The organism is Flavobacterium sp. PL002, assembly GCF_054165825.1.
Window position 1 is genome coordinate 1,245,001 of the sequence record NZ_CM135110.1, and the last position, 57,671, is coordinate 1,302,671.

At 34.9% G+C, this 57,671-nt stretch carries 45 protein-coding genes, 1 tRNA gene, 1 rRNA gene and 1 pseudogene (2 of these 48 only partly in view); 21 read left to right on the top strand and 27 right to left on the bottom strand.

The annotated features are described in order from the left end of the window. Both ACVEGE_RS05520 and ACVEGE_RS05525 read right to left on the bottom strand, forming a co-directional pair. A 16S ribosomal RNA gene (locus ACVEGE_RS05520) occupies positions 1 to 1,437 on the bottom strand (it extends 77 nt beyond the left edge of the window). Between the two features lie 891 nt (positions 1,438 to 2,328). Then, positions 2,329 to 3,081: pseudogene (locus ACVEGE_RS05525) on the bottom strand (ISAon1 family transposase); the annotation flags it as partial. Positions 3,082 to 3,163: 82 nt separating this feature from the next. On the opposite strand from ACVEGE_RS05525, the gene ACVEGE_RS05530 reads away from it, so the two are divergent. Next, complete coding sequence (locus tag ACVEGE_RS05530) at positions 3,164 to 3,526, top strand: ISAon1 family transposase N-terminal region protein (protein ID WP_458008627.1); 363 nt, start codon at positions 3,164 to 3,166, stop codon at positions 3,524 to 3,526. Between the two features lie 13 nt (positions 3,527 to 3,539). Continuing rightward, positions 3,540 to 4,493 carry an ISAon1 family transposase gene (locus tag ACVEGE_RS05535; RefSeq protein ID WP_370567000.1) on the top strand — a complete coding sequence of 318 codons (954 nt, stop codon included), beginning with the start codon at positions 3,540 to 3,542 and terminating at the stop codon, positions 4,491 to 4,493. A gap of 248 nt (positions 4,494 to 4,741) precedes the next feature. On the opposite strand, the gene ACVEGE_RS05540 is transcribed toward ACVEGE_RS05535, so the two are convergent. The 9 genes from ACVEGE_RS05540 to ACVEGE_RS05580 all read right to left on the bottom strand — a co-directional run bounded on the left by ACVEGE_RS05540 (position 4,742) and on the right by ACVEGE_RS05580 (position 18,595). After that, positions 4,742 to 5,098: an ISAon1 family transposase N-terminal region protein gene (locus tag ACVEGE_RS05540; RefSeq protein ID WP_192499748.1), complete on the bottom strand. Its 357-nt coding sequence runs from the start codon at positions 5,096 to 5,098 to the stop codon at positions 4,742 to 4,744. A gap of 263 nt (positions 5,099 to 5,361) precedes the next feature. Next, positions 5,362 to 5,435, bottom strand: a tRNA-Asp gene (locus ACVEGE_RS05545). 86 nt (positions 5,436 to 5,521) lie between these two features. After that, a complete protein-coding gene (locus tag ACVEGE_RS05550; RefSeq protein WP_192499747.1) occupies positions 5,522 to 6,448 on the bottom strand; it encodes a DUF58 domain-containing protein in 927 nt (308 codons plus the stop codon). Positions 6,449 to 6,592: 144 nt separating this feature from the next. After that, positions 6,593 to 6,910, bottom strand: coding sequence for a thioredoxin (gene trxA / locus ACVEGE_RS05555; RefSeq protein ID WP_026708908.1), 318 nt, complete (start codon positions 6,908 to 6,910; stop codon positions 6,593 to 6,595). Positions 6,911 to 7,222: 312 nt separating this feature from the next. Beyond that, positions 7,223 to 8,128: an outer membrane beta-barrel protein gene (locus ACVEGE_RS05560; protein ID WP_192499746.1), complete on the bottom strand. Its 906-nt coding sequence runs from the start codon at positions 8,126 to 8,128 to the stop codon at positions 7,223 to 7,225. A 296-nt stretch (positions 8,129 to 8,424) separates the two neighbouring features. Next, entirely contained in the window at positions 8,425 to 12,951 is a 4,527-nt protein-coding gene (dnaE, locus tag ACVEGE_RS05565; RefSeq protein ID WP_192499745.1) for a DNA polymerase III subunit alpha, read from the bottom strand. Positions 12,952 to 13,103: 152 nt separating this feature from the next. Then, complete coding sequence (locus ACVEGE_RS05570) at positions 13,104 to 13,937, bottom strand: porin family protein (protein WP_192499744.1); 834 nt, start codon at positions 13,935 to 13,937, stop codon at positions 13,104 to 13,106. A gap of 68 nt (positions 13,938 to 14,005) precedes the next feature. Then, entirely contained in the window at positions 14,006 to 16,789 is a 2,784-nt protein-coding gene (locus tag ACVEGE_RS05575) for an MBG domain-containing protein (protein ID WP_192499743.1), read from the bottom strand. A 738-nt stretch (positions 16,790 to 17,527) separates the two neighbouring features. Beyond that, the gene (locus tag ACVEGE_RS05580; RefSeq protein WP_192499742.1) at positions 17,528 to 18,595 is read right to left on the bottom strand and encodes a helix-turn-helix domain-containing protein; all 1,068 of its coding nucleotides are present in this window, start codon (positions 18,593 to 18,595) and stop codon (positions 17,528 to 17,530) included. Between the two features lie 788 nt (positions 18,596 to 19,383). Between ACVEGE_RS05580 and leuC the strand changes: the two genes are divergently transcribed. From leuC to leuB, 6 genes are all read left to right on the top strand, one after another. Next, positions 19,384 to 20,778, top strand: a complete 1,395-nt coding sequence (gene leuC / locus ACVEGE_RS05585; protein WP_173853724.1) for a 3-isopropylmalate dehydratase large subunit — start codon at positions 19,384 to 19,386, stop codon at positions 20,776 to 20,778. A 69-nt stretch (positions 20,779 to 20,847) separates the two neighbouring features. Beyond that, positions 20,848 to 21,201 (top strand): four helix bundle protein, encoded by a 354-nt coding sequence (locus tag ACVEGE_RS05590; protein WP_173853725.1) that lies wholly within the window; start codon positions 20,848 to 20,850, stop codon positions 21,199 to 21,201. 59 nt (positions 21,202 to 21,260) lie between these two features. Continuing rightward, positions 21,261 to 21,857: a 3-isopropylmalate dehydratase small subunit gene (gene leuD, locus ACVEGE_RS05595; protein WP_173839334.1), complete on the top strand. Its 597-nt coding sequence runs from the start codon at positions 21,261 to 21,263 to the stop codon at positions 21,855 to 21,857. A gap of 42 nt (positions 21,858 to 21,899) precedes the next feature. After that, positions 21,900 to 22,409, top strand: coding sequence for a GNAT family N-acetyltransferase (locus ACVEGE_RS05600; RefSeq protein ID WP_192499741.1), 510 nt, complete (start codon positions 21,900 to 21,902; stop codon positions 22,407 to 22,409). A 40-nt stretch (positions 22,410 to 22,449) separates the two neighbouring features. Then, the gene (locus ACVEGE_RS05605) at positions 22,450 to 23,967 is read left to right on the top strand and encodes an alpha-isopropylmalate synthase regulatory domain-containing protein (RefSeq protein WP_192499740.1); all 1,518 of its coding nucleotides are present in this window, start codon (positions 22,450 to 22,452) and stop codon (positions 23,965 to 23,967) included. A 107-nt stretch (positions 23,968 to 24,074) separates the two neighbouring features. Then, a complete protein-coding gene (gene leuB / locus ACVEGE_RS05610) occupies positions 24,075 to 25,136 on the top strand; it encodes a 3-isopropylmalate dehydrogenase (RefSeq protein WP_192499739.1) in 1,062 nt (353 codons plus the stop codon). 232 nt (positions 25,137 to 25,368) lie between these two features. Here leuB and ACVEGE_RS05615 read toward each other — a convergent pair whose 3' ends face one another. From ACVEGE_RS05615 to ACVEGE_RS05645, 7 genes are all read right to left on the bottom strand, one after another. Continuing rightward, on the bottom strand, positions 25,369 to 26,523 hold the full coding sequence (locus ACVEGE_RS05615) for a VWA domain-containing protein (RefSeq protein WP_192499738.1): 1,155 nt from the start codon (positions 26,521 to 26,523) through the stop codon (positions 25,369 to 25,371). A 31-nt stretch (positions 26,524 to 26,554) separates the two neighbouring features. Then, a complete protein-coding gene (locus ACVEGE_RS05620; RefSeq protein ID WP_192499750.1) occupies positions 26,555 to 28,840 on the bottom strand; it encodes a DUF5682 family protein in 2,286 nt (761 codons plus the stop codon). A 2-nt stretch (positions 28,841 to 28,842) separates the two neighbouring features. Then, positions 28,843 to 29,940 (bottom strand): ATP-binding protein, encoded by a 1,098-nt coding sequence (locus tag ACVEGE_RS05625; RefSeq protein ID WP_192499737.1) that lies wholly within the window; start codon positions 29,938 to 29,940, stop codon positions 28,843 to 28,845. 18 nt (positions 29,941 to 29,958) lie between these two features. Then, entirely contained in the window at positions 29,959 to 31,800 is a 1,842-nt protein-coding gene (locus ACVEGE_RS05630) for a HEAT repeat domain-containing protein (protein WP_192499736.1), read from the bottom strand. Between the two features lie 22 nt (positions 31,801 to 31,822). After that, entirely contained in the window at positions 31,823 to 33,238 is a 1,416-nt protein-coding gene (locus ACVEGE_RS05635; RefSeq protein ID WP_192499735.1) for an SWIM zinc finger family protein, read from the bottom strand. Positions 33,239 to 33,670: 432 nt separating this feature from the next. Beyond that, the gene (locus tag ACVEGE_RS05640; protein ID WP_192499734.1) at positions 33,671 to 34,345 is read right to left on the bottom strand and encodes a LytR/AlgR family response regulator transcription factor; all 675 of its coding nucleotides are present in this window, start codon (positions 34,343 to 34,345) and stop codon (positions 33,671 to 33,673) included. Further along, a complete protein-coding gene (locus ACVEGE_RS05645; protein WP_192499733.1) occupies positions 34,338 to 35,354 on the bottom strand; it encodes a sensor histidine kinase in 1,017 nt (338 codons plus the stop codon). The genes ACVEGE_RS05640 and ACVEGE_RS05645 overlap by 8 nt, the downstream gene beginning before the upstream one ends. Before the next feature lie 185 nt (positions 35,355 to 35,539). Between ACVEGE_RS05645 and ACVEGE_RS05650 the strand changes: the two genes are divergently transcribed. The 5 genes from ACVEGE_RS05650 to ACVEGE_RS05670 all read left to right on the top strand — a co-directional run bounded on the left by ACVEGE_RS05650 (position 35,540) and on the right by ACVEGE_RS05670 (position 39,668). Further along, positions 35,540 to 36,940: a CotH kinase family protein gene (locus tag ACVEGE_RS05650; RefSeq protein WP_192499732.1), complete on the top strand. Its 1,401-nt coding sequence runs from the start codon at positions 35,540 to 35,542 to the stop codon at positions 36,938 to 36,940. A 414-nt stretch (positions 36,941 to 37,354) separates the two neighbouring features. Next, complete coding sequence (locus ACVEGE_RS05655; RefSeq protein ID WP_173856773.1) at positions 37,355 to 37,645, top strand: EF-hand domain-containing protein; 291 nt, start codon at positions 37,355 to 37,357, stop codon at positions 37,643 to 37,645. Between the two features lie 38 nt (positions 37,646 to 37,683). Beyond that, on the top strand, positions 37,684 to 38,427 hold the full coding sequence (locus ACVEGE_RS05660; RefSeq protein ID WP_173839342.1) for a YHYH protein: 744 nt from the start codon (positions 37,684 to 37,686) through the stop codon (positions 38,425 to 38,427). Between the two features lie 100 nt (positions 38,428 to 38,527). Beyond that, on the top strand, positions 38,528 to 39,049 hold the full coding sequence (locus tag ACVEGE_RS05665) for a toxin-antitoxin system YwqK family antitoxin (RefSeq protein ID WP_225738026.1): 522 nt from the start codon (positions 38,528 to 38,530) through the stop codon (positions 39,047 to 39,049). Beyond that, complete coding sequence (locus ACVEGE_RS05670; RefSeq protein ID WP_173856754.1) at positions 39,036 to 39,668, top strand: SCO family protein; 633 nt, start codon at positions 39,036 to 39,038, stop codon at positions 39,666 to 39,668. Before ACVEGE_RS05665 ends, ACVEGE_RS05670 begins: the two co-directional genes overlap by 14 nt. Positions 39,669 to 39,761: 93 nt before the next feature. Here ACVEGE_RS05670 and ACVEGE_RS05675 read toward each other — a convergent pair whose 3' ends face one another. Continuing rightward, on the bottom strand, positions 39,762 to 40,121 hold the full coding sequence (locus tag ACVEGE_RS05675; protein WP_173853734.1) for an RNA recognition motif domain-containing protein: 360 nt from the start codon (positions 40,119 to 40,121) through the stop codon (positions 39,762 to 39,764). Positions 40,122 to 40,688: 567 nt separating this feature from the next. Between ACVEGE_RS05675 and ACVEGE_RS05680 the strand changes: the two genes are divergently transcribed. The 3 genes from ACVEGE_RS05680 (at position 40,689) to ACVEGE_RS05690 (ending at position 42,591) form a co-directional block, all read left to right on the top strand. After that, entirely contained in the window at positions 40,689 to 41,243 is a 555-nt protein-coding gene (locus ACVEGE_RS05680) for a 30S ribosomal protein S16 (RefSeq protein WP_173853735.1), read from the top strand. Positions 41,244 to 41,258: 15 nt separating this feature from the next. Then, the gene (gene rimM, locus ACVEGE_RS05685; RefSeq protein WP_192499730.1) at positions 41,259 to 41,783 is read left to right on the top strand and encodes a ribosome maturation factor RimM; all 525 of its coding nucleotides are present in this window, start codon (positions 41,259 to 41,261) and stop codon (positions 41,781 to 41,783) included. A gap of 94 nt (positions 41,784 to 41,877) precedes the next feature. Then, a complete protein-coding gene (locus tag ACVEGE_RS05690; protein ID WP_225738025.1) occupies positions 41,878 to 42,591 on the top strand; it encodes a tRNA1(Val) (adenine(37)-N6)-methyltransferase in 714 nt (237 codons plus the stop codon). Between the two features lie 167 nt (positions 42,592 to 42,758). Here the strand turns inward: ACVEGE_RS05690 and ACVEGE_RS05695 are convergent, their stop codons facing one another. After that, on the bottom strand, positions 42,759 to 43,601 hold the full coding sequence (locus tag ACVEGE_RS05695; RefSeq protein ID WP_192499729.1) for a hypothetical protein: 843 nt from the start codon (positions 43,599 to 43,601) through the stop codon (positions 42,759 to 42,761). A 325-nt stretch (positions 43,602 to 43,926) separates the two neighbouring features. Between ACVEGE_RS05695 and ACVEGE_RS05700 the strand changes: the two genes are divergently transcribed. From ACVEGE_RS05700 to ACVEGE_RS05715, 4 genes are all read left to right on the top strand, one after another. Next, positions 43,927 to 45,141 (top strand): IS4 family transposase, encoded by a 1,215-nt coding sequence (locus ACVEGE_RS05700; RefSeq protein ID WP_192499728.1) that lies wholly within the window; start codon positions 43,927 to 43,929, stop codon positions 45,139 to 45,141. Between the two features lie 159 nt (positions 45,142 to 45,300). Beyond that, complete coding sequence (locus tag ACVEGE_RS05705; RefSeq protein WP_192499727.1) at positions 45,301 to 46,479, top strand: acyl-CoA dehydrogenase family protein; 1,179 nt, start codon at positions 45,301 to 45,303, stop codon at positions 46,477 to 46,479. 92 nt (positions 46,480 to 46,571) lie between these two features. Then, positions 46,572 to 47,354, top strand: coding sequence for a DUF3050 domain-containing protein (locus ACVEGE_RS05710; RefSeq protein ID WP_192499726.1), 783 nt, complete (start codon positions 46,572 to 46,574; stop codon positions 47,352 to 47,354). 62 nt (positions 47,355 to 47,416) lie between these two features. After that, positions 47,417 to 48,187 carry an SGNH/GDSL hydrolase family protein gene (locus tag ACVEGE_RS05715; RefSeq protein ID WP_192499725.1) on the top strand — a complete coding sequence of 257 codons (771 nt, stop codon included), beginning with the start codon at positions 47,417 to 47,419 and terminating at the stop codon, positions 48,185 to 48,187. Between the two features lie 25 nt (positions 48,188 to 48,212). On the opposite strand, the gene ACVEGE_RS05720 is transcribed toward ACVEGE_RS05715, so the two are convergent. From ACVEGE_RS05720 to ACVEGE_RS05750, 7 genes are all read right to left on the bottom strand, one after another. Beyond that, positions 48,213 to 48,530 carry a 2Fe-2S iron-sulfur cluster-binding family protein gene (locus ACVEGE_RS05720; protein WP_173853740.1) on the bottom strand — a complete coding sequence of 106 codons (318 nt, stop codon included), beginning with the start codon at positions 48,528 to 48,530 and terminating at the stop codon, positions 48,213 to 48,215. Between the two features lie 166 nt (positions 48,531 to 48,696). Continuing rightward, positions 48,697 to 48,936, bottom strand: a complete 240-nt coding sequence (locus ACVEGE_RS05725) for a NifU family protein (RefSeq protein WP_173853741.1) — start codon at positions 48,934 to 48,936, stop codon at positions 48,697 to 48,699. Positions 48,937 to 48,972: 36 nt separating this feature from the next. Beyond that, on the bottom strand, positions 48,973 to 50,100 hold the full coding sequence (locus ACVEGE_RS05730; RefSeq protein ID WP_173856736.1) for an Mrp/NBP35 family ATP-binding protein: 1,128 nt from the start codon (positions 50,098 to 50,100) through the stop codon (positions 48,973 to 48,975). A gap of 209 nt (positions 50,101 to 50,309) precedes the next feature. Further along, positions 50,310 to 52,739 carry an ABC transporter permease gene (locus tag ACVEGE_RS05735; RefSeq protein WP_192499724.1) on the bottom strand — a complete coding sequence of 810 codons (2,430 nt, stop codon included), beginning with the start codon at positions 52,737 to 52,739 and terminating at the stop codon, positions 50,310 to 50,312. Between the two features lie 74 nt (positions 52,740 to 52,813). Then, complete coding sequence (locus ACVEGE_RS05740; RefSeq protein ID WP_192499723.1) at positions 52,814 to 55,234, bottom strand: ABC transporter permease; 2,421 nt, start codon at positions 55,232 to 55,234, stop codon at positions 52,814 to 52,816. Between the two features lie 139 nt (positions 55,235 to 55,373). Then, a complete protein-coding gene (locus tag ACVEGE_RS05745; protein WP_192499722.1) occupies positions 55,374 to 56,075 on the bottom strand; it encodes an ABC transporter ATP-binding protein in 702 nt (233 codons plus the stop codon). Positions 56,076 to 56,249: 174 nt separating this feature from the next. Next, positions 56,250 to 57,431, bottom strand: a complete 1,182-nt coding sequence (locus tag ACVEGE_RS05750; RefSeq protein WP_458008628.1) for an efflux RND transporter periplasmic adaptor subunit — start codon at positions 57,429 to 57,431, stop codon at positions 56,250 to 56,252. Between the two features lie 215 nt (positions 57,432 to 57,646). Here ACVEGE_RS05750 and ACVEGE_RS05755 point away from each other — a divergent pair, with 215 nt between their 5' ends. Then, on the top strand, positions 57,647 to 57,671 hold the start of the coding sequence (locus ACVEGE_RS05755) for a sigma-54-dependent transcriptional regulator (protein WP_192499720.1). The gene runs 1,325 nt beyond the window's last position; the window shows 25 of its 1,350 coding nt (coding positions 1-25); the start codon lies at positions 57,647 to 57,649; its stop codon lies off the right edge, out of view.

Below are 57,671 nucleotides of genomic sequence, written 5' to 3' on the forward strand. Positions count from 1 at the left end.
GCAGCTCCTTGCGGTCACCGACTTCAGGCACCCCCAGCTTCCATGGCTTGACGGGCGGTGTGTACAAGGCCCGGGAACGTATTCACCGGATCATGGCTGATATCCGATTACTAGCGATTCCAGCTTCACGGAGTCGAGTTGCAGACTCCGATCCGAACTGAGAACGGTTTTGTAGATTCGCTCCTGGTTGCCCAGTGGCTGCTCTCTGTACCGTCCATTGTAGCACGTGTGTAGCCCAAGGCGTAAGGGCCGTGATGATTTGACGTCATCCCCACCTTCCTCACAGTTTACACTGGCAGTCTTGTTAGAGTTCCCGACATGACTCGCTGGCAACTAACAACAGGGGTTGCGCTCGTTATAGGACTTAACCTGACACCTCACGGCACGAGCTGACGACAACCATGCAGCACCTTGTAAATTGTCTTGCGAAAAGTCTGTTTCCAAACCGGTCAATCTACATTTAAGCCTTGGTAAGGTTCCTCGCGTATCATCGAATTAAACCACATGCTCCACCGCTTGTGCGGGCCCCCGTCAATTCCTTTGAGTTTCAAACTTGCGTTCGTACTCCCCAGGTGGGATACTTATCACTTTCGCTTAGCCACTGAGATTGCTCCCAACAGCTAGTATCCATCGTTTACGGCGTGGACTACCAGGGTATCTAATCCTGTTCGCTACCCACGCTTTCGTCCATCAGCGTCAATATATTAGTAGTAACCTGCCTTCGCAATTGGTATTCCATGTAATCTCTAAGCATTTCACCGCTACACTACATATTCTAGTTACTTCCTAATAATTCAAGTCAGACAGTATCAATGGCCGTTCCACCGTTGAGCGATGGGCTTTCACCACTGACTTATCTGACCGCCTACGGACCCTTTAAACCCAATGATTCCGGATAACGCTTGGATCCTCCGTATTACCGCGGCTGCTGGCACGGAGTTAGCCGATCCTTATTCTTACAGTACCGTCAAGCTGGTTCACGAACCAGTGTTTCTTCCTGTATAAAAGCAGTTTACAATCCATAGGACCGTCATCCTGCACGCGGCATGGCTGGATCAGGCTTGCGCCCATTGTCCAATATTCCTCACTGCTGCCTCCCGTAGGAGTCTGGTCCGTGTCTCAGTACCAGTGTGGGGGATCTCCCTCTCAGGACCCCTACCCATCGTAGTCTTGGTAAGCCGTTACCTTACCAACTAACTAATGGGACGCATGCTCATCTTTCACCGATAAATCTTTAATAGTAATCTCATGCGAGACTACTATACTATGAGGTATTAATCCAAATTTCTCTGGGCTATCCCTCTGTGAAAGGTAGATTGCATACGCGTTACGCACCCGTGCGCCGGTCTCATTATCCGAAGATAACTACCCCTCGACTTGCATGTGTTAAGCCTGCCGCTAGCGTTCATCCTGAGCCAGGATCAAACTCTTCATCGTATATTATTTGCTTATTACTAAGCTATTTATTTTTGACTGAAGATCTATTGGTTATACTCTAATCTATCTATTCTATTACTCTTATTCTTTTGTTCTAACATCTCTGTTAAAACGGCTGTCAATTCAATATGTCTAGGAACGTGTTCTTATCTTTTTTTCAACCTCGTTTGCATGTTAAACATGTTTCCCGAATCGGGTGCAAAAGTAATAAACTCTTTTATTTCTCACAAGCTTTTTTTAAAATAATCTGAAAATAAATTTTCAACTTATTCCGTTTTGCTTGCCATAATGTAAAGAACTTATTCGCTGTTGCGGGTGCAAAAGTACTGACTCTTTTCCGTTAAACAATACATGAAATTCACTATTATTACTTTTATTTACAACCCAATCTTTAAAACACTATAAATGTAGGGTTTGAGCTTACTTAAAAACAAGCTGTTTTGCTATTTGTAAGTGTTTTCACTTGAATAGAATTCAAATTCGAAATGAAAATTCAAAAAATAGAAGTCCAAATTAGCATTATGACAATCTTAAAGATCACATACGACATAAATACTATTCATTAACATACACTTCAAAAGGTAACTCAAGTTTCTATATCCTTTACATTATATATGTATGATACATTCAGCATATTCTACAACTCATTAATAAAACAGCACTCCCTAGCCCTGATAGCAGTGAAAATCCTCTTGAGTCCTCGAGATGATAATCGAGAGAACTCAAGAGATTGTAGCGAATAGCAGGAAATAGCTCCTAAACCAAATTTCAAGAACCACTATTACTATACGATTAAAACAAATGAAAATTAAAAACAACAATGCTCTAATAAGAAATGAGCACTTGTGACAAGATAATGGATCATAACGAAAACCTGTGGAGAGGAATAAATTAAGCATATATATTAGTTAGCCTAAACAGGAAGTATCCTATATTTCTAACACCTCTAAATTTTGATCTGAAGGCTTTTATTTTGGCATTGAATGATTCTGCAGAAGCATTGGTACTTCTGTTGTCAAAATAATTTAATATTGTCTGATAATGATTTGTAATTGTACGAGAGATTGTTCCGAAAGATTTGAATCCGGACTGATCTACTTTTTCATGCCATTTGGCTAGTTTTGCAAACCCAATGATTTTGTCAGTTATTTTGTCAAAGATAGTACGTAAGTCTTGTGTTAAATCGTATGCTTTTAAAATGTCTGGATATAATTTAAACAATAAAGTGGCACGTTGCGTTTGGTTTTGCGTCCATCTTGATTTGTTTTTGTATAGAAAATAACGACTTCTAGCGAGTAATTGCTTAAGTGTATCTCCATTTGAAAGTATTTGAGATTCGAAATTTGATTTGCTTTTTTTTGCTTTTTCAATAGCATTATTTTCTTGATCAATAGCTTCCCAACGATATTTAATCCTGATTTCCTGTAAAGCCTCTATAGCTAGTTTTTGAACATGAAATCGATCTGTAACACGAGTTGCATTAGGAAAGCATTTTTTGGCAATCAAATTCATATTTCCCGCCATGTCTAAAGTTATTTCTTTAACTTGATTTCGTTGTTTAAGAGCAATTTTTTCTATAACTGCAATAACTGTATCGGCTTTAGTTCCTGCAATCATAGCTACAATAGTTCCTTTTCTTCCTTTTCCAGATTTGTTAGGATCAAGTCTAAAAGTTGTGGGGAAATATTAAAAAAGGGATATTTGTGTTTTTAAAAATAAGATACAAATGCAAGATTCTTTTACCGAACTTCTCAAATTATTACTACCCGAAATTATTGTTGACTATTTTGAGTTAACCTCATACAAGAAAGCAGATGAAGTTTTGCATTTATACTTAAAAGAGATTAATCCCCCCCCTAAAGAATATCGTAATGAGAAACTAAGTTCCAAGGGATTCTTTGATGAAATAACAGTTCAAGATTTTCCCATTCGAGGACATCAGGTTTATCTTCATATCACACGCAGAAGATGGCTTAATGAAGACACTAGTAAAGTTGTATTTAGAGATTGGAATTTAGTAGCAGACGGAACTCGAGTAACACAAGAGTTTGCGTCTTTTTTAAAAGAGATCAATAGATTCCAAGGCTAATGACTGTAATGCCATAGCCTCTTTTTATGGAGTTAAAGGAAAAAATCTACAACATCAATACAAGGATTTTTTAAGTAATTTTAAAATTTGGGATCAAAAACCACATGCTAAACAATGGCTTCTATTTGCCCAAAATATTGGCAAACGTTTGTCTATAGACGAAACTTCACTATCCAATGGTGAACTCTATACTATTTTGACAAACAAAACTGCAAAAGGAAGAAAAGGAGCTATAGTAGCTATGATTGCTGGCACTAAAGCTGAAACAGTAATTTCAATCATTGAAAAAATCCCAATTAAGCGACGAAATTTAGTCACTGAAATCACTTTAGATATGGCAGGAAATATGGGTCTAATCGCCAAGAAATGCTTCCCAAATGCAACACGAGTTACTGATAGATTTCATGTACAAAAACTAGCTACAGAGGCTTTACAAGAAATAAGAATAAAATACCGTTGGCAAGCAATAGACCACGAAAACGAGGCTATAGAAAAAGCTAAGAAAAACAAGAAAAAATTCGAACCTACAATTTTATCAAATGGAGATACCATTAAGCAATTACTAGCCCGAAGTCGATACATCTTGTATAAAAACAAATCAAAATGGTCAGAAAAACAAACGGAAAGAGCCAAATTGCTATTCGAATTATACCCCGATATTGAAAAAGCGTACGGATTAGCTCAAGATTTACGAAATGTTTTTGAAAACACAACTGATAAAATATACGCACTAACCAGATTAGCTAAATGGCATGAAAAAGTAAATCAAGCAGAATTTAAATCCTTTAATACAATATCTAGAACGATACAGAATCATTATCAAACAATACTAAACTACTTTGATAACAGAAGTACAAATGCGTCTGCAGAATCTTTTAACGCAAAGATAAAAGCTTTTAGGTCTCAATTTAGAGGAGTAAGAAACATCGAGTTCTTCCTTTTTAGGCTAACAAATATATATGCCTAATTTTTACTTCCCCACAGGTTTTCGTTATGATCCATTTGTTAGTCAAAATAGTATAGAGCTCGCCATTTGAAAGAGACGTTTCATCTATTGATAGATTCATTCCAATGTTTTGCGGAAAAATAAGCCATTCTTCTGAATGTTTTATTTGATCCCAAGCTTTAAAATCACTTAAAAAGTCTTTGTATTGACACTGGAGGTTTCTACCTGAAACTCCATAGAAAGAAGCAATAGTATTACAATCATTTGGGCTAGAATCTATTGATCTCTTTTAAAAAAGACGCAAACTCCTGTGTTACACGAGTTCCGTCTGCTACTAAATTCCAATCTCTGAAAACAATTTTACTTGTGTCTTCATTAAGCCATCTTCTACGAGTGATATGAAGATATACTTTAAAACCACGGATAGGGAAATCCTGGACTGTTATTTCATCAAAGAATCCTTTTGAACTTAATTTGTTTTGAAGATATTCTTTTGGTAGTGAATTAATCTCTTTTAGATAAAGATGGAGAGCTACATTTTCCTTTTTATAAGAAGTAAGTTCAAAATAGTTTATTATTATCTCAGGTAGTAATAATTTTAGGATCTCATTAAAAGATTCTTGCATTGGGATAAGATTTTAAAATACAAATATCCTTATTTAAATATTTCCCCACAACAATATGTATTGATCCAAGATAATCACAAAACAATTAAAATCAAAGTACCTTTAAATCAAAAAAGCCATCCACAATAAAGTGGAAAGCTTTTCATTGGTCTAACTACTAAACCCGGTCTTGTTACTTCTAACTCGACCAAACAACACAACTAATCTTAAAAACCTTTTGGGGACAAAAAAGCCTTTCTAATTAGAAAGGCTTCCCCGATATGCGGTCTGGACGGGACTCGAACCCGCGACCCCCTGCGTGACAGGCAGGTATTCTAACCAACTGAACTACCAGACCTCAGCGTTATTGCGGTTGCAAAGATACAACAGAATTCGAGTTACGCAAATGTTTTTCATAAAAATATTTAAATTTTCTTTTTCAATTCAACCAAAGTTTTGTTTTTCAGCTAGATATGTCAATAAAATTTGTTCAAAATTTTCACCTACTGCTACCGGAACATACTTAATTTGGTTTTGAGCACAACTCAACGAAAGCTTCTTGAAGTAATCAGCAACCTCTTGTTCATAAACTTCTTTTACATTATCTGCAAAAAGAGCTACCTCCTCGCCAGTTTCAACATCAATAAACTTCTTAGGCACATTACCAAAATCAAAATTAAGTTCGGTTTCGTTATCTATCACATGAAACAAGACTACTTTATGCTTATTGTGTTTTAAATGCTGAAGAGCCGCAAAAAGAGCCTCTTCATTCCCAGAGTGAAACATATCTGTAAAAAGGATAATCATAGAGCGCCTATGAATCTTCTGGGCAATTTGATGCAAATACGTTATAGTATCAGTATTCTTTTTTTCTTTTACTTGATTGAGAACATTTTCAAGAGTATTAAGCAACATACTATGATGCCTATCACTACCTTTTTCGGGTGCATAGTATTCATACGTATCCGAAAAAACACTTAAACCAACAGCATCTCGTTGCTTTTTTAACAAATTCATCAATACCGCAGATGCCAATACCGAGAAACCTATTTTACTTTCATAAAACGACTGACTAGATTTAAGCTTAGGATAATGCATCGATGAAGAGTTGTCTATAATAAGATGGCAACGCAGGTTAGTTTCCTCTTCAAAGCGCTTTGAATATAAACGATCCGTTTTTGCAAAAAGCTTCCAATCGATATGCCGCGTACTCTCGCCTATATTATAAACTTTATGTTCAGCAAATTCTGCCGAGAATCCATGAAACGGACTCTTATGCATCCCTGACACAAAACCTTCAACAACTTGGCTTGCCAATAATTGCAGGTGTTGAAAACTCGAAATTTTTTCTTTTTGTGATTCAATCTTCATCTTTCAAAGTTATTAAAAGATTCAATCAATTAAAAGATTCAACTGATATAAAAAACAAGAGAAGCTGAAATAAATTCAGCTTAAACCAAAAAAAAGGCTTGACTTACGCCAAACCTTTTTTCCATATAAACCGTAATCTTACGATTACAACAAAGCGTCTAAACTATCTGCGTAAGTTTGCTTAGGAGCTACTCCTACTTGCTTACCTACAACTTCACCGTTATGAAAAACCAATACTGTTGGAATGTTTCTCACTCCGTATTTTGCAGCAAATTCTTGATTTGCATCAACATCAACTTTACCAACTACAACTTTACCGTCATATTCAGTACTTAATTCGTCGATGATTGGTCCTACCATTCTACAAGGCCCACACCATGCTGCCCAAAAATCCACCATTACTGGTTTGTCTGATTTCAAAACTACTTCTTCAAAAGTAGCATCTGTTATTGCTAATGCCATAATATCTTTATTTAATGTTAAGCGTTTTATCAAAGTATAAAACTAGATTACAAATTTAGAAAATAAAACCAACTTGCACACTATACATGAATTAGTTTTGATTATAAATGTATCGTAAATAACTATTAAAAACCAAAACAACTCTAATTAACAAATTAAAGCCACTATTTCTTACCCCCGAAGCTTATTGAAAAAAAATAGCAAAAAAATGTATTACCTTCAGGAATATAATTTTCGTAGTATTCTAAAATTTACTCCAAAAAAAAAAAGACCTTCTTTTCAGAAGGCCTTAATAATTTATCGTAATAGAGATTATAGACTGTATTTTAAACCTACAGTTAACCCAACCCCACTGATACTGATATAAGAGCTTAAATCATCTCCTGCTTTATCTTCATCATAACCAGCAGAATTAGTTGCTTTATTATTAGAAGTACTATTTAAATTACTACCATAATTAATATTGATTTCAGAATTTGACAGATGTAATGGATGCCCAACAGGTAATGCAAAACCATCAGCTCCGTTAAGAGTATAATTTGTCACTTCTTTATTTTTACCATGTACAGTGAAATTACGGTATTCGATTTCTGCAAATGCTGAAATATTTTTTCCTAATTTATACGTTGTACCTAGCGAAGCTAAAAATCCAACAGTTGGTTCTGGCTTAATCACATCTTCACGATATAATGGACCAACAGATGTCACTGCATTTGTTTTTAAATCCAATTGTCCGTGAACAGGAACAATTACACCTACTTTTGTATAAGGTTCAAAACCTTTATGTTCTCCTAAAAACAATACTAATGCAGGAGCAACATCAAATGCTGTAACCTGACCTTTTATATCTAACATTTTAACATCATCAACAATAGTTTCAACCATAGTCTTTTGTTTACTAGTATAGTAGTTCACACCCATTTCAAAACCAACTCTTGTATTAAATCTATATCCTGCAGTCAAACCAGTTCTAAATCCTTCTCCAAAAGAACCAGTTACACTTTCTTTTGATACTAAAACTCCACCTGTATATACTTGTCTTAATGGTTCTCTACCATTAACACTTGGAAACTCAGTAGCCGTTGCTTGTATAAAATATGACCCTCCAAGCTTCACATACCAACCTTTATCAGCAGTAGTACTTGCATCATCTTTAGTTTGCGCTAACATTGTCATTGAGCAAACCATCATTCCTAAAATCAGTAGGTTCTTTTTCATAATTTTTCTTATTTCTAAAAGTTCATTTAGTTTATTGAGTTACTACAAACATAAATAATTTTAAATAATGCTTTCATATTTTTCACAAAGAAATGTGAACAAAAAAACAAAATAATATGCACGCATAACAAAATCAATACTTTACACGATAAAAATTAACATTTCTAGTCTAAAAAAACTGTTAAAATCAAGTGTAACTTACTTAAAAAACATATTAAAACCGCTAATAAAACAATCTACTATAACGTTTTCTAGCTTTAAAACTTAACATTTATCTACTTTACAGCAAATACGCTTTAATTTAATTTAAAATTAATCTGCATTTTTTCTAGAGCGAATAAAAGTTCGTTAGATATTTTTATTTTTAAACGCCTACTGGGCATTGTTAATTTTGTCACCACATTAATCTCCTCAACTTCGGTCACTGTAACTGCCGTAGTAGTTTCAACTTCACTTGAATCTACATCTTCATCAAATTCAACCTCTTCATTTTCAATAACTATAGGTTTATCTTCCACCAGTTTTTTAATCTTTTCAAGCTCCATTACTTCAAATGTAACTTGATTATCTCCCTTATTTTCTAAAAACAAATGGCTTAATCTATGAATGAATTCTGCATCCAAATCATTAATATTTAATAATACAACCAACTTTTTTGCAAAATCATCTAATACATCTTGTAAATATTGCACTAGCATAAATTGAATTCTAGGATCACTCTTTTTACCTGTGTCTTGATTTACCCAACCTTCTTTCACTAAAACCTTCATGAAAGTAAAATTATTTTGGATAAAGAAATGCCTAAATTTTAAGTATTCCTCTCCAAAAATCTTAAACTCGTAACTCTCATCATAGCCTTCAAGCGTGAATATCCCCCAACCTTTTCCGTTTTTAGCAACGCGATGTTGCACATTATTAATGATTCCGCCAAAAGTCAAATTTTTACCCACATGCAAGTCCAAACTTTTCAATGCTTCTAACTTCGCATTACAGAAATATTTCATTTCAAACTTATAATCATCCAGAGGGTGTCCTGAAATATAAATCCCAACAACCTCTTTCTCCTTCGCTAATTTCTCCATAGTACTCCAATCCTCACAAGGGGGCACAACAGGCTCTTCTATTTGAACATCGCTTGACTCGCCAAACAAACTTACTTGAGAACTGTTTTCGTTTTCTTGAAACTTGGCCCCATATTTAATCGCTTTTTCATAGAAAGTGATCCCGTCCCCATCATCATGAAAATATTGCGAACGCAATGTTCCTTCAAACGAGTCAAAACCTCCAGCAAGTATCAAATTCTCTAATGCTTTTTTATTAGCTGCACGCAAATCGATACGTTTGGTTAAATCAAAAACCGACTTGTATTTTCCATCTTTTCTATTTTCAACAATGGTATTTACAGCTCCTTGCCCTACACCCTTGATGGCTCCCATACCAAAACGTACCGCATAATCATCATTTACCGTAAATTTATAATACGACTCGTTCACATCAGGCCCTAAAACTTGTAGTCCCATGCGCTTGCACTCTTCCATAAAAAAAGTAACCTGCTTGATATCACTCATATTATTAGAAAGTACCGCAGCCATATATTCAGCAGGAAAATGCGCTTTTAAATAAGCCGTTTGATAAGCAATCCAAGCATAGCAAGTCGAGTGCGATTTATTAAAGGCATAACTTGCAAAGGCTTCCCAGTCTTTCCAGATTTTCTCCAAAACTACTGCATCATGCCCCTTAGCTGATGCTTGTTCGACAAACTTGGGTTTCATTTTATCCAAAACCTCTTTTTGCTTCTTACCCATCGCTTTACGCAGTACATCGGCTTCACCTTTCGTAAAATCGGCTAATGATTGAGACAAAAGCATCACCTGCTCTTGGTAAACAGTAATTCCGTACGTTTCCCCTAGATATTCTTCGCAGGCATCCAGATCGTATTTTATTTCTTCTTCGCCGTTTTTTCTTCGAACGAAAGACGGAATGTATTCTAGCGGCCCTGGTCGATACAAAGCATTCATCGCAATTAAATCCCCAAATACCGTAGGCTTTAAGTCCTTCATGTATTTTTGCATTCCAGGCGACTCATATTGAAAGATTCCAACCGTTTCTCCACGTTGGAATAATTCGTATGTTTTAACATCATCAATAGGAAACTCATCAGGATTTAAATCAATATTATTTCGATACTTCACCAACTTAACAGTGTCTTTAATCAAGGTTAGGGTTTTCAAACCCAAGAAGTCCATCTTCAACAAACCTGCACTCTCAGCAACGGAGTTGTCAAACTGGGTTACATATAAATCAGAATCTTTGGCCGTTGTTACAGGAACGAAGTTAGTAATATCTGATGGCGTGATAATCACTCCACAAGCATGAATACCCGTGTTTCGCATGGAACCTTCTAGAATTTTTGCTTGTCGAATTGTTTCTCCAGCCAGCTCATCCGAATTTGCAATAGCAATTAATTCTTTCACATTATCGAATTCGTCAGATCGCAAGGCTTTTTTGACATCTTCTTCCTTTTCAGAAATAAAACGCGCTAGATTCCACTTAGACGGCATCATCGCTGGAATTAATTTTGCAATTCTATCCGCTTCAAACAATGGTAGATCTAGTACACGCGCCGTATCTCGAATAGCCGACTTAGTCGCCATTTTACCATAAGTGATAATTTGTGCTACTTGATTGGCACCATACTTCTTGATTACATAATCCATAACGCGACCACGACCCTCATCATCAAAGTCAATATCAATATCGGGCATGGATACACGATCGGGATTTAAGAAACGCTCAAAAAGCAAATCGTACTTAATGGGGTCAATATTGGTGATCTTTAAACAATAGGCCACCGCAGATCCCGCTGCCGATCCACGACCTGGTCCTACAGAAACATCCATCTCCCGAGCTTTGGCAATAAAATCCTGTACAATCAAGAAATATCCCGGATAACCAGAGTTGGAAATCGTTAATAACTCAAAATCCAAACGTTCTTGAATTGATTCGGTAATATCACCATACCTTTTCTTTGCACCTTCCATCGTTAGGTGTCGCAAATAAGCGTTTTCCCCTCTTACACCATTATCAGCATCATCTTCTGGATTTACAAATTCCTGCGGAATATCATACTTAGGCAGTAATACATCTCGATAGAGTGAATAAATTTCGACCTTATCTACAATTTCTTGAATATTGATAATTGCATCAGGCAAATCAGCGAAGAGTTTTTTCATTTCTTCTCCTGACTTGTAATAATATTCTTGATTGGGTAAACCATAACGATAACCTCGACCACGACCTATAGGTGTTGCTTGCTTTTCACCGTCTTTGACACACAGTAAAATATCATGCGCATTGGCATCCTCTTTATTTAAGTAGTAGGTATTATTTGAAGCAATTAATTTTACTTCATGCTTTTTAGCAAATTCAATTAAGGTTTTGTTTACCCTATTTTCATCCTCTTGATTGTGGCGCATGATTTCGAGATAAAAATCATCTCCAAATTGTTCTTTCCACCATACTAAAGCTTCTTCGGCTTGGTGCTCCCCTAAATTCAAAATCTTACCTGGAATTTCTCCGTATAAATTTCCAGAAAGTACCATGATGTCCTCTTTGTACTTTTCTACTATTTTTTTATCAATTCTAGGCACATAATAAAACCCGTTGATATTGGCAATAGAAGCCATTTTGGCTAAATTATGATAGCCTTTTTTATTTTTAGCCAATAATACCACTTGATACCCATTGTCTTTTTTGGTTTTGTCTAAGTGGTTTTCACAAATATTAAACTCGCATCCTACAATAGGTTTAATTTCCGTTTCGGTAGGTTCTTCTCCGCTTTCAGCCAATGTTTTATTTTTGGCGGAAGCCGATTTATTATGATTCATAATCGCGCTCACAAAATGGAAAGCCCCCATCATGTTTGCTGTATCCGTCATTGCGATCGCTGGGAAACCATTTTTGGCAGTAGCCGAGACCAAAGGACCAATCCCAATAGTGGATTGCAATACCGAAAATTGGGTATGGTTGTGTAAATGGGCAAACTTGGCTTCAGCCAAAACTTTTTTATTCTCTAAAAGTTCTCCTTTAGAGATTCCGCCACCTTGTGTTTCTCCAAGTTGTTGACGAATGCGATCAGATGCTTGTTTTAAATTAATGTGCTTTAACCCAATGAGCTGAACCTCTCTAGGATTTTTATCTTGAAATTCCTTAAAGTACGAAGCAGGAACATCTAATTCTTCTTTTGTAAAACGCTCTCTCCTGATTAACTCTAAAAAACAACGTGTAGTTGCCTCAACATCTGCAGTTGCGTTATGCGCTTCAGAAAAAGGTACATTAAATAAATATTGATGAAGTTCCGTTAATGTTGGTAATTTAAACTTTCCACCACGACCACCTGGTAATTGCAATAGTTTAGCCGTAACTTCTGTACAAGTATCGAGAACGGGCATGGTAGCCATAGGAGAATCTACACCCATACGATGCAACTCGGCTCCCATAATATTGACATCAAAACCTAGATTTTGACCTACTATATATTTAGCCTTATCTAAAGCTTCATTAAATTTCTCTAAAACTTCAATAAGATCAATTCCCTCGGCTGCAGCTAACTCAGTCGATATTCCGTGAATTCGCTCGGCATCATAAGGAATATTAAAACCATCTGGCTTAACTAAATAGTCTTGATGCTCTATGAGTTTTCCCATTTCATCATGCAGCTGCCAAGCAATTTGAATACAACGAGGCCAGTTGTCTGAATCTGTAATGGGAGCATCCCATCGTTTTGGTAATCCTGTAGTTTCAGTATCGAATATTAAGTACATAGCTAGAATTGAGTAGTTTATAATTTATCGATTTCTCGAAAAATGAATGTCAAATTTAGTTCTTTTTAAAGCTACAAACAATAGGCAAAATCATAAAAAAAGAAAAGGCCTTGATTACTCAAGACCTTTGACAATTAATTTAAAAAACAATTTTATTTAAAATTCCAACCTAATGTTAACCCAAATGCTACTGGGTTGATTTTAACATTTTTATCTGAACTATACAATCCGTTTGCTTTTCTATCAGCAACTGTAGTCGCATTATAACCTATATAGGATTCGTCTTTATCTTGATCCAATATTGAACCATATCCATTCTCAAGAAACATTGCTGCGTAAATAGCACTTTTTGCCCCAGTATCAAATGTGAATCCTAATTCAAAAGAACTCATTATAACTCCTTTTGTATTGTACTCCCCCGATGCAGTATAATTGTCTTGCATTCCAAAACCATATTCCGGTAAATTATCAATAGTTAAATTGACATCTGGATAATAAGCAGAACCTGTTGCACTAGTCGCAGACGCTTTTATTTTATAGCTTACAGGTAAAAAATATTTAGCTCCAGCTCTAAAATTGAAATCAACACCTTTATTGATGTTTGTTTTAAATTGCACAAAAAGCGGTATTTGTAAAGCATGAAGCGTTTGCTTTTCCTTATAATTACTCGTTGTAACATTATATATAAAAGCAGAACCTATTGCGTCTACTTCATAATTAGAAACAACTGCTTTTTCATTTAACAAGCTTACTTCTTGCTTGTATTGTGAAAACTCTATCCCAGAACCAATACCAAAATGATCTGTCAATGCATAAATATAACCTGCTTTCACGGCACCTCCCAATCGGTCTCCTGATACGGTACCTTTTACCTCACCCTGAAGGTTTCCAATTCCTGATTGTACACCTACGTAAAATTGCGCAACAACTCCTTGAGAGATCAAAAGTATCGCAATACCTAAAGATTTTTTTATATTAAATTTCATATTTGTCTTTTTAAAATTAGACTAATCTATTCCTATTTTAATAATAAGATAGATTAATCTTCAATTATTTAATTTCTAACTAGAAGGTTTTTTGAGAATAATTTACCATTAGTTAAGATCATTTTCACTATGTAAATACCTTGATTTGCTGGTGCTCTCAATTCGATTACTTGTGCATCAACAACTTGATCAGATACTAAACTTCCAAGAATGTTGTAAACTAGAACACGCGCACCTTGCATTGAAGCCAAATCTACATTAGTAACCAATTGGTAAGCATCATTAGCTTTAACTGGATTAGGAACAATATTTAAATATTCTTGTACAATTGAAGGAGAGAAAGTCAAAGGACATGTAGTCACAACTGTTCCATCTATTTTAGTTGCCATTACATAATAAGTACCGTTTAATGCACCATTTTGTTTAAAATACTGAGCGGTTTGTCCTGCAACCAAAACTCCGTTTTTGTACCACGCATACGATTTGAAACTGTTTGAACTATTATCAAAGAAAATAACATCGTCAAATTGTTTTCTAATTAAATTGGTTTGGCTTTTAACCACTGCATTAGTAACAACCAATGCTGCATTATAATTTACATTACCTGCTTGAGAAGCCGTAATTGTAGCTGAACCAGCATTATTAAAAGAAAGTATACCATTCGAAACTGTTGCAACAGCCGTATTCGAGGAAGTATAGCTTATTGGCAATCCACTTGAAGTTGTAGCTGTTAAAGCAACAGTATTCTCTGAATCGCAACCTAAACTTACTGTTTGGCTCCAACTAATTGCTTGATCTGCTTTGGTTATACTAAAATTAGCACCAACAAAAGTAATTTGATAATTAGACCCTGCACTCAACGCACCTTGTGTAATAGCATATGTGGCTACATCCTCACCAGCAACTCTAGACAAAACTCCTGTAAAATCATCTCCGCTTTCTAAGCTTGGCAAAACCGAATACGTCAAACTAGCATCAGTTTCTCCGTAAACTTTTGTTTTAGCAGCGGCAGTAACTTTGATTGCTTTTGGTGTAATACTAAAATTAGCACCAACAAAAGTAATTTGATACTTAGACCCTGCATTCAAGGTACCTTGCGTAATGGAGTATGTTGCTACATCCTCATCGGCAACTCTAGACAAAACTCCTGTAAAATCATCTCCGCTTTCTAAACTTGGCGATACCGTATAATTAAAAATTGGATCTGTTGTTCCGTAAACTTTGGTTTTAGCAGCGGCAGTAACTGTAACTGGTATCTGATTCACACTTAAATCAACTGCACTAGAAGTAACTGTGCCACAAGTACCCGTAACCACACAGGAGTAAGATCCTGCATCAGCGGTAACAACATTTGTTAAAGATAATGTAGTAGCAATAGCTCCCGAAATGTTAACGTTATTTTTTTTCCATTGGTAAGACAAACCTGTACCTGTAGCCGCAATTGAGAATGAGGTATCAGTTCCGTAATTTACCGTTTTAGCTATTGGCTGCGTTGTAATAGCGGGAGCGGTACAACTAGATATAGTATAAACAGCGCTAATAGTACCTTGCGTATAATTACCGGATGCAGCCTGGGTAGCAGTTATAGTAGTCGTACCGTCAGCAATTGGCGTCACTACATTTCCACTAACCGTAGCAACAGCCGTATTAGAACTACTGTAAGTAAAAACTCCAGCACTGTTAGAGGTTGGATTTGTAAGCGTTATATCCGTCCCTACTAGTCCATTTGCAGCAGAAAAATTAGTTATTGTTGGTGGTCCTTTTACTGTAACAACAAAACTTTGATCTACGGTTTCAGCTCCGTTGGTCGCTCTTATAGTCACATTATGAATACCAATATCTGATAATGCTGGAGTACCCGAAAGTACCGCACCAGTTCCTAGACGAGCGACTTTGTTTTGGGAATTTAGTCCAAATATCAATGAACCAGTAGGTGTCAAATTCATTCCCCAAATTTTATTATCATCACCCTGAGGTACCAAAATAGTCTCTGTTGTTAGTGTATTATTGTATTTTTTTATCCCTCCTGAAGAATTAAATGAAACATAGATATTTCCATTAACATCAATTTTCACATCAGTTGGTTGATTCGAAACATTCAACACAACTTTCAAACTTGTACCATCAAAAGTAGATATTGTATTATCAGAGTAATTTGCAATATATAGCAAACCACTATCGTCAAACCCCAACCCAAAAGGGTTTGTAGTAGATACAAAAACAACAGAGGTTTGAGTAACTGGATCAATTTTTAGAATAGAACTAGAATTCCAATTAGCACAATATATATATCCTCCTCTAAAAACTAATGATAACAAACCCTGTGTAGCATGTTGATAAACTAGTGTTTGCCCTAATTCTGGATTTGCTAAACTTATTTTCTTTATTGAACTACCTCCAGTAACACTATTATTATAATACGAAACATAAAGATACCCTGCATCAACATTCATCGCAAAAATAGCACCATCATCTACAGCTGCCCAGGTTGTATTTGCAGTTCCGTCAGGCGCTATTTTATAAATATACCTATTAGTACCTTGATTTTCTACAACATACGTATTACCATCACTATCTCCAGCAATACCTCCAGGCGATAAGATAGATGGACCAAAAGTTACCATTGAAGTAGAGCCATCCGCAGCAAAACTCATCCAAGTTGGCAATGTTGGACAAGTGATTGTAGGAACATTAATAGTTCCATCTGAAGCAAAAGCAGAATAAGTATACGAAGTTCCTACTGTAGCTGTGGTTATAGGAGTTGATTCAAAAGTCAACTGCCCGTAGGATTTTTGGGTTATGCTAAAGAGGCAGCATAACACCATAATCAGGGAAAGGTAATTTTTTTTCATAATAGATAATTTAGTTTAAAGTATTTAAATAATAATAATATATGCCTATTCGATTTTCTAGACAAAAATCAGTTTCAACATCATAAATTTTATTAACAAACCTATAGGTAATTTTAAAGTTTCAAGAATAAATAGCCTTGAAAAAAGCTTTTTTAGCCACAAAACAGTCATTTAATGGAATAAGTATTAATTATGATGACATTATAAATTGGAACTAGCTTGAAAAAACATTTAATCTAATTACAATAAGAATTTTTATAATCTTAAAGCAGTAACAATTTATATTAAACACTTGAATTAAAATAATTTGAAATATAGGATTATTAGGCGAGAGCCATTAATGATTTAAGAAATCATTGAAAAAAGTAGTTTTTATTTATAATTTATTTTTAGTATTAAACAATAGGGCTTTGTAACAACTGCAAAATTATTATAAAAAAAACTTAAACGAATAGCCCATTCGGACAAATCGATAGCCCATTCGGACAAATATTAAAACTAAAACAAATATAAGTAACTAATTTATAAATACTTAAAAATAAAAAAAATTAAATTCTATAGAACATCTATTCCCCTAGCTGGAGTAACCTTTGTCAAAATTTTGATATTATTATACCACTACAGTGTTCGATATAATATAACCAACAGCACTATATTGCATTGGCCAATAACAATACACTCAAAAAAAATCAGCAAAATTCTTTGAACTAATTGTAAAATCAATCGTTTATTTAAAAACTATTGCACTAAGCGCAAATCAGAAGGAAGCTTTTCATGCCTTTTTTTAAAAGCAGCGCTAAATTTACTAGGACTATCATAACCTACTTCTAAGGCAATTTGTTTTACTTGCATATTAGAGTTTTGAAGTAATTGCAAAGCCAATTCCATTTTTTTATCAATAATATATTGCAAAATTGAGGTTCCATAAACTGATTTGAAGTCGGTTTTTAATTTTGAAGTCGAGGTGTTGAGTTTTTCGGCTAGTGCATCAATACCCATAAAAGGCTTGGATAAATTTGTTGTAATCAACAATTCACATTTTGCAATTTTTTTATAATCAACAGCGCCTTTATCTTGATAATCATCATCCCGATTATCAGCAAAAACATGCTTAAAAAAAGAAGTTAATATTCGCAATGATTGACCCTTCAAAATGGTTTTGTTTAAAATATCAGTATTGAACGTTTTAAAAGTATCTAAAATTTCTTGAGATAATTCCACCGCGTTGGGCACAATGTCTTGATAGGAAACAAAGCCTTTGTCAGAATCTAAAAACTTTTTAAAAGGAAGCTTAGTATCTAGTTGATCTAAAGGAATATTTTCATGAAGCCAGCTAGGACTTACGTAGTAAATATAAAACAAGCATTTAGAGCCTTTGTAAAAACAGGCACCTACATCAACACCTGGCTTTTTGAATGCCCAGAATTTATTCTGAAAAGGCATCTTATCAATAAACACATTATTCAATTGCACTTCGCTCTCAAAAACTGTAAAGGTTATTGAATAGTGATCACTAGGAATATCCGGAGCATAAACTGATTTAATCACGCTATCGTGTTTGAATTCTACATTTGTTATGGTAAGCCATAAACCTTCATCAATTTTACGGTAACGCATAGCTCCTTTAATAAAAGGATTATTCCTTACTACTAACTGTTCTTTTGCAATATGTTTACTCCCTGGAGATTTTATTGTTGATTCTATGAATAATTCAGGTGTGTTTGCTACAAAGGGAAACTCAAAAAAACCGTCCCGATAGAACTTAAAATTAGGTGTAATATATTGAAACCACTTGGATAAACTCATACTTTTAATTTAAACTCCCACATAGTTTAAGCCTCAAATACGATTCATCTAATTGACAAACCTAAGACAGACTAAACAAACCACATTAAAAAGGAATAAATTCATTGCAAATTAACAAAAAATTATGGTTTTAAAAAACACGTATAAACACCTATTTACAACTTAAAAGCATTACTAAGACTTATTTGAGTGAAAAAACTTATCTTTAAAACAATAGCTAATTTTAACTCATTTTATTTATTCGGTTTACCGTAAACGTATTTTCATTCTGCCCTGATAAAACAAATTGTATTCAAAGACTAGATAAAGATTATAAATCCTAATAAGCAAATAAAAATAAAAGATAATCATTTTTTGAACGTCGTAATAATGAGGTAAAATAAAAGATAGTAAAAGGAATTTAAAGTCTCTTTAAACCTCTAAACAAAAACCTCAAACCTGAATCATTAAAAGATATTTAATTATCAAATCATTAAAATAATGAATCAAAATCATTTTTCTTATAAAAATAATTCATTAAAATAAGTTTAAATTACACTATTAATAAAAACAAAACTTACACAAACAAAGCTTTTCTAATATTTACTCTAGCAAAAATTACTATCCTAATTCTGAACTTTAAATGTAGATTCTAAAATAAAGAACTCCATGGCTATAGAATCACACTTTGGGTATCGTATAAAATGAAATATCGAAATTGACACTTTGGTCCCTTTTTCTAATTTTGTTTTCTATTACAAAAGCTAGAAGAGCCGCTATTGTAAAAATTACAATTTAAAATTAATAAAATGAGTAAGACATTATTTGACAAAGTATGGGACGCACATGTTGTACGTAAAATTGAAGATGGACCAGATGTGTTTTTTATTGACCGTCATTTCATACATGAAGTTACCAGCCCAGTTGCATTTTTAGGATTAAAATCAAGAAATGTATCTGTTTTATACCCTGAAAGAACATTTGCAACTGCAGATCACAATACACCTACAATTAATCAACACTTACCTGTTGAAGACGCTTTATCAGCAAATCAATTAAAAGCATTAGAAGACAATGCTGCCGAATACGGTATTTCGCACTGGGGATTGGGTGATCCTAAAAACGGAATCGTACACGTGGTAGGTCCTGAAAACGGAATTACTTTACCCGGAGCAACTATTGTTTGTGGAGATTCACATACTTCTACACATGGTGCTTTTGGAGCAATTGCTTTTGGAATTGGAACTTCAGAGGTTGAAATGGTACTTGCAACACAATGTATCATGCAACCCAAACCAAAGAAAATGCGTATCAACGTAAATGGAACTTTAAGTAAAGGTGTGGGACCAAAGGATGTTGCCTTATATATCATCTCTCAATTAACGACTTCTGGTGGAACAGGTTATTTTGCTGAATACGCTGGAAATGTTTTTGAAGAAATGTCTATGGAAGGACGTATGACTGTTTGTAACCTTTCTATCGAAATGGGTGCTCGTGGCGGTATGATTGCTCCTGACCAAAAAACATTCGACTTTCTTGAAGGTAGATTGTATGCTCCAAAAGGGGACGACTGGACTAAAGCAGTCGCTTACTGGAAAACATTAAAAACAGATGATGATGCTGTATTTGATGCTGAATTAAATATCGACGCCGCAGACATAGAGCCAATGATCACTTACGGTACCAATCCTGGAATGGGAATAGGTATCTCAAAAAATATCCCAACAGCTAGTCAAGTACAAGGTGGTGCAGAAACTTACAAAAAGTCATTAGCATATATGGGCTTCAATGAAGACGATGTGATGATAGGAAAACCTATTGATTTTGTTTTCTTAGGAAGTTGTACAAATGGCCGTATTGAAGATTTTAGAGCGTTTACTGATATTGTAAAAGGTCGTAAAAAAGCAGACAACGTAACCGCATGGTTGGTTCCAGGATCACACGTAGTCGAAGCACAAATTAAAGAAGAAGGTTTGCTTGACATTCTAACAGAATCTGGATTTGTATTGCGTCAACCGGGATGTTCAGCTTGTTTAGCGATGAATGATGATAAAGTACCCGCTGGAAAATATGCAGTTAGTACCTCAAACAGAAACTTTGAAGGTCGTCAAGGTCCAGGTTCAAGAACTTTGCTAGCCTCTCCTATCATGGCAGCAGCAGCAGCGGTTACTGGGAAATTGACTGATCCAAGAGATCTTTTTTAGAAAGCAATCAGCTATGAGCCTTGGGCAATGGGCTTTTTTCAGATTGCCGAAAGCTCAAAGCAGATAATTATGAGAGATTTTAGAAAATACAATGTTTGGCAGGATAGTCATTTATTCACACTTGAAATTTATCAGGTTACAAAAGAATTTCCAAAAGAGGAATTATTTGGATTAACAAGTCAATTGAGAAGAGCAACATCCTCTATTCCAACAAATTTCGCCGAAGGTTGTGGTTCTAATTCTGAAAAAGAATTTGCTAGATATTTGAATATTGCAATTGCATCCTGTTCTGAAGTTGAATATTTACTATTACTTACTTCTGACTTGAAATATCTAAACATTGAACTACATCAGGGTTTAGCTAGCAAAATAATTCAAATAAGAAAACAAATTTATCAATTACGACTTAAGTTAAATCAATAATATCGCAGTCCCCGCCCAAAGCCCATGGCTCAAAGCTGACTGCCAAAAGCAATATAAAAATGGCATACGATAAATTCAATATACTTACTAGTAGTGCAGTGCCACTACCAATAGAAAATGTGGATACAGACCAAATAATCCCAGCTCGTTTCTTGAAAGCGACTGAGCGAGTAGGTTTTGGTGATAATCTTTTTAGAGACTGGAGATACAATGGAGACGATACGCCAAAAGCTGATTTCGTTTTAAACAACCCAACCTATTCTGGAAAAATTCTTGTGGGAGGAAAAAACTTTGGTTCTGGTTCTTCACGTGAGCACGCTGCTTGGGCGGTTTACGATTACGGTTTCCGTGCTGTAGTTTCTTCTTTCTTTGCTGACATCTTTAAAGGAAATTGTTTGAATATTGGTGTTTTACCCGTTCAAGTAAGCCCAGAATTTGCTGCTTCTATTTTTAAAGCTATAGATGCAGATCCAAACACCGAGCTTGAAATCAATTTACCAGAGCAAACAATTACACTAAAAGTGACTGGTGAAAAAGAATCTTTTGACATCAACGGATACAAAAAAAACAATATGGTTAACGGTTTTGACGATATTGATTACTTGCAAAACATCAAAGAAGACATCGTAACTTTTGCTGAAAAGCAATTGATCTAAACATTTCAATTTAATTATCCGTTAAAAGCAGTAGTGATTTCGATGAAAATAGAACCAAGTAGCGTCGCTGATATAGACTGCATTTTTGAATTTTATGATTTGGCTGTAGCCTATCAAAAAACCAAGTTCCACAAACACTGGATGGGTTTTGACCGCAAAATGGTTCTTAACGAAATAACAGAAAACAGGCAGTGGAAAATTATTATTGATGATGAAGTTGCTTGCGTTTTTGCCATCACATTCCAAGACGAGAGTATTTGGAAAGAAAAAAATGCAGATGCTGCGGTATATTTTCATCGAATTGTAACGCACCCAAAATTCAAAGGACAACACTTGGTAAAAAGAATAGTGACTTGGGGATTGGCTTTTGCCAAAGAAAAGAAACTACACTATTTACGCATGGATACTTGGGGAGATAATATAGAATTAATAGGGTATTACCAAAAATGTGGCTTTGATTTTCTAGGAGTAATTACTCCAGAATACAAGGGATTACCAAAGCATTACGAAGGGATAACATTGAGTTTATTCCAAATAAAAGTAGAATACTAGCCGCACAATAGTTCAAAACTATTGGTTTAGAAATAAGATAATGGAGAAAAGAAAGATTGAAATAATGGACACGACACTTCGTGATGGGGAACAAACCTCAGGAGTGTCTTTTTCTGCTGCAGAAAAACTAACCATTGCCCAATTACTATTAGAAGAATTGAATGTAGACCGCATCGAAATTGCATCGGCACGAGTAAGTGAAGGAGAATTTCAAGGGGTAAAAGGCATCATGTCATGGGCACAAGAAAAAGGATATACTAATCGAATCGAAGTTTTGACTTTTGTTGACGGAGGTCTTTCTATCGAATGGATGAAAAAAAGTGGCGCTAAAGTTCAAAACTTATTGACTAAGGGTTCTTTAAATCACCTGACACATCAATTAAAAAAAACTCCCGAACAGCATTTTTCTGAAATTGCAAAAACGATAAGTCTAGCAAAGGAAAACAATATTGAAACAAATGTTTATCTTGAAGATTGGAGTAACGGTATGCGCAACTCCCCTGAATATGTATTTCAGTATTTAGATTTTATCGCTACACAGCCTGTAAAAAGGGTATTACTTCCCGATACATTAGGTGTACTTATACCCGAACATACTTTTGAATACTTATCTAAAATTACCGCTAGATACCCCAACATTCATTTTGACTTTCATGCTCATAATGATTATGATTTAAGCATTGCTAACGTAATGGAAGCACTTAAAGCAGGTGTTCATGGTTTACATGTTACTGTAAACGGAATGGGAGAACGCGCCGGAAACGCGCCGCTTGAAAGCACCGTTGCTGTTATCAATGATTTCATGCCTGAGATAGAAATCAATGTAAAAGAGCCTTCGTTATATAAAGTGAGTAAGCTAGTAGAAGCTTTTACAGGATATCGTATTCCTGCTAACAAACCTATTGTGGGCGATAATGTTTTTACACAAACCGCTGGTATTCATGCTGATGGTGATAATAAAAACAACTTGTATTTTAATGACTTGCTACCAGAACGTTTTGGAAGAAAAAGGCAATATGCTTTAGGAAAAACATCTGGAAAGGCAAATATTGAAAAGAACTTACAAGAGTTAGGACTAAAATTAAATCAAGAAGATATAAAATTAGTTACACAACGTATTATCGAACTAGGCGATAAAAAAGAAACCGTAACCAAGGAAGACCTGCCTTACATTATCTCTGATGTTCTGCACAGTAAAATATTCGAAGAAAAAATTGTAGTGGAGTCTTACATACTATCACACGCTAAAGGAATGCGTCCTTCAACAACGTTATCACTACGAATCGACGGTGAATTAATTGAAGAACATGCACAAGGTGACGGACAATTTGATGCTTTTATGAATGCCTTAGGCAAAATCTATAAAAGCAAGAACTTAGAATTACCTAAATTAATCGATTACGCAGTACGTATTCCACCAGGAAGTAGCTCTGACGCCTTATGCGAAACCGTAATCACCTGGACAAACAACGGAAAAGAATTCAAAACACGAGGATTAGATTCTGATCAAACAGTTGCTGCAATAGTAGCAACGCAAAAGATGTTGAATGTAGTTTAAAGAAGTAGCTAAGCTACAAAGAATCTGAGCTTCTAAGCTTTTCGAAATTGCGACTGAAGTTTGGTAACTTAGATACTTTTAAGAATTGAAACAAAAAACAAATACTTATGAAATTAAATATAGCACTTTTAGCCGGAGACGGAATAGGACCAGAAGTAATCAATGAAGCGGTAAAAGTTTCGGATGCAATTGCAAAAAAATTCAATCATGAAATCACTTGGACTGAGGCACTTACAGGAGCTTGCGCTATTGATGCGGTGGGCGTTCCTTACCCTGATGAAACACATGAAATTTGTATGGCTGCAGATGCGGTACTTTTTGGCGCTATTGGCCACCCTAAATATGATAATGACCCAACAGCCAAGGTTCGTCCTGAGCAAGGACTATTATTGATGCGTAAAAAATTAGGCTTGTTTGCAAATGTGCGACCTACTTTTACTTTTCCTTCTTTAATTGACAATTCACCTTTAAAAAGAGAACGTATTGAGGGAACTGATTTGGTTTTCTTAAGAGAACTAACCGGAGGAATATACTTTGGAGAAAAAGGAAGAAGAGATGGTGGAGAAACGGCCTTTGATAATTGTGTTTACACAAGAGTAGAAGTACAGCGTTTAGCCAAAAAAGGTTTTGAATTAGCAATGACACGTTCTAAAAAATTATGTTGTGTTGATAAAGCTAACGTACTTGAAACATCAAGATTGTGGAGAGAAACAGTGCAAGCAATGGAAAAAGACTACCCTGAGGTAACAGTAAGCTACGAGTTTGTAGATGCTGTGGCGATGCGATTAGTTCAATGGCCAAACTCATATGATGTTCTAATTACAGAAAACTTGTTTGGAGATATTTTAACTGACGAAGCATCGGTAATTTCAGGATCAATGGGCTTAATGCCTTCTGCTTCTGTAGGTGAGCACACTTCGTTATACGAACCTATTCACGGCTCCTACCCACAAGCCACAGGTTTAAATATTGCAAATCCGTTAGCGACTGTATTATCAGCAGCAATGATGTTTGAAGATGCCTTTGGTTTAACTGAAGAAGCGGCAGCAATTAGAGCAGTAGTAAACAAATCTCTAGAACAAGGAATTGTCACCGAAGATTTGGTTGTAAAAGGAGCTACAGCTTATAAAACAAGCGATGTGGGAGATTGGTTAGTAGCTAATCTATAGCATTACAATATTCTTATCGAAGGGCTGTCTCGCGATTTTCGAGACAGCTTTTTTTTATTACTCAATATGATGAGTATTTTTAACAGATGGTCTTATAGGTGCATATCTGTTGGCAACGACTACCAGAATCAAAAGTGTACAAGAACAATTTTAGCTTACATATCAATTGGAGATTTTTTCTACTACCTACTTAAAATATAAAAAACTGGTTCTTGTAGGAATTAGCAAATACCTACTTAACCTTCTTCTCTTCAAATCTTTTTAGGTCTATGCCTTTGATGGCACATTCTACTAACTCAGGCAAACGGTCGGGTGTACAAGCAAAACAAGCAATTCCTAACTTAGCAATTTCTTTGGCCAATTGTACATCATAATCAGGTTTTCCTTGGTCTGATAACGCTAGTAGCGTAATCACTTTCACACCGTTTTCGTGCATCTCATTTAGCCTACGCAACAGTCCTTTTCGCACACCACCTTCGTATAAGTCAGAGATTAAAATAAAAATTGTTTTTTTTGGATCTTCTATTAAAGTTTGACAATAAGAAACTGATTTATTGATATCAGTACCCCCACCCAATTGTACTCCAAATAGCATGTCTACTGGATCAGCACGGCAGAGTTCGGTTAAGTCAGTTACTTCGGTATCAAAGGCGACTACATGTGTTTCTAGTGCTGGCATACTAGCAAATATAGATCCCATCACCGACGAATAGATGATAGAATCGGCCATAGAACCACTTTGATCTATATCCAAAATTACCGTCCAACTTTTTTGTCGTTGATTGCGTTCGTAGAAATAGAATTTCTCTGGAACAATTCGCTTGCTAGCAAGATCATAGTTTTTTATATTTCGAGCAATCGTTCGTTTCCAATCTATTGCCGATGCATTGCTTATAGGAGAATGCTCTTTTTTATTCAATGCACCCGTTACCGCTCGACGCAAATCTTGCTCCAATCGTTTCATAATCTCATCAACTACAGTACGAACCAATTCTCTAGCAGTTTCCTTAGACTTTTCGGGTATTTGTCCTTTTAGCGCCATCAAGGTAGCCACCATAGAAAGGTCGGGTTTTACATGTTTTAAGGTTTCGGGTTCAAAAAGGAGTTTAGTCAAACCCTTTTTCTCAATAGCATCTGCCTGAATAACACTAACCACATCTGGAGGAAAAAAAGTACGAATATCTGTAAGCCATTTGGCAAGATTAGGCATTGATGCTCCTTTTCCAGCACCTTTCCCCGTACCTTTTTCACCAGAATTACCATTGTAAATTGCCGATAAAGCCAAATCCATAATAGTTTCCTTTTCGGATAAATTGGCCTTTTCGAAGCTTTTGGTATCTTCCCCCAATATCAATCGCCAGCGGTTTTGTGGTTTGGTTTCATTCATAATAACACCTATACTTTCTAATCATTACTTTTTAAAAATCGAACTCAAAATCATTCAATTCGTCTAATTTTTGGGTTTCCGATTCAGTTAAATCTTCTAACAATAATTCTGCTGTGGCCTCAATGCCTGTACCCCAAATATCCCCTAATAATTCGGCAATACTATTTTTTTGATTGGCTTCAAATTCTCCAAAAGCTCGTCGCAGAAAAACTACCGATCTGTAAAAATCTTCTTCATCTAAGCCCTGTACATAGCGATCCAATTCTTTCCAAAGTGATACTCTCGAAAGCAAAGCATATCGATTGCGACCTGACAAACCTTCGAACCATCCAGCCCCAATATCAGCAGGAATCCCTGGTGACAATCTGCGAGAAACTTCATTGGCACAGGCTTCTTCCGAAACCATATTATGCTCTAATAAAATAGAAAATGCAATGCCCGAAAGTTTGGTATTCAAATCATTACGCCAAGCTAGTTTTTCTAATTCTTTTTGCCATAAGTCAGCATCCACAGTTTCGTAGAGTTCTTGCGAAATAATCTCCATAACATTTATAGCTTGTGCTACAGTTTTAGAAGCATTGTCATCACAAGATGAAGCCTCTACAACTAACAAAGTTGCTCGCAAAAACAATTGCTGCAAAATAGGTACGAGTGGTTCTAAATCGAACTGTCTAATGTTGCCGTATTGAATTAAAACGGATAGTTCTCGAGCTGCCTGTGCGGTTTCTTTAAAGTTATCCGATTCTACTAATAAATGTTGCAAGATATTCAGGGCGTTATCAAAAATAGTAACCAAATTGCATTCGCAAGCATCCCGAATTATACGAGCCGCCAACGAAATATCAGTGCAATTATTCAGTTGCTCTTTCAATTCATAAGCTGCAGCAATTTCGAGGGTTTCCCCTTTTAGGTTGGCTTCTACTACTTCTATCTCTACTTCGGGAGTCCAGCAAAGAATCCATTTTTCAGCCCAAGTGGCACGGTCTTGTGTAGCTCGAAGCGGCTCGGCAAAATGAATATTTAATACTTTTAATCGATGGAAAAAAGTAGAACGACTGAGGTCTATAAAAGCCGATTCTACCGATTTGACCTTAATATTTTCTCGTAAATCAAGACTAATTTCCTGGGAAATAGTAGATTTATAAGATACTAATTTAAGCCTTTTTAGTTCCAGATTCATATCTTCTTGAACAGGAGTCTGGCTAACACCTTCAGGCAGAAACCCAATACTAGTGCCAATATCGACCAAATTGATTGCCTCAGCAACAGTAGCCAAATCACCACCACCAAAACAGGTAATCACAGCATCATGTAAATCTTTTAGTACCGGCAATGACCCAGAACGCATGGCCGTAAGTGCCAAACTCAACCGTACAGCCTCAATGGCACTAGCAGAAGAGGCATTATTACCTTTGCCACGCATTTCTTGGGCAATTTTTGACATATAAACTGCTGGTAAATCACTCAAGCTTTGATTTTGCATCGCTTGCCACATGAGTTCAAAGTAAAATGGGGCTTTGTTTCCTGCTCCATAGCCTGTGCGACTGCTGAGTCGGAAATAAGAATAGGGCATCAATGTCACCTTTGTGTTAACACGTGGAATGTTTTTTAACTCGTCAGCAGACATAGGTGGCAAGTTAGATTTAATCCCTGCAATATGATATGCACCCACGAGCACAACTATTTTTTCGGGCTTAAATCCTTCATCAATAGCCTTATTAATTTCCATGCGCATATAGGACTCTCTAACATAATTATAGGAATAGTCATAAGGTGCAGCTTCTAATTCTCGATCCGCGACCATGGTACGCATTTCGGTAGATTGCAAAGTCAATCCATCCCGAAAACTATTTGTATTAAGATTATGTTCAAAATTTCGCTCCCAATAACTTTCGTAATCGTCTTCGTTCGATTCAAGGGCAACTTTTTGATACAAATCGTTGTGAAATTGATAGAAAGCGTCGGCCTTTTCGACATTATTTTGTTTGGCTTGTTTTAATTTTAGTAATATATCCGAAGGTAGGTCTATAAAACGCACCTCCTTTTTCTTATTTAAACCCCATTTTATTGCTTGGTATTCCGGCGAATAATCTGCAAATGGATACAGCACCGTTTCAATAGGGAATTCAGTAGTATAAGCCAACAAAGCTAAAGGTGGTTTAACGTCTTTATTAACCAAATTAATCAATAAATCAGTCGCATCGGCAGGTCCTTCTATCAAGATACAATCTGGATTTATTTCGTCCAAAAATTGAATCAAATGATAGGCTGCACCTGGAGATAAGTGTCGAACTCCAAAGATATTTACCTTATTTATCATTATCCATTCATGTTACTACAAGTATTGTATAATCCCCTCCACGATGCACCACGTTTTTTCATTACGTTTTCGAGGTATTCTTTCCAAACCATTTTATCTTTGTCTTCGTCTTTTACCACAGCACCTTGAAGTCCAGCAGCCAAATCTTCATCACTTATTGTTCCTGAACCAAAACTCCCTGCCAAAGCCATGCTATTGGTAATAAGCGAAATAGCTTCGGCTGTAGAAATTACAGAACTTGGTGACTTTAGCTTTTGTTTTTCATCTAATGTGGCACCAGATCGCAGTTCTCTAAAAATAGTCACTATTTTCTCGACTGCATCTTGACTTGGAAGCGATGCTTTTAGACGATAATTACTCGAAATTTCGGCAACTCTTTTAGTAACAATCGAAATTTCGGTTTCTAAAGTTGCTGGAGCAGGTAGTATTATAATATTAAAACGGCGTTTGAGTGCCGCAGACATATCATTCACACCACGGTCTCTGGTATTGGCGGTAGCGATGATAGAAAACCCTCGCTGTGCCGATATTTCTTTGGTCAATTCAGGAATCGCTATTGTTTTTTCGGACATGATGGAAATTAAGGCATCTTGCACTTCTGACGCACACCTTGAAATTTCTTCGAATCGAGCAACCGAACCTGTTTCCATAGCTCGATAAATAGGACTTTTTAACAAAGCTTCGTTTGATGGCCCGTGCGCAATAAGAGATGCGTAGTTCCACCCATACCGGATATGCTCTTCGCTGGTACCTGCGGTTCCTTGAATAACCTTAGCAGAATCTCCACAGATAGCAGCCGTTAAATTTTCTGAAAGCCAAGATTTTGCAGTACCTGGCTCTCCTATTAATAACAAAGAGCGATCTGTTAAGAGTGTCGCAATTGCAATTTCAACCAAACGATTGTGCCCAATGTATTTTGCAGATATTTCCATGCTAGCTGTTTTTCCGCCGATTACAAATTTTAAAACAGCCTTAGGTGACAACTGCCAACTGGTAGGTTTTTCTTCATTTTTGTCCTCTAGCTTTAAGGCTTCCAGTTCTTTAGCATATAGCAATTCGGCTGGTAATCGTAGTGCATCTTGGTTATTCTCTATCATTTTCTTGTAGTTTTTGGCTTATTTTAGGGTTGTATTTGCTTCAATTTCAGCGGCTATCGACTGGTAGACGTCTGATTTTGTTTTTTCGAAAAGCTGGGTGAATTTTGCAACATACTCTTTTGGGAAATGTGTCCAAAAATCACAGTCTTCTAATCTTCTAAAAACATAGTGATTGGCATTTTTTGAATTTTTTTCAATAGCAGTATAGATCAATTCAAATCTATTTTCAAGCTCATTCTTCATCATCAATTTAAATACAATTGGCAATTCTTGAGCTTGTAATTTGGTGTAAATTTCTAATAAAAGTGACTTGAAAATTTTAGATGGTTTCGGTTCCACCGCATCAATAATTCGCAAAGCATATTCGATTTGTACACTATATTTTACTTTCCCAGAAAAAAGAGCATACAGCGGTACTAGCCAACGAGGATCAATTTTGTTAGTATTAAAAGCAGTATTCAAACTTTCATATCGATTAAAGTACCGTTCGTGGTCATAAGCTGTTTGATATAAGGTATAAACTGAAATCGCACCTAACGCAAAAGCAGCTGAAAATACATCATAGAGTTTTTCTCTTGAATATCCTTGTTCTACAGCTCTTTCAAAATAATGATGCCACGCAATGCTGTTATTGTCTGCCATTTTAGAAATGTTATCTTCCCAAAACTGCAAGGCAACATTAGCTGTATAGGTATCTAAAATAGCATTAATCATAGAAAAAACGTTGTTGCTGTTGTGAGCTAACAAACTTTTTTTAGAAGCAATCAAAGTACTAAATTGCTTGTCTTGAATCACCTCAGCCAAAAACTGTAATGATGCTTTATTTTCTTTATTTTTTAATATTTCTAAGACCATTATAAAATGATCTAACTTAGCTACTAATACCTTGTCTTCTGTAGCTTTTTCTAACGCTTTAAAATCTTCGAAAGCCAAAAGTACTTGTTGATATATCTCAGTAAAAAAAAAAGGAAGCTTTGAAGAAGCTAAAGCGGTTATAAGCGGCTGAAATTCGGACTTATTTTTATTGTTAAGATAAATGTTTTTCAGCTTTTCTAAACTAAGTTTTGAATTTAGTGTTGCCAATCCTATGTAAGATGCCTCACGAACCTGCTTATGTTTGTCATTAGCGAGATCAATAATAAAACTTTCGTTTTCTGGATTTCTTGATAAAATATAAACAGCCTCTGCTTGAAGCATTGGTAGATTTTCTTTAAAAATATTTTGGATTAATTCAGATGTATTGGAAGCTCCAAACCGATTTAAAAGCCTAAATCTACGAGCGTTATCCGATTTATCTTCATAAGTAAATCCTTTATTCAAAAAAGGAATCATGGGTTCACCAATACTCGGAATAATTGTGTTTTCTACATAATAGCACAGTTCCCCATACTTATCCGCTAACGCAAAATCAAGATGTTGGTAGGTACGAGTATCTGCAAAAATATTTTGTTCAAAAGCGTCTTTTACGATTTCTAATCGGCCAGGATTCACAGTGGTCAACGCATTGATTACAGGACTGAGCTGGCTATATGTGGCATTTGTATTTACCTTTTCAACACTAATAGTCGGATTTTGCTTGGTTTCGATTAGGTCGGTTTCTACCAATTCGCCTTGCGTGTATAAAACCGCATGAAGCAAAACTGAGGTCGCCATGAGTTTTTCAGCAGACTGCGGTGTCTCACATGCCATTAATTCCTCGACATCATTAGCTATTTTTTTGAACACAGGAGCCTTTTCACCCAATTTATTCAACACAATAATATGTTTTGATAATCTTGGGTCTCCCTTGGCAAATTTACTTCCTGCTATAAACAATCGGTTTAAATCTTGCTGTAAATCATATAAAGGTTGTAATCTCATAATTGGAAGTCGTTTTAAGAAATTAAAAGAAAAGTCGGATTATTTTGTCGGTAGTTACCAACGCCATTGGTTCGGCGCTCAACAAACCTGTTTCGACATTATGACCCATCATGGCAAGTAATGAAAGACCCTTAGAATTTTCGGGTAAGAAAGATTTTAGACTTTCATTTGCCGATAAGGTGATTTTATATTCATTATTATCTACTACGACTAACTTTTCGCCATTGAGGTAACAATACTGCAAAGCAATCAAAACCACAGGGTTTTTGTCCATCAATGGGTTTTTAATGGCATTTTTTACAGCTTTAATAGTTTCTGCATAGTCGGTAGATGCAAAGGAATGTATTGTTTCCAAATCCCTTTTCGACACCGTGCGTTCCTTGACCGCATCAGATTCCCAACGGACTCTTGGGTTTTGAGATCCTGGATAAATAAATAATTCCTTCAATTCTAATACATCAAAGTTTGTATTGTCCTCTTTTATATATTTAGAAGCTTTGTATGGACGGTAATTTTTTGTTTTATACAACTTACCCGTTTTTAAGTTTATCCACGTCCCTTCATCTATAAATTCGCTACGAGCTTGATGATCAAAACTATTAAACGAAAGTTGTAACAGCGCTGCATTTTCCTCCCAAAGTCCATATTGCATGAGTTCGGCCAACTTCCAAATAGTGCCTATTTGCTCTTCAATGGCAGAGCTTATCTCTGGGGCGGCTTCAGGGTTTTCTTTTCTGTAGGTAAGGTAGTCTGTACTTTTTTTAAGTAAAGCTGTTATAAAGTTGATTTCGTTTATTACCGTAGAATATTCTTCATTTTGAACATTTTTCAATTCTAAAATTAAGTTATTAAACGAGGTTTGAATGCCGCCAATGTAATAATTACCCAGTTCTTTCACTTGTGATACCAGTGCATTCCTTTCTTTGGCATCGATAGCTGAAAGCCCTGTTTGGACCATATTATTCAATATCTTTTTGGCAGTATCTATACCCAATAACTGAGCATCAATCTTCTTAATAAAAGCAGCTGTATTTATTTTCTTTGCCTTTACTGTTTTATCTTTGACACGCTCTTTTTCCTGCGTTTTTTTCTCTAGCTTTTGCTCCTGTTTGTTGCGTTTGCTAAGGATATCTTCTGGAATTTCGGCAGTATCAAAGGCATTTCCTTGGGCAAAAGCATACAGTAAACCAATAGCATGCTTGCATGGAAACTGGCGACTTGGGCAGTTGCAACGAAAAACGGGGCTAGTTGCTTCCATATAATCAGCAGAGCAGTAGTACGGATTTTTTCCACTACCAGCACATTCTCCCCAAATTAAATTGTTGTCGGCATTTATTTTTAGATTAGAAAACTTACTTTTCTTCACCAATTCCTGTCCGTTTTTTGCCGCCGCCGCATTGGGTGCTAATTCTTCAATCTTTTTTAAGGTTATTTCCATGGTAGTATTTGATACGAAAACACAATTATACAAATACAATAATACAAAAATAAATTATGATCTAGATTGTTTATTTGAAAGAAAAAACTTGATAAGAAGTGTTTTTTATGTATTATTTAAAAAATAAAAAATTTAAAGATTTTTTTATTTAGGCACCGAAAAAACTATACAAATTATCTTGATAAATTAAAGAACCCGATATTAATGGCAAATTCAAGTTTTATATTTTTTTCAGTAATACGCTACAGGATCTATTAATTAAGGATTCTCCATTCAACAACGTTTACTACTGTTTTTGAAACTCTAAGTTGTCCTATAGACCCAGGTTAAATCACATCAATTATTTCGCTAAGAGGCTATAACGGTGGTATTTAAATTTACTAAATAATTGCATATTAATATAAAAAAACTCCTAATCTCTATGGAACATCCCTAACCAAAGAGCTCCTTCTTGACTATTTCATAATAACTGTCACTAACCGGAATAATTATGTCTGACAACAATAAATCACGCCCTTTTAAGCCTGTTACTTTGCTTTTGTTTACAATAAAAGACCGATGCACTCTAATGAACTGCGATGGATCAAGCGTTTTTTCTAGAGATTTTAATGACTGATAACTCATAATCTTTTTGCCGCTGCTATAGAAGTTTACATACTCGCTATCACTTTCTATGTGGGTAATGTCGTCCAGTTTTACTTTAAAAAAATCATATCCAGATTTAATTGTAAGTGTATCATTAGCGATAACTTGTGCTTGTTCACCTTTAATTTTCTGAACTGCTTGCAAAAAGCGTTGAAAAGCAATTGGCTTTAATAAATAATCAATAGCATTCAATTCAAATCCTTCTAAAGCGTACTCTGAATATGCTGTAGTAAAAATAATTTTAGTTGAAGACGGAATCAATTTAGCAAAGTCGGTTCCCTTGATTTCTGGCATTTGGATGTCCAGAAAAACAATATGAACAGTCTCCTTTTGTAAAATTGAGATTGCCTCTAATGGATTTTCAAACGAACCCACAACTTCTAGAAAGTCAATTTTACTAACGTAGTTTTTTAAAAGCTCCCTTGCCAGTTCTTCATCATCGATTATAACACATTTATACATTCAGATCCATTTTTAATTCCACTTTAAAGGTATTACTATTTTCAGTAATCTCTAGCGAATGTGCTTCTGGATAAAGCAATAAAAGTCTCTTTTTTACATTTGGAATCCCAATCCCTCCTACGCTATCTTTAACTATAGGTCCTTTCTTAAAAGTGTTTTCGATCGAAAATAAAACAGAACTTGCTGTTGAATGAATCGTAATAGCAATAAATGATTCGTCAATGTTCTGTATATTACTGTGTTTAAACGCATTCTCAACAAAAGGAATTAAAAGCATGGGAGCTATTTGTAACTTCGGATCTTCGATTGTAAATGAAGTTGTAACAGGATATTTTTTACTACTCTTTAATAAGAATAGTTGAATGAAGTCTTCTATATAAGTCACCTCTTTTTCTATTGCAATCGCAGGCTTTTCACAATCGTATAAAACATAACGCAACATATCTGACAAGTATAAAATACTTTGTTGCGCCTTTTCTGAATCGATCATTGATAGCGAATAAATATTGTTTAAAGAGTTAAATAAAAAGTGTGGATTGATCTGCGATTTCAAAAATTTAAGTTCGTTCTCCATCATTTCTGCTTTACTAATTATCAAATCTTCCTCCTTTTTTTGAGCAAATGCAAATGTTTCTAAGAAAGTAGCAAAAACATAGGAAACAGTGATTAAAAGCAGATTTATAAAAATAGGACTTGGCAGCATCTTATCCCCTCTTGCAGGCGGTGGCGGCATCCCTGACCCCATATGAGGCCTCGTCATCATCGAAGAAATAAAAGCAGCAGCAATTACTAAAATTACTGAATACAGCACAAATTGTACATACTTTTTTTTGAAAAGCAAATTGGGAGCCAACACATAAATAAGTGCTACAATAAGAATTGCTTGGCATGAATAAGCCAATAGATTTTGTAATAAAAATTGAGTGATGTCTTTTTGGTTTAAACCAATAATAATCAAAACTAACAACCACAATATGAGTTGAAAGATAACGCGTGTAATTTTATTCATAGTACAAATAAATAAAATAAAAAGTAATCAAATCTTGAAAACACTTCTTTTTACCTCTTTAAAACGATTGTTTGCAGACTGCCAAGTGCGATTCACAGATTACTTCTATGTATTCACTGAAAAAAAATAATACACTTTTATAATTTGTTCAAATTTGCAAGCAACAGCAACATTAAAATACAATTATGAAAAAGTTAAACATTCTGATTTTAGCAACGCTTCAACTGTTTATAATCACATCTTGTTCAAAAGAGAACTCTAGCATTGACGAGGTCGATGAAGTTGAAGTTGAAGTAGATGACACCGTTTTTGAAACTCCTGATTGGACCACAGAAACCCACAGTAAAAAAGCAGACCCTAATTTTGAAGAAGTATTTGCAGACAATACTGTAAAAAGATTAGACATTGTTATAACGAGTACACGCTGGAAAAAAATGCTTGCAGACATGACCGCTACATACGGCACATTTGGCGCGAGTTCAGGTGGTCCTGGTCTTACTTCATCAGACGAAGATCCGATAATGGTTCCTGCAGAAGTTTTTTATAACGGAAAAGAATGGTACCGTGTGGGTGTTCGTTTTAAAGGAAATTCCAGTTTACAGTCCACTTGGTCTAGCGGAAACTTGAAATTATCTTTCAAATTAGATTTTGATGAATACGAAGAAACCTACCCTCAAATAGATAATCAGCGTTTTTATGGTTTTAAAAAATTAAGTCTAAAAAACAATTATAATGACAAATCAATGCTACGTGAAAAAGTGGCAACAGATATTTTTAGAGCTTCCGGTTTAGTAAGCTCGCATGCTGCTATTTATGAAGTTTATGTAGATCATGGTGATGGACCAACTTATTTTGGTGTGTATACCTTGGTTGAGGAGGTAGATGATACGTTGATCGATGAATTTTCAAATAACGACGGTAATTTATACAAGCCAGATGGTACCGGAGCTAGTTTTGCTGATGGAACTTTTACAAAGGATGTATTTGTAAAGAAAACAAATGAAGATGCTGCAGATTACAGTGATATTCAAAATTTATTCACGGCTTTACATGCTAGTACTAGAACCACTGATACTGCGGCTTGGAGAACGAACCTAGAATCTTTTTTTGATACGGATACGTTTTTAAAATATTTAGCTGTCAATACGGTAATTCAAAATTGGGACACCTATGGAAGAATGACACATAACTATTTTTTATATAATAATCCAGACACCAAAAAACTATCATGGATACCATGGGATAATAATGAAGCATTGCAAACAGGGAATCAAGGCGGTTCATATCCTCTAAATTTCTCAGGCTTAAGCACTACGTCATGGCCATTGATTGGGTATTTATATAATGATGCAACCTATAAAGCGCAGTATGATGTGTATGTAAAAAGTGTCATTGATAGTGCTTTTAATGAAACTACTATAAAAGCTACCTATGCAAGTTATGGAGCACTTGTGAAACCGTATGTAATTAAAGAAGTTAAAGGATATACTTTCTTAAGAAGCACTGCTGAATTTCAAACAGCAATAGACGCTTTAAGCGCTCATGTTACTGCTCGTACTACTGCTGTGAACAGTTATTTAAAATAAAAGAAACCGAGTGACCTGATTTCTTCAGCGCTAACTCATTAATGACTGTTTGCGTTTTGAAGCTACTTCTTTGTTACGGCATTCGATTCATAGTACAATGCATAAATAAAAGTAAAGACGAGGGATATTCACCTTCGTCTTTTTTGTTTTATAACTACCTTACTTTTCAAATGCAATTTTATTCGAAAAGCATTCCTTTTGGTGCCAACCAAAATACGACTACCACTATTAAAATAAACTATACAAAAGTAGCTTGTACCTCCTTAAAAGACTAAAACAGGTATTTTAAACAATACATTATTTGGTATACTATCCTATTCACTGAATAGTATTCCTCATTCACTGAATACAAAAATAGCACTTCAATTATTACTGCATATTTGTACTCAGTAACAATCACAAAATCAAAATATGATGAAAAACACAATAGTAAAATTAACTTTAGGAGCGATAGTACTTTTAGCAACTACTTCAAGTTATGCACAACCACCTCAAGGACATGATGGTAAAAAACAACCTACAGCAGCAGAATTAATAAAACAGATGGATGCTGATAAAGATGGAAAATTATCAAAAAAGGAGGTAAAAGGACCAATCAAAGATGATTTCGAAAAAATTGACACAGATAAAGATGGTTATTTAACTCTTGAAGAATTGAAAAAAGCACCAAAACCAGAAAGAAAAGGTCCTGAGGGAGGAAGATAATTTTTAAATAAACCAATATGAATTCAGTAAATAAAAACATGAAAATTAGTATAACTCTATTAACTGCTCTTAGTATTTTCTCATGTAGCAGTTCCTCATCTGAGGATAGTACAGAAGAAGCTTCGACTGCAACAGTACCTACCGTGTTTAGCACTAATTACAAAGCAGGAGTTACTTTATCTTCTGATGGTACGTCTGTAACAATGAAATCAAACGGTACTCCTGATCACGTAACTCCTTATTGGGGAGTGGGAAACAGTCTTTATGAAGAGCAAACAGAAGGACAAACATTAACTCCAGGTAGCTTACAATCACAAGTATTTGTCATGACTATTCCTATCAATCCAGCGGCAGCAACTACTAAAGAAGCGACCTCGCTAGGACCTATAGGTATGGCATTAAACGGAGTAGCAATTTACAATGATCGTGAAGGTGGTAACGTACCTGTAGATGCTAATACGATTACTACTTTTGACAGAGCTGGAGCACACAGTGGTCCAGGAGGATTATATCACTATCACTTTAATGGCGATTTCACGTCAAAGGACGACGCTAAACTAATAGGTTGGTTAAGAGATGGCTTCCCTATATATGGTCGTCAAGATACTAATGGAACCTACCCATCTGACTTAGATGAAAATGGAGGACATACAGGAGCAACGACGGAATATCCTAACGGAATTTACCACTACCATTGTTCGAATGTAAATTATTTAAATTCGGGATTTTATATCTTAAAAGCAGGAAGTTATTATGGTACAAAAGGAACATTTACTTCTTAAAATTGTTAGTTTGATACTTATTGTAACCTGCTCATCTTGTTACAATAAATCAGCAAAGGAGGAGGTCGTAATACCATCCTCTTTTGTTGTTAACACTACTATGATTCCTATAGACACTATTTTGTCTACTAATAAAGACTTAAAATTAGATAACGGCATTGTCTATTTAAGCAATACTGTTTACTCGGGATACATCCAGCAAATGTATGAGAATGATCAAATAAAAGATGTATTTAGTTACTACAAAGGAAAACAAGAAGGCGCCTCACTAACCTACTTCCCAAACGGAAAGCTTAAAGATAGTAGGAGCTACAAAGCAGGAAAATCTTACGGTAGGCACTATGGATATTGGAGTAACGGTAATCTAAAATATGATTTTGTTTATAACAATGATAAGCGCGAAGGATTGCAAAAGCAATGGTATGAGTCTGGCGGAAAATATTCGTTTTTGACATTTAAAAATGATACTGAGGATGGCATGCAAAAAGCGTGGCGTGAAAACGGAAAGCCCTACATTAACTATCAAGCAAAAGACGGCCATCGTTATGGATTACAAAAATCTAATTTGTGCTACACCCTTTTAGACGGAAAATTAAAATTACCTACAAATGAAAATAAATAAACTATATCTGCTATTGATTGCGACAGTTTTTATTTCTTGCCAAAAAAAAGAGGAAACTAGAAAACTGCCCTACTACAACACCTCCGACTTTACTCCAGTATGGGAATTACCTACTGATGGTTCTTTTCATTCGATAAGAGATTTTAATTTAATCGATCAAGAAGGCAAACCATTTACGGCAGAGAATATCAAAGGCAAAATTTGCGTAGTCGATTTTTTCTTTACCTCTTGTCCCGGAATTTGTCCTAAGATGGCAAAAAGTATGAACGACTTACAAAAGGACTTTATAAAAGATGATAAGGTATTACTTGTTTCACACTCAGTTACTCCAGAACAAGATAGTGTATCCGTACTAGCCAAATACGCACAAAAGAATGATGTAAATTATAATAAATGGAAACTACTCACAGGCGAGAAAGAAGAGATTTATAATTTAGGAAGGAAATTTTACTTTGTGGAAGAAGACTTAGGCGAAAACAAAGATGTTTCCATCTTCTTACATACAGAGAATTTTGTTTTAATAGATAAAAATAGAATTATCAGAGGAATCTACAACAGCTTAGACCCATCGAGCATGCTGTCTTTAAAAGAGGATATTAAGCTCTTAGAAAAAGAATAAGCTACATTTAAAAAACCAGAACCAGACTGGTTTAAAAACAAAAAAGGGGACAATTTACATTGTCCCCTTTTTTTATAGTTGTAAAAAAGAATATTAATATCCTCCTCTGTTTCCACCACCACGGTTTTCTCCACCACGGCTGTTTCCACCACCATAACCACCACGAGAGTCTCCTCCACGGTTGTTATTAAAACTTCTTCTTTCTCCTTCTGGTTTTGGTTCAGATTTGTTAACCACAATTGCGCGTCCTTGAACAGTCGCTCCGTTCAATTCGTCAATAGCTTTTTGAGCATCGTCATCATTTGGCATCTCAACAAAACCAAATCCTTTACTTCTTCCTGTAAATTTATCCGTGATAATTTTAACTGAATCTACTGCTCCGTAAGCCTCGAAAGACTCTCTTAAATCTGCTTCCTCAATACTGAATGGAAGGCTTCCAACAAAAATATTCATATGTACTTATTTATAATAATTGCAACAAATGTACTCTTATTTTTTTCTAATCAACTATAAATTAGCTTATTTATGCTTTTATTTTGATTTAAAACCAAATTAAGTTTCAAAACAGGTCATTTAAAGGAAAAATTAACCCCTAAAACAAATCTATTCATCACTTTAACTCTTGTTAACTTTATAAAAACCTATCAATAAAGTTCTAAAAACAGCAATAAAAATGAAATAATATTGTCGTTTTATTAGTGAAAAATCGTTTCAAAAAGCAGTATGCTTCTGCTCTAATAACAAATATTAAAACCAATATTAAATTTACAAACATAGCTGCTAGCAAAACTAACTATGGTTTACTTTTAAAAGTAGTTCATTCTTTTAAAAAAATCACAATATTAAAATCAGCAAAATCAATATAAATCAGATTCTTAGCCTTCAATAATCCTAATAAAAGATTTAGAAATAATTCAAATTTAAAATAACAAATAGCCGTTAGCATTTTTAAATAAAAAGAGTATCTTTGCACCCTTAATTAATCGAGGTCGAGTACCTCAAAATTTAATCATATAGATTATGTCAGTAAAAATTAGATTACAAAGACACGGTAAAAAAGGAAAACCTTTTTACTGGGTTGTAGCTGCAGATGCACGCTCAAAAAGAGATGGTAAATACTTAGAGAAAATAGGTACTTACAATCCAAATACAAACCCAGCAACTATCGACTTAAACCTTGATAGTGCAGTAAGATGGTTAAACAATGGTGCACAACCAACTGATACTGCAAAAGCTATTCTTTCTTACAAAGGAGCGTTATTGAAACATCACCTTGAAGGTGGTATCCGTAAAGGTGCCCTAACTCAAGAGCAAGCTGATGCAAAATTAACTGCTTGGTTAGATGCAAAAAATGGAACTGTTGATGCTAAGAAAGATGGTTTATCAAAAGCGCAAGCTGATGTTAAAGCAAAAGCTTTCAAAGCAGAACAAGATGTAAACGCAAAACGTTTAGCTACTGCTGCACAAGCAGAAGCTGATGCTATTGCTGCTGCAAACCCAGTTGCTGAAGAAGTTGAAGCATCTACTGAAGAAGCTCCTGCTGCTGAAGAAAACAACGAAGAAACTCAAGCATAAATTTAAAAAGCGAAGATGCGTAAAGAAGATTGTTTCTATTTAGGTAAAATCGCCAAAAAATTCAGCTTCAAAGGTGAAGTCTTGGCTTATTTAGACACGGACGAACCTGAGTTGTACGAAAATCTGGAATCAGTGTTTGTTGAATGCAACAAACACTTGGTTCCTTTTTTTATTGAAAGTAGCTCACTACATAAAAACGACTTTCTTCGCGTGCGATTTGAAGATATCAATAACGAAGAAGAAGCAGATGCCCTTTTAGGCAACGATCTCTATCTTCCGTTAAAAATGTTACCAAAACTTACCGGTAACAAATTCTATTTTCACGAAGTGATTGGTTTTGAAATCGAGGATAAAAGATTAGGGATTATTGGAGAAATCCAATCCGTAAACGATACCACTGCCCAACCTTTATTTGAAGTTATTCAAGATGGAGTGGAAATGTTTATCCCAATGATTGACCATTTCCTTATCAAAATTGACAGAGAAAATAAAAAAGTAATCATGGACTTGCCAGAAGGTTTAGTCGAAATGTATCTTTAAAGTGATTTTTTGAACCATTAAGAAATTAAGGTTCATTAAATTTTTTCCTTTCCCCTCTTAATTCCTTATTGGTTTAATTTATAAAATATTTGTTTTGTCTAAATTTTCATTCAAAAAATTTACTATAGACCAAGATCGTTGTGCTATGAAAATAGGTACCGATGGTGTTTTACTTGGCGCTTGGACTCCCATTACCAATAACCCATTTAGCGTATTAGATATTGGCGCAGGAACAGGTATTATTGCTTTGATGTTAGCACAGAGAACCAATGCTGAGCAAATTGACGCCCTTGAAATTGATGAAGAAGCCTATGAACAAGCAGTAGATAATTTTGAAAACTCTCCTTGGAGCGATCGCTTATTCTGTTTTCACGCAGGTTTAGATGAATTTATCGAAGAGCCTGAAGACGAATATGATTTGATTGTTTCCAATCCCCCATTTTATTCTGAAGATTACAAAACGGATAATGAGCAACGTGATTTAGCTCGTTTTCAAGACGCCATGCCTTTTGAAGATTTAATTGAAGCTGCCGCAATGTTCTTGTCTGACGACGGAATTTTTTCGACCATTATTCCCTTCAAAGAGGAAGAGCAATTTATAGCTCTAGCTGTTGAAGCAGAATTATATCCTGTAAAAATCACCCGTGTTAAAGGCACTCCTACAAGCGAAATCAAACGTAGTTTACTCGCTTTTAGTCGAAATAAAATTACTGATATCCCTGTTGATGAATTAACTATAGAAATTAGCCGACACAATTATACTCCCGAATACATTGCTTTGACAAAGGATTTTTATTTAAAGATGTAGCACCCAATATAAAGGCATTATATCACACAATCATTCATCTGTTTGATTTGAAACTGATTTCTAACTAAGATTCCAAAGCTAACCAACTTGCATCTTTGTTTATTGTAAGTTCGTGGTATATTGAAAAAATTAATATCCTTTTTTTAACCTTAATTACTCCTCCTCTTTTATTGCACTGCATTACGTGTCCTTTTCAAACCAATACTTCTCCTTTTACGGTTTACTTTTTTAAGACCTGAAAAATTAAACAAGTATTCACCGTAGATGATTTCCCGTTTATTTACATATTCATGTCGATCTATCATTGTTCCGTATTCATTTGGAGAACATTCTCCAGATTTTACATACTTCAATAATACATCTTTAAAATAAGGATAATATTCTGGAACATTACCACCTATATGACTCATAAATGTCAGCATTGGCATAAACACACCATCATTTCCGATTAGCCCTATTTTTTGTGGCGAGGGATAACCATAATTCTCTATCGTCCACTTAAGAAGTTTGGCATTTATTCGATCATTTTTAACAGTGTTTAAAGAATTTGAACGCCCTAGTTGTTGGTCGCGACTAAAAGCAACAGAAAAAGAATCGATTAGTCGTTTATTCAAATTGTTTTTACTACTCGCTATTTTTCGTTCAACACTTAAACTGTCTATACCGTACTTTGCACAAATAGGCAACAATGTCTTATAATGTTCGCTATAATAAGGAGCTACTAAATCGAGTAGCTTATACAAACTTTCCTCTCCTCCAAAGTTTTTGCCATACTTATCAGCATAAGCAATGTAGGTTTCAAATTTACTAAAGGCAAAATTACTCTGGGGTGGGTTATATTTTTTAAATAGCTTATCATAACTTTTTATAAAAGCAATGGTGTCATGATTAGCCTTAAATTTTCTATCAATGGTGTTTGCTTTATTGTAATATGTGATATAACCATTACATGAGGAGAAAGTGAAGATTAAAAATGCAATACAAACAAGTTTAAATAAAATTGATTTCATAATATTATACTATTTGTTACAATTAACGAGACTGGTTATTTACTTTAAAAATACTACTTATTAAAGATAATAAGCACAAGAACTTTAACTTATTTTAGTAGACTTATTGCTTCATGTTACATATTGCTATCTATCAGCTCTCAATAAAGTTTCTCAAATCGATGTTACAGCAGGAGAACCGTGCACAAGAGCGAGAAAATTATTCCTATATACCGCTACTATTTATTTTCATTAATCATATAATTTATCACTACTATCCGAAAGTCTGAAATTAAAAATGCCTGAGAATCCCTTATTTTTGTTTTGCGAAAAATAAAATAATTTTATGGGACTCTTCAAGCGTAACAAAAATAACAATAAACCTTTACTCGGGCAAATTTTAGATTTAGTCCCGCGTTGGATTTTAGAATCGTGTATCAAAAAGCATCAAAGTGACAAGGGCTGTAGCAAATACAAGACTTACGACCAATTCGTAGCTTTAACTTTCGGACAGCTCAATAAATGCTATACTTTGAGTGATATTTCTACTGGAATTGGGGTTTGTCAAAGTTTTATAAATGATTTGGGATTAAGTCAATCTCCAGCTCGATCTACAATGAGTGATGGTAATAAAAAACGAACTTGGGAAGTATATGAATCCTTGTACATAAGGCTACTGAGCCACTATGATAAGGTTTTGAAAAAGGATAATCATCGAACCATTATCCATAGCATTAAATTGATTGACAGTACCACTATTAGTCTGTGTTTATCGATGTTTGATTGGGCAAAGTTTCGGACAGCAAAAGGAGGTCTTAAAATACATACTTGTTTTGATGATGCCCTTCAGATTCCTGATTTAATAAACATTACAGAGGCAAAAATACACGACAGTAAAGGTCTAGGACAAAGCATCTTTCCAAAAAAAACAATCATAGTTGAGGATCGAGCTTATTTTGATTTTGCTTTGATGCTCAATAGAATATTTGCTCAAAATATATTTGTGACCCGAATAAAGACTAATACTGATTACACAATAATTAAAGAATTAGAATTACCCCTTGACAAAGATCAAGATATATTAAAGGATGAAATAATTACTTTGTCAGGTAAAAAAGCCATAGAAACTACGATAAATGAGCATAGTTTGAGACTTGTAACTGTTTTTAGAGCAGAAGACAACAAGGTAATCCATATCATAACCAACAATTTAGATTGGACCGCTAGAACAATAGCAGATTTATATAAAAAACGATGGGATATTGAATTATTCTTCAAGGCAATGAAACAAAATTTACAAATAAAAACATTTTTAGGCACTAGTGAAAATGCCGTCAAATCTCAAATATATGTAGCCTTAATCAGTTATTTGTTATTAGAACTCATAAACAGAACTATCGCAAAGAAAGTAAAAACATTTTCTAATTTTGTTGAAAAAATAAGAGTGTGTTTGGCTTTTTACCTAAGTATTGAATATGTGTGCAATCAAGTAAATGAAGGGGCTAAAAAAGTGATTAACCAAAACAAAATGGTCTTTAAACCTGACTTATTTTCTCAGTAAAAAACAATAAAACAAACAAAATCAGAACCTACCAAAGGTTTTTTAGATTTTATTCAAAACTTTCGGATAGTAGTGATAATTTATTTAAAAATATAACAAATGTTAATCGTTTTGTTATATTTCTTTATGTAAATTTGTAACACACAAATTAGCAAAACCATGAAACCAGACTTATTTCAAGCTCCAGATTACTATAACTTAGATGACTTACTAACTGATGAGCACAAACTAGTGCGCGATTCTGCTCGTGCGTGGGTTAAAAAAGAGGTATCACCTATAATTGAAGACTTCGCTCAAAGAGCGGAATTCCCAAAACAAATTATCAAAGGTCTTGGAGAAATTGGTGGTTTTGGACCGTATATACCTGAAGAATATGGTGGTGCTGGTTTAGACCAAATCTCTTACGGTTTAATCATGCAAGAAATTGAACGTGGTGACTCTGGTGTTCGCTCTACTTCATCTGTACAATCATCGTTAGTGATGTATCCTATTTGGAAATACGGTAACGAAGAGCAAAGAATGAAATATTTACCCAAGTTAGCTACTGGTGAATTCATGGGCTGCTTTGGTTTAACTGAACCTAATCACGGATCAGACCCAGGGAGCATGATTACCAACTTTAAAGATATGGGCGATCATTATCTATTGAATGGTGCCAAAATGTGGATTTCTAATGCGCCATTTGCAGACATTGCAGTAGTTTGGGCTAAAAATGAAGAAGGAAGAATTCACGGTTTGATCGTTGAACGCGGCATGGAAGGTTTTACAACTCCTGAAACACACAACAAATGGTCACTACGTGCTTCATCAACTGGTGAATTGATATTTGACAATGTAAAAGTTCCTAAAGAAAACCTACTTCCTAATAAATCAGGATTAGGAGCACCGCTTGGTTGTTTAGATTCTGCTCGTTATGGCATTGCATGGGGAGCAATTGGAGCCGCTATGGATTGTTATGACACGGCGTTGCGCTACGCAAAAGAGCGCATACAATTTGACAAACCTATTGCAGGAACACAATTACAACAAAAGAAACTAGCTGAAATGATTACTGAAATCACAAAGGCACAACTGCTAACTTGGAGATTAGGAGTACTTAGAAATGAAGGACGCGCTACAACAGCTCAGATTTCTATGGCCAAAAGAAACAATGTAGATATGGCAATAAATATTGCCCGTGAAGCCAGACAAATCTTAGGAGGAATGGGAATTAGCGGCGAGTATTCTATCATGCGCCACATGATGAATTTAGAGTCGGTGATTACTTATGAAGGAACACACGATATTCATTTATTAATCACAGGAATGGACATTACTGGGATTCCAGCATTTAAATAAAGCTGCAACAACTATTAAAGTATTTGTAAAATTGATAATAAAAGCTTCTTGGAAACGAGAAGCTTTTTTATATTTACGCAAAATTAAAACGTATGACCATCCAGAACATCAACAACAAAATTCAGCCTCAAAAAGAAGCCTTGTTGCAACATCCACTGTATAAAAAAGTAAAAACTGTACACGATTTACGATGTTTTCTTGAAAATCATGTTTATGCTGTTTGGGACTTTATGTCTTTATTAAAGGCGCTTCAAGCAAAATTAACATGCACAACTACTCCTTGGTTTGCTACCGAAAATCCCGAAACGCGCTACCTAATCAACGAAATTGTTCTTGCTGAAGAATCTGATTTGAGTATGGACGGTCGCCACCAAAGTCATTACGAAATGTACATTGAAGCTATGGAAGATTGTGGTGCAAATACAGCAGATATTAATAACTTCTTAGCAGAAATCAACTCTTTACAAAACATATTTGTAGCGATTAAAACAAGTAGTTTACATCCCAATATAAAAGCTTTTCTTGATTTTACTTTTAGAGTTATCGAAGAAGGAAAACCACACGAGATCGCTGCTGCATTCACCTTTGGAAGAGAAGATTTAATACCAAGTATGTTTACCGCTATATTGAAAAATTTCCAGGAGAATTTCCCAGATACCGACTTATCAAAATTGATTTACTATTTTGAAAGACATATTGAACTAGATGCCGATGAACATGGTCCAATGGCAATGCAAATGATCACCGAACTTTGTGGAGACGACGAACAAAAATGGACTGAAGTAGAACAAGTTTCTATCCTTGCACTTGAAAAAAGAATTGGTTTATGGGACGCCATTGAAGAAACAATTTTAGCGAAAGAAGTTGTTGCATAAAACCAAAATACAGCAATTAGCGTAACTGTTATTAGTACATATTGAATTTTAATTTAAAGCAAATGAAAAATCAAATTCTAATAGCAGTTGCGGTTTTTGCAAACTGCCTTTTCACGGCTTGCAGTAGTGAAAACCAAATTACAGAAAAGAAACCCACTTTTCTAAATGAAAACATTGCGAATACTACTCCCAACAGTATTGATAAAGTAATTACCCGCTATCATACTCTAAAATATTTGGCTCTAGGAGACAGTTATACCATAGGTCAAAGTGTGTGCGAAACTTGTAAATTCCCAGAACAACTTCAAGAAGCTTTAAGAAACACTAATACGGAGAATAACTTTTCATTAAAAGTAATCGCTAGAACAGGATGGACTACTAATGATTTAATAAACGCGATCGACGTCCAAAATCCAGCAACTAACTACGACTTGGTCACTTTATTGATAGGTGTAAACAATCAATTTCAAAACATTGATTTTGCAGTTTATGAAAAAGAATTTTCCTATCTTATTGATAGAAGTATCGCTTACGCAAAAGGAAATAAGGCAAACGTAATAGTGATCTCTATCCCTGATTATGCTTACACTCCTTATGGTCAGCTCTCGGGTAAATTTGATACAATTTCAGCAGAAATTAGTTTGTATAATGCCTACGCAAAAAAGTATTGCGATGAGAACGGCATTGCATTTAGCAACATCACAACTATTTCCCAAAACGGACTAACAAATCCCTCGCTAGTTGCTATTGACGGATTGCATCCATCCGAAACTGCATATACTTTATTTACACAAAGTATTGCACCAAAGGCAGCTGTAATTCTTAACCAATAAAAAAGCTCCAATAAGGAGCTTTTAATTAATTTTCTGGAGCTAGTTCTAATTCTAGCCCTTCAAGATCTTCGGTAATAGGTATTTGACAACCGAGACGACTATTTGGTTTTACGTAAAAAGCCTCTGAAAGCATTGCCTCTTCATCATCACCCATTTCAGGCAAAGCAACATCATTAAGCACATAACATTGACAAGAAGCACACATGGCCATACCGCCACAAGTTCCCTCTACGGGCAGCTCATAAGCTTTACACAATTCCATTATATTCATTGCCATATCAGTAGGCGCTTGCAGTTCATGCACAACTCCTTCACGGTCTTTTATTTTTATAAGTACATCCATGTAATTGGGTGTTATGTTTTAGGTTTGGTTATGATTACAGTACTAAGTTGCATGAGGGATAGCAGCTAGCTACCGAAGTAGCGCGTATAGCCCGACCGTTTTTATAAAAAGGCTTATCACCGCAAAGCAAATAAGCCTTTTTTATAAAAGGGGTCATGCCCAAAATCTATGCTATATTTTCAACAGTTTCAATTTGTGGTGCAAACTTTTTAATTGTTGTTTCTACACCCGCTTTAAGCGTCATTTGGTTCACACTACAACTAGTACACGCTCCTTCAAGACGCACCTTAACATGCTTGTCCTCTTCGATGGAAACAAGGGAAATATCTCCTCCATCAGAGTTTAAAAAAGGTCTGATTTCCTCCAGTGCTTTTTGAACTTCAATTGTTAATTCTTCTGTTGTCATTTTATTGTATTTAAAGATTTATAGTAATAAATCTTATTATTTTTTTACCGCAGAACATCCTGCCATGGTAGTGATTTTAATTGCTTCGGTAGCAGGTAAACTATCGTTTCTTCTAACCGTTTCTTCAACGACTTTACGAGTAATATCTTCAAAAACTTTAGCGACAATCGACCCCTCCTGCATTGCTGCTGGACGTCCAAAATCTCCTGCTTCACGGATAGACTGTACAATCGGAACTTCTCCTAAGAATGGCACGTCTAAATCTTCGGCAAGATTTTTTGCTCCTTCTTGTCCAAAAATGTAATATTTATTATTAGGCAATTCTTCGGGTGTAAAGTACGCCATATTCTCAATAATTCCTAAAACGGGAACATTAATCGCTTCTGACAAGAACATGGATACTCCTTTTTTAGCATCGGCCAAAGCTACTGCTTGCGGTGTACTCACAACAACTGCACCTGTAACAGGTAGTGATTGCATGATCGAAAGGTGAATATCTCCTGTTCCTGGAGGTAGATCGATTAACATGAAATCTAGTTCTCCCCAGTCAGCATCAAAAATCATTTGGTTCAACGCTTTTGAAGCCATAGGACCTCTCCAGATAACTGCTTGGCTAGGTGCTGTGAAAAAACCTATAGAAAGCATTTTTACTTCGTAGCTTTCAACAGGTTTCATTTTAGATTTCCCGTCAACATTTACTGAGATTGGTTTTTCATTCTCAACATCAAACATGATTGGCATTGAAGGACCATAAATATCAGCATCTAATACACCAACTTTAAATCCCATTTTTGCTAATGATACTGCTAAGTTTGCAGTAACAGTAGATTTCCCTACTCCTCCCTTACCAGAGGCTACAGCAATAATATTTTTTATTCCAGGAATTGATTTTCCTTTTATTTCGGCCTTTTCAGGTGCTTGCACCTTACTGTTTATTTTGATTTTTGCGTCAGGAGAAATTAACTCAAGGATAGTTTTTTTAATATCATCCTCAGCACGTTTTTTAATGTGCATTGCCGGAGTATTCAAAATTAAATCTACTACTACCTCATCTCCAAAAGTGATTACGTTTGCTATGGCACCACTTTCTACCATATTTTTTCCTTCTCCAGCAATAGTAATTGTTTCTAAAGCTTTAAGAACTTCTTTTCTATCTAATTTCATTATAATTGGACTATTATCGATTGGTAATTCAGTAAAAATTTATATTTATTTAAACTGATTTCAGATTACAAAGATAATGGATTAAGTTCTTATTGTAAAGGATTTAAATTGTATTTATTGATGCAAGAATTTGCTGTAGTTATTATAGAAAAAAAACCCGACTTGCTTTGAATAGCCGCCGGGTTTATCTTAAAAAAATCTAAAACCAATTATTCATATTTTAAATATTTCAAAATATCCATTTTGGTTACTTGATACGCTTTAGATAAAACTATTATTAAAGTCAAAAACAGCAAACTCAACAGCGCTACAACAAATGGAAAGAATGGAATATCGATGCGAAAGGCAAAATCTTCAAGCCATTTTTGCAAAAGAAAGTAAGCCGGGAATATCCCAATTAGAAATCCAGCCAAACAAAAGAATACATATTGTTTTGACAGCTCTTTCAGTAAAGTATTAGTTTCGGCACCAAGGGTTTTACGAATGGCGATCTCCTTTAATCTTCTTTCCATAGAAAATGAAGCCAAGGCAAACAAACCAAATATGGCAATAGTAATTACGATTAAATTGAGGATGAAAAATAAATCTTTTTGTTTCATCTGTTCCAGATAGGTTTTGGCAAACTTTTTATCCACAAATTCATATTCAAAAGGATAATCTTGATTGATATTCTTGTTCCAATAGGCCTCTAATCCAGAAAGTGTGCGTTCTAAATTATCAGGACTTACCTTTACATAAACAAATTGAAAATTATTCCATCCTAAGGTTTTCAAATTCACAAAAATCATGGGAGGAATTTTATTTTTTAAACCAGTGATGTTAAAATCCTTAACTACACCTACAATTTTAAATTTCAGCATTCCTTTATCATTGCCCCAACCCGAGGTGATAATTGTATTTATTGGTTTCTTGAGATTCAAGGTACGTACGCAAGTTTCATTCATCAACATATTGCTCACCGTGTCTGAAGCAAATTCAGGAGATAAATCCCGTCCTTCAACCATCTTGATTTTCATCATATCCAGAAAACCAAAATCCATATTCACGTTATGTCCCTGCACAAAAATACCATTGTGTGTAAAACCAGAAGTAGAGTTAGTATCATCTCCAAAAGAACCCTCAAATGTAGAGACATCTTGAACACCTGACATTTTAAGAACTTCTTGCTTAGTAGTTTCGTACTTTTTTAATTTTGTTTCCCAATCATCATATCTAAACCTGATTCGAATAATCTGATCGCCATTAAAACCTAAGTCTTTATTGCTCATATAACTTACCTGTTGGTACACTATTAACGCGCCAATGATAAAAAAAGTAGCTATCGAAAATTGAAAAATCAACATGGAATTTCGCATCCAAATTCCGCTTTTACTTCTAGAGAAATTCCCTTTCAACACCTTTAAAGTTTCAAATTTCGAAATATAAATAGCTGGAAATATCCCTGCAAAAACAATTACTATAACAAAAATTAAAAGGATTTGCATGTAAAACTCGCTCCCATTTAAAGTTAAATCTTTGTTCAAAAAATCATTATAAAAAGGCAGTGTGAGCTCTACAATGGCTAAAGCAAAAATAACCGAAAAACATACTACAATAGCCGACTCAAAGATAAACTGCAAAATAATCAATGACTTACTAGCCCCTACAATTTTTCTAACACCTACTTCTTTTGCTCTTTTTATAGCTGAGGCTGTTGCCAAATTAATATAATTAACGATGGACAAAACCAATATCAAAATAGACAAACCCATCATAATATAAACCAACTGTAAATTTCCCTGTCCCTCAGGAAAATTACTTCCTATAGACGCTTTTGTACCCTGTAATCGCGCGGTTTTTAGTTGGTCTAAAATAATCTTAGCCTCCCCATTTTCCTTAATATACTGAGCAACAGTTTGACCACTTTCTTTAGCGTTTTTCTGTGTTCTATTCTCAAAAACTACCTGCTCCATTTTTTTAAGAACAGTCGCTATGGAAACGTCTTTTTTAACTTTAATCATCAATCCATAGTTGTAGTTCCCCCAGCTCTCGAGGTCACTTTCCTTGATTAGTCCATTAAATACATAATCAGGTTCTACCGCCGATGGTTTTATGATTTTATAAACTGCTTTTACAATATAGAATTCATTGTCAAAATTGACTGATTTGCCAATAGGATCTTCCTCTTTAAATAACAATTTTGCACTTGCTTCAGAAATAGCAACACTATTTTTCTCCTTAAGAATATCCGTTTTTGCCCCTTTAACAATGGGGAAAGGGAAAATTTTAAAAAACTCTTCATCAGAGATAACTGCTTTTTTTACAATTATCTTTTTAGATTGATATTTTAAAAGCCCTGCATCATACCTATTGCTGAAAAAACAAATCGATTCGATTTCCGGAATAGTCGCCTTGCAGGTAAGTCCAAAGGGTGTTGAGTTAGATGCCCAAATTTCTTTATGTGGGCCCATTTGATTCAGGACCTGATAAACATGTTCTTTTTCAGGATTCCAAGCATCATACGAATGCTCGTCATTCCAATATAACAAAGCAAAAATCAATCCCGCAATACCAATACTCAATCCCAAAACATTGAGAAACGAAAACAGTTTGTTTAGCTTGAGTTGGTAAATAAATATTTTTATCCAGTTGTGTAACATCGTTTATTTGTTTTAAAAATTAATCGGCTATTAAAGCCTTTCTAAGTCGCCAAGTACCGTTTTTACAAAGCCAATTATTCGTATTTCAAATACTTTAAAACATCCACTTTTGTAGCAAAATAAGCTCTTGACAGGACCACAGAAAGAGTTAAGAATAGCAAAGCCAAAAATCCAATTATAAAGGGATAAATAGAAATATCTATTCGGTAAGCAAAATTCTCAAGCCATTTATTTAGTGAATAATAAATAGGAAACAAAGCAATCAAAAACCCAATGACACAAAAGAAAATATATTGCTTAGAAAGTGCTGTAAGCAAAACATTGGTTTCAGCACCAAGTGTTTTCCTGATTGCAATTTCTTTCATTCGTCTTTCTATTGAGTAAGAAGCTAAAGCGAACAACCCGAAAAGTGCAATTAGTATCACGATAATGTTCAATACCGAAAACATATTTTTTTGTTTTACAAAACTACTATAAGACCTTTTGTATTCTTTATCTACAAAATCATACACAAATGGATAATCAGGATCAACGTCTTTCAACCATAATTTCTCAATATCGGCAAGGCTTTCTGTCATGGATTCTGGAGTAACTTCAATATAAATATTATTCAATGTGCCCATAAACCAAGGAATTGTTTTTAAATGAAAAAAGGATAGTGGCGGTATTACTGCTGTTGGACTGTCTACATTAAAATCTTTAACAACACCCACAATAATCATTTCTTTTCCGTCCCAATCTATTTTTTTTCCTATCGGATTTTTTTCATGTAGCATTTTCATCGCCGTCTCATTAATCAACATGTTGCCAATCGTATCTTGGGCAAATTTTAGATTAAAAAACCTTCCTTTCACCATTTTTATTTGCATCATTTCAAGCATTCCAAAATCTATTGGGATATTATTTCCGTCAATCGATATATCCTTATAATGATAATTAATTGTCGATTTCGCGCCATTTCCAAACTCAAAAGCGCCACCAGCCACTTTTTTAACGCCTTTTATATTCAATAATTTGTTTTTGATGGAATTGTATCTTTCATATCGATTGGCATCAGATATCTCTTCTCCATAAATATTTCTATAATTTAAATTTATAATTTGATTGGCTTTAAAACCGAAATCCTTCGTGTTTATGTGCTCAATTTGCTGGTACACAATATAAGAACCAACAATAAAAAACGAAGCAACTGTAAACTGAAATATGAGCATTCCGTTGCGCAGCCAAAGACCACTTTTACTTCGTCCGAAATTACCTTTAAGTACTTTTAAAGTTTCAAAACTAGACACATAAACGGCCGGAAAAACGCCTGCTACCACCACCGTTATGATAAAAATCGTTATTAATTGTAAATAAAATTGACTACCAATTAAAATGATGCTTTTCTCTAAAAATTCATTATAAAAAGGCAATGCCAATTCAACTATGGCCAACGAGAGCAAAATAGAAAACAATGCAATTAATATGGTTTCAAAAATAAATTGTAAAATAATATTAGATCTTGAAGCACCTATTATTTTGCGAACACCCACTTCTTTGGCTCTTTTAATGGCTGAGGCTGTCGCCAAATTGATATAGTTTACGATAGAAAGTACTAAGATCAATACCGACAATCCTAACATGATCAATAGCAATTGATAGCTACCTTTACCTTCAGGTAATCCTCCAGTTTTAGTGTGTAAACGGATGGCTGACAAGGGTTCTAAAGAAGGTTTTACTTCTCCGTATTTTTTCACAAATTCTTCTGCACTTATACCGCTTCTTTTAGCATATCGCACCGTCATATTCTCATGATACAACTGCGTTAACGTTTTTTCAATATCTGTTTTTGAAATAGGGTTTGCTTTAACAAATAAAACATATTGATAATTACCCCACTGCCCCTCCGTTTTTTTCAACCTAAAATCTATAAAATTTACAACTGCCGAAGGATTATAGGAGGAATTTTTATTTGATTTATAAACGCCTCTGACTAATACTTTTTTATTTTCAAAAACAACTTCTTTTCCTAATGCTTTTTGATTTCCAAAAAGTTGAAAAGCAATTTTATCAGATAAGCAAATACTATTTTCATCTGGCAAAGCCGAAGCCACATTGCCTTCTATAAATTCAAAAGGAAAATATTCAAAGAAATTCTTCTGGGCACTTAAAATTTTATCCGATTGTACTTTTTTATTCTTAAACCGAATGATGTCGTTACTATAATCACCGCTGATATAGCAATAAGATTGAACATTGCTGTTTTCTTCTGCGACAGCGCCACCAATTGGAGCAGAAGACGAAGCCCAAAAAGTAGTTACATCCATTTGATTAACCACTAAATAAACATTTTCTTTTTCAGGATTCCAAGCATCATACGAATGCTCGTCATTCCAGTATAACAAAGCGAAAATCAATCCCGCAATCCCAATACTCAATCCCAAAACATTGAGAAACGAAAAGAGTTTGTTTTGCTTCAGGTGGTATATAAATATTTTTATCCAGTTGTGTAACATAATTTTGATTGATGATTGCTTCGCCAGTTCGCCACTTTGGCTCGTGTGATGATTGAAACCGTAAATTATTGACTAAGTGAACTGCAAAGCAATTCTAAAATGAATGTGATAATTGATATTAAGATTAGTATCATGATGCTTACACTTTAAAAACATCAACATTCCTTTGATTGCTTTTTTCAGAGAAAATAACACCATCTTTCATCAGTATGGTTCTTTGAGAAAATGACGCATCATAATCAGAATGGGTAACCATCAAGATTGTCGCACCTTTGGCATGCAAATCAGTTAGCAATTCCATTACTTCGTTTCCGTTTTTACTGTCCAAATTTCCAGTAGGCTCATCAGCCAAAATAATTTTAGGATCATTTATCAAAGCTCTTGCCACTGCCACACGTTGTTGCTGCCCACCAGAAAGTTGTTGCGGATAATGCTTCAATCGATGCGCAATGTTTAATTTTTCGGCAATTCCTTCTACTTTTAGTTTTCTTTCTGAAGCTTTTACATTATTATAAATTAACGGTAATTCGATATTATCATAAACCGAAAGTTCATCAATTAGATTAAAATTCTGAAAAATAAATCCGATATTTTCCTTACGAACACTAGAACGCCCTTTTTCTTTTAGTCCAATCATTTCTTGGTTCAATAATGTATAACTCCCGTCTGAAGCACTATCCAATAATCCTATGATATTGAGTAATGTCGATTTTCCGCAACCCGAAGGTCCCATAATCGAAAGAAAATCTCCCTCATTGATTTGCAAATTAATTCCGCTTAAAGCCGAAGTTTCTAACTCTTCTGTTCTGAAGATCTTGGTTAGGTTTTGAATTGTTATCATCCTTTTATAGTTTTTATGTTTTTTTTTAATTTAATCTTATTAATTGTTCAGCCCAATATTCAGTTTGAGCGAAATCAGGCACCATTATTATATCTCGACTCCGCTCGATAAGACAAAAATTAGTTTATTTTACAGCTACTATTTTTATAAGTCACTACTATCTTAATGATGCTTTTATTCTATATTCAGTTCTTCAACTTCTTTATAGTCCGCATAAGACGAAGTGATTACTTTTTCGCCTTCCTTCAATCCTTCTAAAACCTCGTAATAAGAAGGGTTTTCTCTACCTAACTTTATGTTTCTCCTCACTCCCTTATTTCCGTTGACAACAAAGAGCCACTTCCCTGCAGTTTCTTGATTGAAGCTTCCTTTTGGAATCACCAAAATTTTATTCTTTTCAGATAAGATAAGCTTCACACCAAAACTTAGTCCGTCTTGCAACGACAACGCTACTTTTGAATCAAAAAGCAATTCTACTTGAAAACGACCACTTTTCACCTCTGGAATCACTTTGACCACAGACACAGTTACGGTTTTTCCTTTAAACTCAATTTGCCCTTTTAAACCCATACGAATTTTCTCCAAATAAAATTCATCCACCTGCGCACTCAGCTTGTAACCTTCCCGAGAATCAATTCGACCGATACTTTCTCCAGCTTGAAATGTTTTTCCTAAAATAGGTTCAAATGAAGTTAATCTTCCTGAAACTGGCGCCGTAATCAAGAAGTTTTTTTTATTACTTCTCAGAATATCCAAACTCATCTCCATGGTTTGTATCGAACGATTTATCTGCGAAATCTGGACTTGGTTGGTTTGTTTTTCTTTTTGAATACTCGTGCGAATATTGCTTTTGCGCTCTTCTTGAAAACGCAGACTTTCCTTAATTACATTCCAATCATTTCTTGAAATAATATCCTTTTCGAATAATTTGGCATTCATATCGTACACTCTTTTAGCATCATTATAATCATGTTCTATTAAAGCCAGATCTTTAGTCAAGTTCAATTCTTGATTTCTAATATTAAGTTTTCCCGTGTTTAAATTATTGATTTGCTCAATGATTGCAGTTTCTTGCGTCAGATAATTCAATTCAGTATTGGGATTATACATGCGCGCCAGCGGTTGTCCTTGCGTAATCATTGCTCCGTTTTCTACAAAAATTTCTTTAACTGAACCGCCTTCAATAATATTAACCAATACCAAATTCAATGGTTCTACTTTGGCCTGAAACACAATAAAATCTTCAAAAAATTCCTGACTTACTTCTTTTACTAATAATTCATCCGCTTTTACATTTAAACTTCGCTTTTTAGATACCGAAGCATAAACAATTGCTCCTGCAACTAAAAAACTCACAAATCCTATTGTTAAGTACCTAAATTTTCTATTTTTACGGGGAATAACCTTGTCCATTTTTTATAATAATTTACTGATTATCAACATACAAAAGCATGCCAAAGGATTTATAATCCGTAAAACGATGGTTATCAATACGATTGCAAAAAATCTAAAAATCGAACTGTTCGAAAACGGACAGTCTCCTGTTCATAAGTGAACAAAAACCAATACTGATGCGAAAAAAACTAGCCAAAATAC

Coding starts and splice junctions, on each gene's coding strand:
- ACVEGE_RS05530 (WP_458008627.1), top strand. CDS start 3,164: ATGCAAGATTCTTTTACCGAACTTCTCAAATTATTACTACCCGAAATT.
- ACVEGE_RS05540 (WP_192499748.1), bottom strand. CDS start 5,098: ATGCAAGAATCTTTTAATGAGATCCTAAAATTATTACTACCTGAGATA.
- ACVEGE_RS05550 (WP_192499747.1), bottom strand. CDS start 6,448: ATGAAGATTGAATCACAAAAAGAAAAAATTTCGAGTTTTCAACACCTG.
- trxA (WP_026708908.1), bottom strand. CDS start 6,910: ATGGCATTAGCAATAACAGATGCTACTTTTGAAGAAGTAGTTTTGAAA.
- ACVEGE_RS05560 (WP_192499746.1), bottom strand. CDS start 8,128: ATGAAAAAGAACCTACTGATTTTAGGAATGATGGTTTGCTCAATGACA.
- dnaE (WP_192499745.1), bottom strand. CDS start 12,951: ATGTACTTAATATTCGATACTGAAACTACAGGATTACCAAAACGATGG.
- ACVEGE_RS05570 (WP_192499744.1), bottom strand. CDS start 13,937: ATGAAATTTAATATAAAAAAATCTTTAGGTATTGCGATACTTTTGATC.
- ACVEGE_RS05575 (WP_192499743.1), bottom strand. CDS start 16,789: ATGAAAAAAAATTACCTTTCCCTGATTATGGTGTTATGCTGCCTCTTT.
- ACVEGE_RS05580 (WP_192499742.1), bottom strand. CDS start 18,595: ATGAGTTTATCCAAGTGGTTTCAATATATTACACCTAATTTTAAGTTC.
- leuC (WP_173853724.1), top strand. CDS start 19,384: ATGAGTAAGACATTATTTGACAAAGTATGGGACGCACATGTTGTACGT.
- ACVEGE_RS05590 (WP_173853725.1), top strand. CDS start 20,848: ATGAGAGATTTTAGAAAATACAATGTTTGGCAGGATAGTCATTTATTC.
- leuD (WP_173839334.1), top strand. CDS start 21,261: ATGGCATACGATAAATTCAATATACTTACTAGTAGTGCAGTGCCACTA.
- ACVEGE_RS05600 (WP_192499741.1), top strand. CDS start 21,900: ATGAAAATAGAACCAAGTAGCGTCGCTGATATAGACTGCATTTTTGAA.
- ACVEGE_RS05605 (WP_192499740.1), top strand. CDS start 22,450: ATGGAGAAAAGAAAGATTGAAATAATGGACACGACACTTCGTGATGGG.
- leuB (WP_192499739.1), top strand. CDS start 24,075: ATGAAATTAAATATAGCACTTTTAGCCGGAGACGGAATAGGACCAGAA.
- ACVEGE_RS05615 (WP_192499738.1), bottom strand. CDS start 26,523: ATGAATGAAACCAAACCACAAAACCGCTGGCGATTGATATTGGGGGAA.
- ACVEGE_RS05625 (WP_192499737.1), bottom strand. CDS start 29,940: ATGATAGAGAATAACCAAGATGCACTACGATTACCAGCCGAATTGCTA.
- ACVEGE_RS05630 (WP_192499736.1), bottom strand. CDS start 31,800: ATGAGATTACAACCTTTATATGATTTACAGCAAGATTTAAACCGATTG.
- ACVEGE_RS05635 (WP_192499735.1), bottom strand. CDS start 33,238: ATGGAAATAACCTTAAAAAAGATTGAAGAATTAGCACCCAATGCGGCG.
- ACVEGE_RS05640 (WP_192499734.1), bottom strand. CDS start 34,345: ATGTATAAATGTGTTATAATCGATGATGAAGAACTGGCAAGGGAGCTT.
- ACVEGE_RS05645 (WP_192499733.1), bottom strand. CDS start 35,354: ATGAATAAAATTACACGCGTTATCTTTCAACTCATATTGTGGTTGTTA.
- ACVEGE_RS05650 (WP_192499732.1), top strand. CDS start 35,540: ATGAAAAAGTTAAACATTCTGATTTTAGCAACGCTTCAACTGTTTATA.
- ACVEGE_RS05655 (WP_173856773.1), top strand. CDS start 37,355: ATGAAAAACACAATAGTAAAATTAACTTTAGGAGCGATAGTACTTTTA.
- ACVEGE_RS05660 (WP_173839342.1), top strand. CDS start 37,684: ATGAAAATTAGTATAACTCTATTAACTGCTCTTAGTATTTTCTCATGT.
- ACVEGE_RS05665 (WP_225738026.1), top strand. CDS start 38,528: ATGATTCCTATAGACACTATTTTGTCTACTAATAAAGACTTAAAATTA.
- ACVEGE_RS05670 (WP_173856754.1), top strand. CDS start 39,036: ATGAAAATAAATAAACTATATCTGCTATTGATTGCGACAGTTTTTATT.
- ACVEGE_RS05675 (WP_173853734.1), bottom strand. CDS start 40,121: ATGAATATTTTTGTTGGAAGCCTTCCATTCAGTATTGAGGAAGCAGAT.
- ACVEGE_RS05680 (WP_173853735.1), top strand. CDS start 40,689: ATGTCAGTAAAAATTAGATTACAAAGACACGGTAAAAAAGGAAAACCT.
- rimM (WP_192499730.1), top strand. CDS start 41,259: ATGCGTAAAGAAGATTGTTTCTATTTAGGTAAAATCGCCAAAAAATTC.
- ACVEGE_RS05695 (WP_192499729.1), bottom strand. CDS start 43,601: ATGAAATCAATTTTATTTAAACTTGTTTGTATTGCATTTTTAATCTTC.
- ACVEGE_RS05700 (WP_192499728.1), top strand. CDS start 43,927: ATGGGACTCTTCAAGCGTAACAAAAATAACAATAAACCTTTACTCGGG.
- ACVEGE_RS05705 (WP_192499727.1), top strand. CDS start 45,301: ATGAAACCAGACTTATTTCAAGCTCCAGATTACTATAACTTAGATGAC.
- ACVEGE_RS05710 (WP_192499726.1), top strand. CDS start 46,572: ATGACCATCCAGAACATCAACAACAAAATTCAGCCTCAAAAAGAAGCC.
- ACVEGE_RS05715 (WP_192499725.1), top strand. CDS start 47,417: ATGAAAAATCAAATTCTAATAGCAGTTGCGGTTTTTGCAAACTGCCTT.
- ACVEGE_RS05720 (WP_173853740.1), bottom strand. CDS start 48,530: ATGGATGTACTTATAAAAATAAAAGACCGTGAAGGAGTTGTGCATGAA.
- ACVEGE_RS05725 (WP_173853741.1), bottom strand. CDS start 48,936: ATGACAACAGAAGAATTAACAATTGAAGTTCAAAAAGCACTGGAGGAA.
- ACVEGE_RS05730 (WP_173856736.1), bottom strand. CDS start 50,100: ATGAAATTAGATAGAAAAGAAGTTCTTAAAGCTTTAGAAACAATTACT.
- ACVEGE_RS05735 (WP_192499724.1), bottom strand. CDS start 52,739: ATGTTACACAACTGGATAAAAATATTTATTTACCAACTCAAGCTAAAC.
- ACVEGE_RS05740 (WP_192499723.1), bottom strand. CDS start 55,234: ATGTTACACAACTGGATAAAAATATTTATATACCACCTGAAGCAAAAC.
- ACVEGE_RS05745 (WP_192499722.1), bottom strand. CDS start 56,075: ATGATAACAATTCAAAACCTAACCAAGATCTTCAGAACAGAAGAGTTA.